The sequence below is a fragment of the Arsenicicoccus bolidensis DSM 15745 genome (genome assembly GCF_000426385.1).
Classification (GTDB): Bacteria; Actinomycetota; Actinomycetes; order Actinomycetales; family Dermatophilaceae; genus Arsenicicoccus; species Arsenicicoccus bolidensis.
Map to the genome: position 1 here is coordinate 1 of NZ_AUFG01000009.1, position 55027 is coordinate 55027.

Genomic DNA, 55027 nt, shown 5'->3' on the forward strand with positions numbered 1-55027 from the left:
AGGCCACCGTCACCATCAACGGCTCCGCCGTGGCGTCCTACTCCAACCTGACCAAGACCAACGGCTACGTCCAGAAGACCATCGACCTGTCCAGCTACGCCGGACGCAGCGTCACCCTCAAGATCACCGCCACCGAAGACTCCTCCGCCCAGTCCAGCTTCGTCTTCGACGACATCACCGTCCAGTAACCCCAGCACCAGACAGCACCACAAGAGTCACGCACGAGGCCGTATGCCGGGACCCCCCTTCCCGGCATACGGCCTCGTCGACCGGCACCGCGCCAAAGGGCCACCCCACCGGATCACCCGACCGACCCCGGTCCTAGGGTTGAACCGACCCCAAGGACCGACCCCCGAGGTGATCTCGATGAGCTCCCGCGTCGCCAACCCCGCCCTCCGCAGCAAGATCATGACGGCCGAGGACGCGGCCGCTCTCATCAACCACGGCGACAACGTCGGGATGAGCGGGTTCACGGGCGCGGGCTATCCCAAGGCCGTCCCCAAGGCGCTTGCCGACCGCATGACCGCCGCCCACCAGCGCGGCGACGACTTCCGGGTCGGGGTGTGGACGGGTGCCTCGACGGCGCCGGAGCTGGACGGCGCGCTGGCCGAGGCCGACGGCGTGGAGCTGCGGCTCCCCTACCAGTCCGACCCGATCAGCCGCGCCAAGATCAACGCCGGCACGATGGAGTACATCGACGTCCACCTCTCGCACGTCGCGCAGATGACCTGGGAGGGCTTCCTCGGCAGGCTCGACGTCGCGCTGGTCGAGGTGGCCGCGGTCAACGAGGACGGCACGCTGCTCCCGTCGGCGTCCGTGGGCAACAACAAGACCTGGATCGACCAGGCCGACAAGGTGATCCTCGAGGTCAACGCCTGGCAGCGCCTGGAGCTCGAGGGCATGCACGACATCTACTACGGCACCGCCCTGCCACCCCACCGCAAGCCGGTCATGATCACCGACGCCGCGGACCGCATCGGAGACCCCTTCTTCCGCTGTCCGCCGGACAAGATCATCGGGATCGTCGAGACCGACGCCCCCGACCGCAACACGGCGTTCAAGGCGCTCGACGACGACTCCAAGGCCATCGCCGGTCACCTGATGGACTTCCTGCAGTCCGAGGTCCGGGCCGGCCGCATGCCGGAGAAGCTGCTCCCGCTGCAGAGCGGCGTCGGCAACATCGCCAACGCCGTGCTCGCCGGGCTGTCGGAGTCCCCGTGGAAGGGGTTGCAGGCCTACACCGAGGTGCTGCAGGACGGCATGCTCGACCTGATCGAGAACGGCACGATCGAGGTGGCGTCCGCGACGGCGTTCTCGTTGTCCCCCGAGGGAGTTCAGCGGTTCAACGACGACATCGACTTCTTTAGCAAGCGGATCATCATGCGTCCGCAGGAGATCTCCAACCACCCCGAGGTGATCCGCCGGCTCGGGGTCATCGCCAGCAACGGACTGATCGAGGCCGACATCTACGGCAACGTGAACTCGACGCACATCATGGGTTCGCGGATCCAGAACGGCATCGGCGGGTCCGGCGACTTCGCCCGCAACGCCTTCCTGTCGACCTTCGTCACGCCGTCGACCGCCAAGGGTGGCGCCCTGTCCTGCATCGTCCCGATGGTCACGCACGTCGACCACACCGAGCACGACGTGCAGGTGCTGATCACCGAGCAGGGCCTCGCCGACCTGCGCGGCTGCTCCCCGCGGCGCCGGGCGCAGCGGATCATCGACCACTGCGCCCACCCCGACTTCCGGCCGATGCTGCAGGACTACTTCGACCGGGCCCAGCGCGGCGCGTGGGGGATGCAGACGCCTCACCTGCTGGGCGAGGCGTTCAGCTGGCACGAACGGTTCATGCAGACGGGCACGATGCGTCCCGCCTGACCGCCTGACCGGCCTAGGATGGCGAGGTCCTCGCGGGAGCCCGGTGCACCGGGCTGAGAGGAGACCTGGAGCCTGGTCTCGACCGCTGCACCGACCCGGTCATGCGGGTCAGGGAGATCGGAGCGCAGATGTCCTCACCCGGCCCCAGGGTCGTCGTCCTCGGTGGCGGCGTCATCGGTCTCGCCTGCGCGTGGTCGCTGGCGAGCCGCGGGGCGGACGTCGAGCTGTGGGATCCCGCGCCCGGGCAGGGCGCCTCGCACGCCGCCGGCGGCATGCTGGCTCCGGTCAGCGAGGCGACCTACGAGGAGGAGGACCTCCTCGCCCTGGCGCTCGCGTCGCACGCCCGGTGGCCGGACTTCGCCGCGCGGCTCGAGGCGGCGTCGGACATCTCGCCCGACCTGCACACCGAGGGCGCCCTGCACGTCGGGATGGATCTGGACGACGCCCGCGAGGTATGGCGGACCGCCGACCTGCTGGAGCGCTACTCCCTTCCCTACCAACGGCTCTCGTCGCGCGAGCTGCGCCGGGTGGCTCCCGCTCTCGCGCCCGGCGCGCGCACCGCGCTGCTGGTCGAGAGCGACCTGTGGGTCGACAACCGGTTCGTGGTGCAGGGGCTCCTCGCGGCGGCGGCCCGGGCGGGGGTGGAGCTGGTCGCGCGGCGCGGGGCACCGATCGTCGAGGGCGGACGCGTCGTCGGGGTGGCGTCCTGCGACCACGGCACGCCACGCGAGTCCCGTTGCGACACCGTGGTCCTCGCCGCGGGCGTCGACAGCGGGTCGGTCCCGGGCGTCGCCGAGCTGGTCACCCTGCCGCTGCGCCCGGTCAAGGGTCAGATCCTGCGCATGGGCGGAGCCCGAGGCCTGCTCGACCACACGGTCCGGGGGACGGTGCACGGCGACCACGTCTATCTCATCCCGCGCGTCACCGGCGAGCTCGTGATCGGCGCGACCTCCGAGGAGCTGGACGACACCCACGTGACCGGGCGCGGTCTGCTGGAGCTGCTGCGCGCCGCGACCACCCTGCTGCCCGAGGTCGGCGAGCTGACGCTGGTCGACGCTGTCGCCCGGCTGCGCCCCGGCACGCCCGACAACGGACCCCTGCTCGGCCTGGTGGGGACGCCCGGCCTGGTCGTCGCCACCGGGCACTTCCGCCACGGGATGCTGCTGACCCCCGTCACGGCGGACCTGGTGACCGACCTCGTGCTCGACGGCGTCAGCGGCATCGCCGAGGCGACCCCCTTCGCCGCCACCCGCTACCCACCTCCCTCCCGACACCACCCTGAGGACAGCCCATGACCATCACCGTCAACGGCGAGAGCCGTTCTGTCGCAGACGGGCTCGACATCACCGGCCTCGTCGCCGAGCTCGGCCTCACCCCCGACGGCATCGCCGTGGCCGTCGACCACGCCGTCGTCCCGCGCGCACGCTGGCAGGGCCGCACCCTCGACGACGGTGCCCAGGTCGAGATCGTCACCGCCATGCAGGGAGGCTGAGCCGCCGTGTCCCCCACCACTCATCACGCCCCGGCGGGCGCCATACCGCTGGACGACCCGCTCGTGGTCGGCGGGCACGAGCTCTCGTCCCGGCTGTTCCTCGGCACGGGCGGCTCGCGGCGCATCGCCGGCCTCGAGGCCGCGGTCCTCGCCGCCGAGCCGAGCCTGGTCACCGTGGCCATGCGCCGCATCTCGACCACCGGCAAGGACGACACGCTCGGCCTGCTCCGCCGCCTCGGGTGCCGGCTGTTGCCCAACACGGCCGGTTGCTACACCGCGCGGGAGGCCGTGCTCACCGCACAGCTCGCCCGGGAGGCGCTCGGCACCGACCTGATCAAGGTCGAGGTCATCGCCGACGACCGCACCCTGCTCCCCGACGTCGTCGAGCTCCTCGACGCGTGCGAGCAGCTCGTCGACGACGGGTTCACGGTGCTGCCCTACACGACCGACGACCCCGTGATCGCGCGTCGGCTCGCCGATCTGGGCTGCGCCGCCGTCATGCCGCTGGGCTCCCCCATCGGCTCCGGCCTTGGCATCCGCAACCCGCACAACATCGAGCTGATCCGTGAGGCCGTCGCCGTCCCCGTGGTGCTCGACGCGGGCATCGGCACCGCCTCCGACGCCACCCTCGCCATGGAGCTCGGCTGCGACGCCGTGCTCGTCGCCTCCGCGGTCACCCGGTCCGAGCACCCCGCCGCGATGGCCGCCGCCATCCGCCACGCGACCATCGCTGGGCGCCTCGCCCATGGCGCCGGCCGCATCCCGGTCCGACGCCACGCTCTCGCGTCCTCCCCCATGCAGGGCCGCATCGACTGATGCCCTCCCGGCTGCTGGTCCTCACCGACCGCTCGCAGCTGCCGGCCGGCCGGTCGCTGGTCGAGCAGGTCAAGCGCTGCATCGATGCCGGGGCGTGCTGGGTGTGCCTGCGGGAGCGCGACCTGCCCGACGACCAGCGACTCGCCCTCGCCACGTCGCTCGCCGGCCTCCTGCGGCCGGTGGGTGGTCGGCTCGTCGTGGCGGCACCCCTGCCTGCCGCGGCGGCGTGGGGTGCGGTGGCCGACGGCGTGCACCTGCGACGCAGCGATCCCGTCCCGCCGCACGCGTCGCTGGTGGGGCGCTCGACCCACGGCGAGGCCGAGCTGCGTGCTGCGGTGGAGCAGGGGTGCGACTACGTCACGCTCTCGCCGTATGCCGCAACCGCCTCCAAACCGGGGCACGGCCCCGCGCTCGGACCCGCAGGACTACGCCGGGTCATCGACGCGGTGCCGCTCGGCGAGACGAAGCTCCTTGCGCTGGGCGGCATCTCGTCCGGCAACGCCGCCGAGGCGATGGCCTCGGGCGCGCACGGGGTGGCCGTCATGGGCGAGGTGATGCGAGCGGGCGACCCCGGTCGCGTCATACGCGCGCTCCTGCCGGACTGAGCCGATCGCGCCCCTGGCGGGTCGGCCGTCGCCCTGCCACCCTGGGACGATGAAGCCGCTCCTGGCAGCGGGCCTCGTGGCCCTCACGATCGTCCTCGCGGGGTGCGGCGGAGGCGATCCGAGCACGACGGGCAGCACCGCTGCGGGGTCCTCACCGGCGAGCTCCGCCACGTCCACGTCCGCTCCCGCTCCGTCGTCGCCGTCCGAGACCGTCACCGTGACCGCCTCTCCCCAGACCGGTTCGCCATCGACGGCCCCCGGCGGTGCCCCGACCACCCCGACGCCGCCGGCGCCCGCGACGGCCACCCCCACCTCGAGCTCGGGTGGCCCGTTCACGCTGGCCCGCGCCCTGGCGGCCGTCCGCGACGGAGCCCAGGAGCACGGATACGTCCGCGAGGCGTCGTTCGTCAGCCACGACGGGTCGGTCTACTGCCAGATCGCGTCGAGCGAGGGCGGCGGCGTGTGCGAGCTCGCCGACGGTGCGGGGATCGAGGCGCCCGGGGTGTGCGCGGCCGGCGACGGGCGCTCCCAGGTCGGCCGGATCGAGGTCGACGAGCGCGGACGGGTCGTCCCCGTGTGCAACTCGGACACCATCGTCAGCGTCGACCCGGCCACCCTCCCACGCCTGCAGGAGGGGCGCGTCGTGCAGGTCAAGGGCGCGCCGTGGTCCTGCCTCGACACCGCTCGAGGCATCACCTGCGTCGACCCGCAGGGGCGCCGGGCGTTCCGGCTCGGACGTTCCGGCTACGCGGTGGCCCGCCGCTGACCGCGGTCCCCTAGGGTGGAGGCACCACATCGACCGGGGGGATCATCGTGGAGATCGCTGTCGCACTGTTCGCGCTGGGCTGCGTGGGCTCCGGCGCCTGGAGCCTCACCCAGATCCTGCTGCGCCGCTGGCGTTGGCCGACCGTCGCCGCGACCGTGGAGGACGTCCGGCAGCTGACGGTGCGGGCCGGCGAGGGCGATCCGATGGGGGTGCCGCACGTCCGCTACCGCTATGCCGGGCCGGACGGCCGCGAGCACGAGGGTGAGGCACGGCTGCCGTCGGCCCTCCCGGTCGAGCCCGGCCAGCCCATCTCGGTGCAGGTGCACCGCAGGACCCGGGCCGGTCGGTGATCCCTCCCCGTGCGTGGTCCGCCCCGGTCGTGACCGCCGTCCTCCAGGTCGTCGTGCCCGTCGTGGGGCTCGCGGTCTGGCAGGCCACGCGGGGCGGAGGCGGAGGCGGGGGTGACCAGGCGGGCGCCTCGCCCGGGGCCCCTCTGATGTCCACGGTGATCATGACCGTCGGCTCGGCCGCCATCTCACTGGCCGGCCTGGCGTTCGCGGGCGCAGCGCTCCACCCGCTCTGGTCCTCCCGGCACTGGACCACGGCGACGGCCACGGTGCTGCAGCTCGCCCACCGCGCGGCGCCGGGAGGTGGCCCCACGCTGGTCGCGGACCTGGAGCTCCAGGACCCGCACGGTCCCCTGCGGCGGGTCTCCGTCCCCTGCTCCGGGGTCCCCCACCTGCAGGTGGGTGACACCGTCGAGGTGGCTGTCGGTCCCGGTCCGCAGGACCTACGCCTGCCTGCTCCCCGGCCCCTCCCTGACCTGTTCGGCGGTGCGGTCGGTCTCATCGTCGCGATCATCGCGGGCCTGGGTGCGTTGTCGTCCATCGCCCAGTGGTAGGCCGTCGGGCCGGGTCGCAGCCTGCACGCCGGGGCTAGGGCGTGTCTCCTTAAGGTGTGGGTGATGACGCGCGATTGTGGTGGGCATGTCGCGTACCAGGATGCTCACCGATGCCCACTGGGAGTTGATCGAGCCGTTCATGCCGTCGTCGATTGGCAAGCAGGGCAGGCCTTTTCGTGATCACCGGTTGATGGTCGACGCGATCATCTACCGGTATCGGACCGGGATGGCCTGGCGTGACCTGCCGGAGGAGTTCGGGCCCTGGCAGACCGTGTGGAAGCGCCACCACCGGTGGGCCCTGGACGGGACCTGGGACCGGGTCGTGACCGCGCTGCTCGCGCGGGCGGACGCCGCCGGGCTCATCGACTGGGACGCCGCGGTGGACTCGACGATCAACCGGGCCCACCAGCACGCGACGAACACGACCCGCACCACAGGGGGACCTGTCGAATCACAAGAATCTGGGCGTCGAACCGCCTGACCACGCGATCGGGCGCTCCCGAGGAGGCTTGTCGACCAAGGTCCACCAGCTGTGCGACGGGACCGGGCGACCCATGGTCGTGCTCCTGGGCCCGGGCCAGGGCAGCGACTCCCGCATGTTCGCCAATGTCCTGGCCGCTGTGCGGGTTCCCCGCGCCAGCAGTGGGCGACCGCGCACCACGCCCGACACCGTGATGGCCGACAAGGCCTACTCCAGCCGGGCCCACCGCGCGCTGCTGCGCTCACGCGGCATCACGGCAGTGATCGCCGAACCCAAGGACCAACGCGCCAACCGCAAACGACGCGGAGCACGCGGGGGCCGGCCCCCGGCCTTCGACACCCACAAGTACAAGCAGCGCCACGTCGTGGAGAACGCCTTCGCCGACATCAAGCAATGGCGCGCCCTGGCCACCCGCTACGACAAACACGCCCTCACCTACCGCGCCGGACTCCTCCTACGCGTCACGCTCATCTGGCTCCACACATTAGGAGACACGCCCTAGGCCCGCGTCCGGCCCGCCGACCTGCCCGACGGGTCACTTCCGGTCGGGTCGCGTGCGAGTTGACCGCTCGGCGTGACCCGACAGGTCACTTCCGGTCGGGTGCAGGTGGCGGATGAGGAGCTCGCCGCCCCGACGGGTCACTTCCGGACGGGTGCAGGTGGCAGATGGGGAAGACCGCGCCCCGACGGGTCACTTCCGGTCGGATGGCGCGCGAGTTGACCGCTCGGCGACCCGACGGGTCACTTCCGGTCGCCTAGGGGGACAGGAGCCAGCGGGTCAGCAGCGTGCCGCTCTCTTCGAGGACCAGCACCGGTCGTATGTCGCGCCGCAGCTCCAGCCCCTCGACCAGGCGCGGGCCGCGGCCGCCCACCAGCAGGGGCGAGGTCGTGAGACACAGCTCGTCGAGCACGCCGCCGAGCAGCAGCGACCGCAGCGAGGTGGGTCCGCCTTCGCACAGGATCCGGGTGGCGCCCCTGCAGGCGAGCTCGCCGCGCAGCCAGACCGGGTCGACCGGGCCCGCACCGCCGACGAGCACGTGAGCCTCCCCCAGCTCCTGCGCCGCTTCGCCCAGGGCGTCGGCGGGGGCGTCCGAGGTCGTGGCGAGCATCACCGCCCCGGGTGACGCACCGAGCAGACCGGCGGGGATCTGGGCCGAGGCGCTGACCACGACCAGGGAGGCGGGCGCGGCCCGACCGGTGACCCGGCGTCGCACCGCCGCGAGCCCATCCGACAGCGGCTCGATCGGCCCGTACCCCTCGACCCGCGCCGTCCCCGCGCCCACCACCACGACGTCCGCCAGCGCGCGAAGCAGGTCGAAGACGACCTTGTCGGCGGCGTTGTTGATGGTGCCGCTGCGGCCGTCGGCGCCGGTGACCGCGCCGTCCACGGTCGTCACGAAGTTGGCGCGCCACCAGTCCTCGGGCGTGGCGTAGAGCTCGGCGAGCTGGTCGAGGTCGCGGACGGGGCCGAGGGCAGGACGGTGGTCCCGGACCTGCTCCGGTCCCCTGTCGTCGAGGATCACCCGCACGTCCACACCCCCACGAGATAGGCCACGCCCCAAGGGTCGTCGTCCAGCAGGACCGTGCTCCGCACGCGGCGCTCCCCCACCGCACCGGCGAGGACCTGCAGCGGGGCACGCCCGCGGGCCAGCAGGTCGGTGGCGAGCTCCGGCTCCAGGGAGCGCAATTCGTCGACGTCGCCGTCCCGCAGGGCCGCGCGCCACCGATCGTCGTAGGCGAAGGCCCGCTCGTCCAGGTGGCCCGGCGCCTTGGCGCCGCGGCGGGCCGACCCGTCGGCCATGACGAGAAGTGCTGTGTCACCGGGCAGCTCGCCGAGCTCTCGACCGAGACGCGTCGCGGCGTCGCGGGTCTCGTCTGCGGCGACGACCACCTCCTGCACCGAGGGAGCGGTGAGCCCGTCCAGCAGCTCACGAGCGACCCTGACGGACAACGGATCCCGGGTCGTATGCCGGGCCTCCGGCCCCGGTCCCGCCCCCACGACCACCAACCGGCGCGGATCCGTGGCGAGCACGAGGGACACCGCCTCACGGCAGGTCGCCCGCAACGACGCGGCCGGGTCGGCGGTGCTGCGATAGTCGCGCAACAGCCCGGCCGGCTGGGGGCAGATCGCGGCCGCCGTGATCACACGAGCCCTCGGAGCGTCCGCGCCGGAGGGCGGTGGCCCTGGATCGTCGAGACCATGTCGAGCACGTGGCGCGTCTCGGTGACCTCGTGCACGCGATAGATCATCGCGCCGTGCCACGACGAGATCGCCGTGGCCGCAAGGGTTCCCGTCAGGCGCTGGTCGACCGGCAGGTCGAGCGACTCCCCCACGAAGTCCTTGTTGGACAACGACACCAGCACCGGCCGTCCCACGGCGACGAGCTCGTCCAGGCGCCGGGTCACCTCCAGCGAGTGCCAGGTCTGCTTGCCGAAGTCGTGCGCGGGGTCGACGACGATCCGGTCCCTGGCGACACCGGCGCGTTCCGCGCGCTCGGCATAGGCAGTGGTGTCGTCGATGACGGAGGCCACGACGTCGTCGTACTCCATCCGGTGGGGCCGGGTCCGCACGGGCACGCCACCGGTGTGCGTGCAGACGATCCCCACGTCGAACTCGGCTGCCACGTCGACCAGCTCGGGGTCGGCGCCGCCCCAGGCGTCGTTGAGCAGGTCCGCCCCGACCGCGCACACCGCGGCACCCACCGACGCGCGCCAGGTGTCGACGCTGATGATGACGTCGGGATGCCTCTCGCGCACGGCCGCGACGAGGTCGACCACGCGAGAGCGCTCCTCGGCCTCCCCGACCTCCTCGCCCGGGGCTGCCTTGATCCCGCCGATGTCGACGATCTCGGCACCGGCCGCGACCACCTCGTCCACGCGGCGCAGGGCGGCGTCCTCCGCCCACGTCGCGCCCTGGTCGTAGAACGAGTCGGTCGTCCTGTTGAGGATCGCCATGACCAACCGGTCCTCCGCGGCGAAAGATCTCCGCCCCAGCCGCAGGATGGATTCGCCCACGGGTCAGGCGGAGTCGCCGGCGGGGGCATCCGTCGGTGGCTCGGGCAGCGCAGCGGGCTCGAGCTCGCGCAGCGCCGGCAGCACCTGCTCGGCCAGGGACCGCAGGTAGCGCTCCTGGTCGTGACCCGGCCCGTGCAGCACCAGGTGGTCGAAGCCGAGGTCGGTGTAGAAGCGGACATGCTCGACGACCTCCTCCGGCGTCGACGCCACGATCCACCGCTGGGCCACCTGCTCGATGGGCAGCGCGTCGGCCGCCGCCTCCATCTCGGCGGGGTCGTGCAGCGAGTGCTTCTGCTCCGCGGTGAGGGACAGCGGTGCCCAGAACCGGCAGTTCTCCAGCGCCGCAGCGGGATCCGGGTCGTAGGACAGCTTGATCTCGATCATCCGGTCGATGCTCGAGGGGTCGCGCCCCGCCTTGCCCGCACCCTCCACGACGGCGGGGACCAGCTTGTCGGCATACAGCTCGCGGCCCTTGCCGGAGGTGCAGATGAAGCCGTCGCCCTTGCGGCCGGCATACCTCGCGACCATGGGCCCGCCGGCCGCGACGTAGACGGGCACGGGAGACCCGGGCCGGTCGTAGACCGTCGCGTCCGTCGTCCGGTAGTAGTCGCCCTCGTAGGTCACGCGCTCCTCGGTCCACAGGCGGCGCATGAGCTCGACGGCCTCGCGCAGTCGCGCGAACCGCTCCTTGAACTCGGGCCAGTCCCCCTGCACCGAGCCGACGGCGATCTCGTTGAGCGCCTCGCCCGTGCCGACGCCGAGCACCAGGCGGCCCGGGTGCAGGCACGCCAGCGTCGCGAACGACTGGGCGACCATGGCCGGGTTGTAGCGGAAGGTCGGCGTCATCACGGAGGTCCCGAGGACGATCCGCACGGTCCGGGCGGCGACGTGCGCCAGCCACGGGATGCTCGACGGGGCGTGCCCGCCGGTGTGCCGCCACGGCTGGAAGTGGTCGGCGATGAACGCGCTGTCGAGCCCGAGCTCCTCGGCCAGGACGGCATAATCGGCGAGCTCCCGCGGCGCGAACTGCTCCGACGACGCCTTGTACCCGATGCGCAACGCCATGGTTCGTCTCCTTCGTCGGTGGGTACGGGCCGTCCGGCGGCACCGTCGACCCGGCCCGGTCCACCCTAGGCCCGCGGGCTAGGCTCGGGCCATGACCCTGCAGGCCACCGCACGTGACGTCGATCGCAGCGACCCCACCCGGCGAGCCTGGGTGGCCCAGGCGATCCGCGCGGTCCAGGCCGACGCCAACCGCTCCGCCGACACGCACCTGCTGCCCGTGCGGCTGCCCGAGGCCTGGGGCATCGAGCTCTACCTCAAGGACGAGTCCACCCACCCCTCGGGCTCGCTCAAGCACCGCCTCGCGCGGTCGCTGTTCCTCTACGCCCTGTGCAACGGGTGGGTCGGCCCCGACACCCCGATCATCGAGGCGTCCAGCGGCTCGACCGCGGTCAGCGAGGCGTGGTTCGCGCGGCTGCTGGGCCTGGAGTTCATCGCGGTCATGCCGCGGTCGACCAGCCAGACCAAGATCGACCTGATCGAGCGCAACGGCGGCCGCTGCGAGTTCATCGACGATCCCGCCACGCTCTATCCCCGCGCCATCGAGCTCGCCGAGCGCCTCGGTGGTCACTACATGGACCAGTTCACCTTCGCCGAGCGCGCCACCGACTGGCGGGGCAACAACAACATCGCCGAGTCGATCTTCGAGCAGATGCGGCTCGAACCGCACCCCGACCCCGCGTGGATCGTCACCGCCGCCGGGACCGGCGGCACCTCCGCGACCATCGGCCGGCACCTGCGGTATGGCGGACACCTGACCCGCCTGTGCGTCACGGACCCCGAGAACTCCGCCTTCTTCGACGGGTGGTGCGACGCGGACGCGGGCGTCACCACGTGCGTCGGCTCGCGGATCGAGGGCATCGGGCGTCCTCGGGTGGAGCCGAGCTTCATCGCCGGCGTCGTCGACCGGATGATCTCCGTCCCGGACGCCGCCTCGGTCGCCGGCATCCACGTGCTGCGCTCCCGCACAGGGTTGTTCGCCGGAGGGTCGACCGGCACCAACCTCTTCGGGGCGCTGAAGGTGGTGTGCGAGATGCGTTCTCGCGGCGAGCAGGGGTCCGTCGTGACGCTGCTGTGCGACGGCGGCGGACGCTACGCCGACAGCTACTACTCACGAGAGTGGTTGTCCCGCAAGGGGCTCGACGTCGACCGGTGGATCCCGACCTTCGAGCGCGCGCTGGACCAGGGCGTCTGGCTCGAGCCCTGATCGCAGCGCGCGCCGACGGTCCCGCACGCCTACATGAACAGGGCGCGGGACAACCGGGTGCCGTAGTCCGAGTCCGGGTTGGTCGTCCCGTCGCCGACCCGCTCCGCGATGGCCGCGACCGACAGGTCACGTCGCTTCGGCGCCCGGGCCGCGTCGGCCGTCGCCAGCGCGTCCGGCAGCTCGGCGCTGGTGAGCTCCGTGCCGTAGGCCGGCGTCCCAGGCTGCTGCCGCCAGGACTCCTCGAGCGAGCCCGCGTCGAAGCCGTCGAAGCCGGTGTCCTCGACCAGCGCCATCCCGACCCGGCGACCACGCTCGTCACCAGCCACCGCCACCGCGAGTCGCTCCGGGTCGCCGGCAGGCAGGCCCTTGTCCGACAGCGCGTGGCTCCCGATCATGTTCCACGCCTTGACGACCCGGCGTCCCAGCTGCTCCGAGACCCAGAGACTCTCGGCCTGACCTGCCTCGATGCCCTCGATCACACCGTCGCGCTGCGGGTAGTAGTTGGAGGTGTCGACGACGACCGTCTCCTGCGGCAGCTCCCGGATCAGGGGGGCCAGCTGCGGGATCCGGCTCAGCGGGACGGAGAGGATGACGACCTCGGCCCCGCCGACGGCAGCCGGTGCCGAGGCCGCGCGTGCACCGTCCGCGAGCAGGTCTGCCTCGACGGTCTCGGGGCCGCGCGAGTTCGCGACCGCGACGTCGTGGCCGGCGGCGCTGAGCTTGCGCACCAGGGTCTTGCCGATGTGTCCCGTGCCGATGATGGCGATCTTCATGTGCTGTCGTTCCTCTCGTCCGTGAGCGTGTGGCCCTGCCACCTCTACGGCGTCGGCGCTCACTGGTAGAGCACGCGGTTCAGCCGCGTGAGGAAGTCCCCGTCGACCGTGCGGGTGGGGTCCTGCGCGCGGTCGGTGATGACCGCTATCGCCAGGTCCCGCCGCCCCGCCGAGCGGTCGCGCTGCGCCGCCGCCAGAGCATCGGGCACCTCCGCGGCCGTGAGGCTGGTGCAGTAGACGGGCGATCCCGGCTGCTGGCGCCAGGACTCGGCGAGGGAGCCCGCGTCGACCGCGTCGAAGCCGCTGTCCTCCACCAGGCCAAGCGCGACGCTCTTGGCGTCCTCACCGTCACCCGCGACCGGGATCGCGGTCCGCTCGGGGTCCCCCGCCTCGCGGTCTCCGTCGACGAGGCGCTGGGCGAGGATGGCGTTCCACGCCTTGAGGACGGGGCGCCCCAGCTGCTCGGACACCCACTCGCTCTCGACCTGACCGCCGTCGAGGGCCTCGATCGCTCCGTCGCGGGCTGGGTAGTAGTTGCCGGTGTCGATCACCACGGTCTCGGCGGGCAGGGTGCCGACGACCGGGGCCAGGTCCGGGATGCGGCTCAGCGGGATGGAGAGGATGAGGACGTCGACGTCCGTCGCCGCCTCCTCCGCCGTCACGCCATGGGCGCCGGTCGACGTGACCTCCGCGTCCAGCGTCTCGGGGCCGCGCGAGTTCGCGATCTTGACCTGGTGACCCTTGGTCGGCAGGCGGCGGGCCAGGACGCCGCCGATGTTGCCCGCGCCGATGATGCCGATGTTCATGAGAGACCTCTCGTGGTTGTCGGGTGTCGTCCGAGCAAACGGAGAGATGGTCCGGATCATTCCGACGCGTGCCGCCCGCCTGCTGCCGGGCGGTCGCCGCCATACGGCTCGATCGGTTGTCCGCCTCGACACGTCGACGTCACGCATCGGCCACGGCCCGGCCACCTGGTGGGAGTGGGCTGGTCGCGTGCGCGCTGGAGCGCCGGCGCCCTTGTGCTGGAAGGACATCGACATGGACATCGACCGCCGCCACGTCCTGGCCGGAGCGGGGGCAAGCGCCATCGGGGGTGCCGCCGTCCTGGCCTCTCCCCTGCAGGCCCAGGCCTCGTCAGGGCCGGGTCGCCCCCGTCCCATGCCCAAGGCGCCCGACGTGCCCGCAGCCCGGCTGGCCCGGGACGAGCGGTTCTGGGCGAGGGTCCGCGCCGAGTACGACCTGCCCCGCGACTACGTCAACTACGAGAACGGCTACTTCGGCACCACCCCACGACGCGTCGTGGAGGAGTACAAGCACCACATCGACGTGCTGGCCCGCGACAGCTCCTACTTCATGCGCACGGCCTACCCCGCCAAGGAGCAGGCGGCCCGCGAGCGCGTCGCCCGGCTGCTGGGCGTCTCGGTCGAGGAGATCGCGCTCACCCGTGGCGCCACCGAGGCGCTGCAGAACCTGATCGGTGGCTACAACAAGCTCCGCCCGGGCGACCAGGTGCTGTACGTCGACCTGGACTACGACTCGATGCAGTACGCCATGGACTGGCTCAAGGACCGACGCGGCGTCACCGTCGTCAAGGGCGTCATCCCCGAGCCCGCCACGCACGCCTCGGTGCTCGCGTACTACGAGTCCTTCCTCAAGGTCAACCCCAGGGCCAGGCTGCTCCTCCTCACGCACCTCTCGCACCGCACCGGCCTCGTGATGCCGGTGCGGGAGATCGTCGCCATGGCGGCGGCGCGGGGCGTGGACGTGATCGTGGACGCCGCCCACTCGTGGGGCCAGATCCCCTTCACCGCCAAGGATCTCGGGGCCGCGTTCGTGGGCTACAACCTGCACAAGTGGATCAGCGCGCCGCTCGGCATCGGGTTCATGTACATCCGCAAGGACCGGCTGGCCGACATCGACCGTGACCACGGCGACCAGGACTACCCCGCCACGGACATCCGCTCGCGGGTGCACACGGGCACGTCCAACAGCGCCAACCTGCTCTCCCTCCAGGTCGCGCTGGACCTGCACGAGTCCATCGGGGTCGCCAACAAGCACGCGCGCCTGCAGTACCTGCGTGACCGGTGGGTGCGCCAGGTCCGCGACGTGCCGCGGCTGCAGATCCTGACCCCCGACGACCCCCGCATGTACTCCGCGCTCACGTCGTTCCGGGTCCAGGGGCGCGTCACCAAGGCCGACACCACGGCCATGACAGCGTGGCTCATGGAGCGGCACCACATCTTCACGGTGCGCCGCGGGGGCGTGGCGAGGGGTGAGGTCGTGCGGGTCACGCCCGGCCTCTACTCCAGCGCCCGCGACAGCGACCGGATGGCCCGCGCCCTGGCAGAGATCACCCGCGTCTTCTGAGCCCGGCCCGCCATCGCGCCGGCCGAGGGGTGGGCGGCGGTTGGCGGCACACGACTGGTCGTGATGGGCTGGGCCGTATGACGACTGCGCCCGACGCCACCTCCTCCTCCGACCTCCCGCGCCGCGCCCAGGACGTGCAGGCCGCACTGGACGAGGCCGGTGCCGAGGGCCGCGTGCGGGTGCTGGACGAGCCCGCCCGCACGGCCAAGGACGCAGCGGAGGCGATGGGCTGCGAGGTCGGCGCCATCGCCAACTCGCTGGTGATCATGGCCGACGGCGCGCCCATCCTGGCGATGACCAGCGGCGCGCACCGGGTCGACTTCGAGGTGCTCGAGCGCGCGCTCGGCGTCGTCGAGGTGCACATGGCGTCCGCCGACGAGGTGCGCTACGCCACCGGGCAGGCCATCGGTGGCGTCGCCCCGGTCGGGCACCCCGCTCCCCTGCGCACCGTCGTCGACGAGGCGCTGCGGCAGCACGAGCAGCTGTGGGCCGCGGGCGGGACGCCGGACACGTTGTTCCCCATCACCTTCGACGAGCTCGTCCGCGTCACGGGCGGCGAGGTCGTGCAGGTCGCCGGCGACTGAGCCAACTGTCAGGAGGCGGGTGCGGCGCCCTCACCGTTGAGGGCCCAGCCGGAGCGCAGCATCTCTCGCAACCCCTGCTCGACGGACCCGTCCGCAGACTCCGTGCCCGCCGCCCACACGACGGCCAGCGTCCCGAGATAGAGGTCCCGACCACGGATCCCCTTGCGCGCGTGGCCGTCTCGCTGCGCCGCCGCCAGGAAGCGGTCGGTGGTGGCGATCACGTCCTGGCAGGTCGGCGCGAGGGGGGATCCCTGCTCGCGCAGCGCCGATCGGAGCGGGTCGGGCAGTCCGTCATACGCCCGCATGAAGGCACTGACCGCGTCGAGCCACCGCTCCAGTGCCACCCGGGAGTCCGACTCGCCGTCCTCGATGGCGACCCGCTCGCGCTCGAGGTCCGGGCTGCGCGCCTCCATGACCGCGGCGACCAGCGCCTCGCGGCTCGGGAAGTGGCGATAGAGGGTGCCCGCGCCGACCCCGGCGCGCTTGGCGATGGCGTCCATCGACACCTCGACCCCCAGGTCCGCGAACCCCTCCTCGGCGACCGCGATGATGTGCGCCCGGTTCCGCTGCGCGTCGGTGCGCGTGGGCCTGCTGGCTGCGGGTGTCGTCATGGCTCTGGATCCCTCTGGGTTTGCGTAGCGGAGATGCTCTCCGTATCGTGGACGGTGAAACGGAGACCTTCTCCTCATTCTCGCCTAGGAAGCCCATGAATACCAATCCGCTCCGCGACGCCACCGCCTCCCCCACCCCGGACGCCATGCGGCACGCCCTGTCCGCGTTCCCCACCGGCATCGCCGTCGTGGCCGCGCAGGTCCAGGGGCGGACGGTCGGGCTGCTGGCCAGCTCGTTCAGCTCGGTGTCGCTCGACCCGCCGCTCGTGTCACTGGCCTTCGCGCGCACCTCGACCACCTGGCCGGTCCTGCGGCAGGCCGACCGCTGGGGCATCAGCGTCCTCGGCGACGGGGACGAGTCGCTCGTCCGGCCGCTGAGCCGCCCGGCCGACTCCCGGTTCGACGGCATCGCGACCCACACCGGCGCTGACGGCAGCGTCCTGATGGCCGGCGCCATGGCGACCTTCACCGTCGCGCGGCACGCCGAGATCGACGCCGGCGACCACGTCGTCACGCTCCTGCGGGTCCTCGACCTGCACCGCGACGCCCATCAGTCACCGCTCGTCTTCCACGGCAGCACCCTGCGCCGGCTCGCCGCCTGACCCCCCGAGAACGCCAGAAGGAACCCCATGAGTGACCGTCAGATGATCCTCGGCCTGCAGCTCGGCAACGCCTACGGCTCCCAGGCGATGGCCTGGCGCGCGCCGGGCGTCGACCCGAGCAACTACACGAGCTTCGACGCGCAGGTGCGCTACGCCCAGGCCGCCGAGCGCGGCAAGGTGCAGTTCTTCTTCCTCCCCGACTTCGCGGGCCTCACCAGCGACCTCACCCACGAGGCGCCGATGCTGACCCTCGACCCCCTGCTGACGATCGCCGCCGCCGCCCGCGCCACCGAGCGCATCGGGTTCGTGTCCACGGGATCCACGACCTTCAGCGAGCCGTACACCCTGGCGCGCCAGTTCAAGACCCTCGACGTCATGAGCCATGGCCGAATCGGCTGGAACGCCGTCACCACCAGCGACGCCACCGTGGCCGCCAACTACGGCGCCGAGATCGCGCCGCGGCCGGAGCGCTACCAGCGGGCCCACGAGACCATCCAGATCGTGCAGGCCCTGTGGGGCAGCTGGGGCAAGGACGCCTGGCTCAAGGACGTGGAGCAGGGGCTCTTCGCCGACCCGGACCAGATCACGCCGATCAACCTGCAGGGGCAGTATGTCGCCTCGCGGGGCCCGCTGCCGATCCCGCCGTCCGAGCAGGGCCAGCCCGTCATCTTCTCCGCAGGCGGTGGCGAGTACGGCCTCGGCATCGCGGGCCGCTATGCCAGCGGGGTCGTGGGGGCCGCCTACACGATCGAGGATGCCCGCGCCCAGCGCCAGGCCGCCCGCGACGCCGCCGAGCAGGCGGGTCGGGACCCCGACGAGGTGAAGTACTTCGCCGGCGTCATGCCCGCGATCGCCCCCACCGTGCGCGAGGCCGTGGACCGGCGCCTGCGCATCGGCGAGTTCCTCCTGCCGACGCGGGTGCCCTACCTCGGCTCCATGCTGGGCACCCCGCTGAGCGTCTCTCAGATCGACGAGCCGCTCACGGCCGAGCAGCTGTCCGCCGCTCGTCCCAGCCCGTTCGACCCCCGCTCCCCGCGCGCGCTGGAGGTGGCGCGCGAGGGGTGGACGATCCGCGAGATCCTCGCCCACGGTGTCATCGACTACCACCCCACGCCGGTTGGCCCGGCCTCCGTGACGGCCGATCACCTGCAGGAGTGGTTCGAGGCAGGCGCGGCCGACGGCTTCTGGATCTCGATCGACGCCTACGAGGATGGGATCGATACCTTCGTCGACGAGGTCGTCCCGATCCTGCAGGAGCGCGGCCTGTTCCACACCGAGTACGAAGGCACCACGCTGCGCGAGCACCTCGGCGTCCCCGAGCAGTACGGTCTCGACCCGCGCGTCAGCTAGTCCGCGCGCGGACCACCCCACTGCCTCCGCGCGTGCACAACTGCTGCACAACGAGACGCGCCGCCAACGAATTCCGTTGTGCCCCAACGCGCGGGCTCGGTGGGGTGCCGTCATCTGCAGCAGTTGTGCACGCCACTGCCCCCGGCCAGGCGCTACCCGTCCAGGCGCACGTCCTCGTGGCGCTGCTCGTCGAGGTGACGCCGGATGGAGCGACGGAGCGGGTCGTGGGCAGGGCCCAACGCTGTCGTCTCGCCATAGAACGAGTCCGGGTCGTAGCGCCATACCGGCAGCCCGACGTGAGCGGCGTCCTCCCACTCATAGCGCGCGAACACGTGTGCGTGCAGGAATCCGTCGGTGTTGCCGAGGATCTCGTAGTTGAGGCGGCGAAAGGAGGAGTCGTGCTCCCGGCACGCTGCCGAGACGGCCTCTCCCAGCCGGTCCATCGAGTCGAGGAACCGCAGCCGTCGTGGCCGTGGCAGGTCCGTGAGCTGACCGATGGTCGGGTCGTCGACGAGCAGGACGCAGTAGCCGGGGAGGAACTGGGCGTCCCCGATCGCGGCGAAGCTCTCTTGGAGGCGGGCGATGACGGTGGGGTTGGCCCCGGCGAGCGCAGCGCCGATGCGGTCCCGCCGCCAGTCCTCGGTCATGCGGCCACCCTAGGCCTCCGTCGTCGCCGGCCCGGATCTGGGTCGCGACGGGCGTGGCGAGGCTCCCCGTGGTTGGGTAGCGTGCACAACTGCTGCACATCGGGACGCGCCGCCCGCGAATTCCGTTGTGCCGCAACGATCGGTCTCGGCGGGTTGCCGCTATCTGCAGCAGTTGTGCACGCCGCCGCCCGTCACCGAGCGCATCGGGCTCGCCGCGCAGGCGTGGGGCGGGCCAGGCGGATGGACGGGCTAGGTCAGCGGGCCCTTCACGTCATACGTGGCGCAGACGAAGGACCGGTTGCGGGTCACCTCGGTGAGCTCCAGCGCGAATCGCCGTGGGAACAAAGGCCGCCCGGAGCCCAGGGTCACGCCGGCGATCGACACGACGAGCTGGTCGAGCAGCCCGGCGTCGGCGAACTGCGCCGCCAGGTCGCCGCCCCCGACCACCCACACGTCCTTGCCGCCGGCGGCCTCGACGAGTGCGGCGTGCACCTCCCTGACGTCGCCCCGTGCCCAGCGCAGGTCGGCGCCGTCGATGCCGGGCAGCTCGGCGTGGCTGAGCACCCAGGCGGGCACGGCATACGGCCACTGCTCCCCCGCCGTCTCGAGGTGGCGCCGCAGCCACTCGTAGGTCGTCCGCCCCATGACGAGCGCGCCGACGCCGGCCATGAACGCGTCATGGCTGTTGGGGCCGGCGTGATCGATGTCCTGGACGAACAGCCAGTCGAGAGAGTCGTTCTCGTCGGCGAGGTAGCCGTCGAGCGTCGTGGCGGTGTAGAAGATCGTGCGGGTCATCAGATACCTCCGGAGCGTCGGTGGAGCCAGGTGATCGGGTCGCCCTCGTCGATGGTGAGGCCGGCGTCGCGCAGCATCAGCCGGGCCAGCTGACGCCGGTGCGCGGAGTAGGTCAGGACGTGCGCGACGATCCCGCCGAGGACGAAGCTCTCCGGCGGCTCGCACAGCGCGTCGACGATGCGGTCGGCCCAGGCGCCACGGCGGTCGGTGTCGCGCACCATGGCCAGCCAGCGACCCGCCACGGCCTCGTGGCGCTGGGCGAGCGACTCGAGCGGCGCGTCCGCCGAGAGGTCCGGCAGCTCGTGGCCGTCGACGGCAGCCAGCCACACCTCCTTGGTCTGGACCAGGTGGGTCAGCACCTGACCGACCGACTCGTCGGGCCCGTCCCAGGTCAGCGGCGCACTGCCCCCGACCCGGACTGCGCGCAGCTCCCCCTCGGGCAGGGTGGCCGCCAGCGCCAGCAGGGTCCGTATGTCGTCCACGTCGTGGTGCACCATGAGCTCCGTCGGGCCCGCGCCGACCGGCCGCGCCGAGGATGCCTCACCGCTGTCGACCCACAGCGAGGTCGGCGGATGGAAGTGGATCCCGTTGGGGGACGGCAGCCAGTGGCTCCCGCCTCGGTCGACGGCGGCGCTCGGCGGGTGGCCGTAGGCGCGCGCGAACGCCCGGGCGAACCCCTCCACGGACTCGTACCCCGCGCCGAACGCGGCGTCGGTCACCGTGGCTCCGCGGGCGAGCGACCACGCCGCCCGTTCCAGCAGCACCCGACGCCGCATCGTCACGGGAGGTTCACCCGCCCCCCGGACCAGCTCACGGCTGAAGTGAAAGGGCGAGGAAAAGGCCCCAACTGACATGTCGTCGAGCGTGCGGTGGTCCTCGTCGAGCACGGCGCCGAGCAGCTCGCGCAGGCGATCTCGTCCGGGCTCCGACATGTCCTCAGTCTGCGCGCCACCGGGCCGCCCGCACCCGACCGTTCTTGCTGTCCGCCGGGTGCTAGGACGCCTCGAAGCCGGTCATGCGGATCACCCGGGCCGGGACGCCGGCGACGATCGCGTTGGCGGGCACGTCCTTGGTCACCACGGCGCCGGCGCCGACGATCGCGCCATCCCCGATGGTCACGCCCGGCACGACGGTGACCGAGGCGCCCAGCCAGACCTTGCGGCCGATCACGATCGGCGCGGGGATCATGTCGGCGCGCCGGTCCGGGTCGACGCCGTGGTCGAGCGTCGTCAGCGTGCTGCCGTGCCCGATCAGCGAGCCGTCCCCGATGGTGATGCCCCCGGCGTCCTGGAAGCGGCAGCCGATGTTGATGAACACGTCCTCGCCGAGGTGCAGGTTCTTGCCGAACTCGCTGTAGAACGGCGGGAACACCGCCAGCGACTCCGGCACCGGCCGCCCGGTCAGCTCGCTCATCAGGGCCCGCACCTCCTCGGGGGTGCGGTAGGAACCGTTCAGCCTCGCCAGCGTCCGCAACGCCTCCTGGGACGCCGCGTGCATGAACCGGTGCGCCTCCGAACCGCCCTCGATCACGGCGCCGCTGTTGCAGTGGTCCAGAAATTCGTGGAGCTCCATTCCCCGAGCCTCGCACTCGTCCGACGCCCGCGCGCGTCGTGATGCAGGATGGACAGATGCTGACGCTGGACCTGGCCCGCCGCCTCGCCGCCGCGGGCGTGCTGTGGGAGCCGCAGCCGGGCGACCGGTTCGCGATCGACGTGGACACCCTCACCGACCAGACCTACTGGATCAGCGACCTCACGATCGAGCTGCACCACTACGCCGACCAGTCCGTGCTCGGCTTCAACGGGACGACCGAGTGGGCGCTGGACTCGGTCGGGCTCGACCAGACGGTCTGGCTGCCGCGCGAGGACCAGCTGCGCGAGCTGCTGGGTGACCGGCTGCGGTCGGTGCATCACGAGACAGCGGCCGTATGGCGTGTCGTCACCAACGACGGGCAGCGGGAGCGGCATACGACGAACGACGACCTCGAGTGCGCCTATGCCGAGGCACTGCTCGACCTCTGCTGAGGGTCCCTGGGAAGAGTCTGACCACCCTCGGTGTTGACCTCATGTCCGCTTGATGTCGTCTCGTGGACGCATGAGCACCGCCACCGAGGAGTCCCCCTTGAGCACCAGCGCCACGGCCGCCACGCGCGCCACCCCCAGCAGCGGCGCGGCCCCCGAGGGGCCGTCAGAGCAGGGCATCTTCGCCACGCTGGGCCACATCATCCGCTTCACCTCCGAGCTGCGCCCCTACTACCTGGGCGTCGCGGCCTGCGCCATCGTCACGGCGAGCGCCGGCCTGGCGACGCCCTTCCTCGTCGGCCGGGCCACCGACACGATCGTCGACGCGGTCCAGGACGGACGGGGGACCTCCGTCTTCCCGACGCTGGCGATCCTCACGCTCGCGATCCTCGCGGCCGAGCTGGTCAGCACCGTCGTGTCCAACCTGGGCGGCTACACCGGCGACGTCCTCAGCAACCGGATCCGCGCGATCCTGTCGACGCGCTACCTCGACAAGCTGCTGCGCCTGCCGCAGAGCTGGTTCGACGACGAGATGACCGGGACGATCGTGTCGCGGCTCAACCGCTCGATCACCGAGGTCTCCACCTTCGCGAAGTCCCTGGCCAACACCTTCTTCACCATGCTGATCCAGACGGCGGCGGTGCTGGTGATCAGCGCCGTCTACTACTGGCCGCTGGCGGTGCTGCTGGCCGTCGTCTTCCCGACCTATGTCTGGCTCACGGGGCTCACGTCGCGCAAGTGGCAGCGGCTCGAGGCCGACAAGAACCACCACGTCGACACGGCCGGTGGCCGCTTCGCCGAGGTCGTGGGGCAGATCCGCGTGGTGCGGTCGTTCACCCGCGAGCGGCACGAGCTCGACACGTTCACGGACCACTTCATGCGGACCGACAGCACGACCAAGGAGCAGTCGCGGCACTGGCACACGATGGACATCATCCGTCGCGGCGTGCTCAACCTGGCTTTCGCGGCCATGTACCTCCTGATCTTCTGGCGGACCCTCGGCGGCGGCTTCTCCGTCGGCCAGATGGTGCTGCTGATCCAGCTGATCGCCATGGCCCGCATGCCGGTCGAGATGATGAGCTGGGTGCTGGACGCCTCGCAGCGTGCGGTGGCCGGGTCGCGCGACTACTTCAAGGTCATGGCGGCGACCGAGGTCGAGCACGTGCGCGAGATGCCGGCGCTGCCCGCCCGCGCCGAGGGCGACGCCGTCCTCGAGTTCGAGGACGTGCGGTTCGGCTACGGCGACGGTCCGGACGTGCTGCGGGACGTCACGTTCGACATACGGCCCGGCGAGCGTGTGGCCCTGGTCAGCGAGTCCGGCGGCGGCAAGACCACCCTGGTCAACCTGCTCCTCGGCCTCTATCCGCTGCGGGGCGGCCACATCCGCCTCGACGGCGTGGACATCACCACGCTCCCCCACGACGAGCTGCGTCGCCGCATCTCCCTCGTCTTTCAGGACCCTTCGCTGTTCTCCGACACCGTCGGCGAGAACATCCGCTACGGCCACCCCACCGCCAACGCGGACGAGGTCGCCCTGGCCGCCGAGCGCGCCAACGCCAGCGGCTTCATCGGCGGGCTGGAGGGCGAGTTCGACGCCATGATCGGCGAGCGCGGCCTCAAGCTCTCCGGCGGTCAGAAGCAGCGCATCTCGGTGGCCCGCGCCATGCTCAAGGACGCCTCCGTGCTGGTCCTCGACGAGGCCACCAGCGCCCTCGACACCCGCTCGGAGCGCGCCGTGCAGGAGGGCCTCGTGCAGCTCATGGCGGGCCGCACCTCGCTGATCATCGCTCACCGCCTGTCCACCATCGCCGGCGTCGACCGGATCGTGACGATCAAGGACGGTCGGGTCGACGAGATCGGCTCGCCTGCCCAGCTGTCCACCTCCGGTGGCGTGTATGCCGAGCTGCTCGCCATGCAGCGCCGCGGCGAGGACTCGTACCTCAACGCGTACCAGACCGCCCAGTGACCGCCGTGCATGTGAGGCAGGCGTAAGCGAACCTCCCATCGGCCGTTAGCATCACTTAATCCTTAAGTGATGCTGACGTCGGCTCGTGGCATCCCCGGAAAGGGCTCGAGGCAGCTGGCCCGCGGTGGAGCATGACAGCGTTCTGTGGGACACAAGCCCCCGGTCCGGGATGCCTCGGCTCGAATCCCGATTCGTCGGTCAGCCCTACCGCGCCGCGGTCGCCCCCCAGATCGCTCGCCTACCCCTCGCGGTCTCGTCAGCGGTCGCCGCGGAGGCCGAGAGGCAGCCGCAGCCCTCGCCGCCTTCGACGCCCTGCTCGGCTCCGAGATCGCCCCCTTTGCCGCCGTCCTGCTCCGGTCGGAATCGGCCGCCAGCTCGCCGATCGAGCAGCTGACGGCCTCCGCACGAAGGATCGCCGAGGCCGAGGTCAATGGGTCGGGGACAGAGCATGCCGAGATGATCGTCGACAACGTGCACGCCATGCAGGCCGCCCTGGACCTGGCCGATCACCTGGACGCGGACGCCATCCTGCAGATGCATCACGCCCTGATGCGGCGCAGCGATCCTGACATCGCCGGGTCCTTCCGCACCGACCAGGTGTGGGTCGGCGGCCCGCCGTCCCTCGGCCCCGGCGCTCCCCACCAGTCCGACTTCGTGCCGCCGGTGGCGCCCCGGGTCCCGCCTCCCGTCTCGGACCTGCTCGAGTTCTCCCGACGTCTCGACCTGCACGTCATCCCCCAGGTCGCCGTCGCGCACGCGCAGTTCGAGACCATCCACCCCTTCAGCGACGGCAACGGCCGCGTGGGTCGCGCGCTGATGCACGCGATGCTGCGCGCGAAGGGACTGACGCACCAGATATCGGTGCCTATCAGTGCCGGCCTGCTCACCGACACCGCCGCTACTTCACGGCCCTGACGGCCTACCGTGCCGGCGACATCGACCCGATCGTGTCCGGCGTGGCCCGGGCCACTCTCCTCGGCGTCGCGCACGGCAGGGATCTGGTCGCCGAGCTGACCGAGATCCGCGCGACCTGGGAGGCACGTCTCGCCGGCCTGCGCTCCGATGCACTGGCACGTCGGCTTTGCCGACGGCCTGTTGCAGCACCCGGTGATCTCCGCCCCCATGGCGGGTGGCCTCCTCGGCGTGCGCAACAACGAGCACCGCCACATCGATGCCCTCGTCGAGCGCGGCATCCTCCAGAGCCACACCGATCACAAGACCCGCAACCGCACGTGGCGCGCGCAGGACGTCCTGACCGCCTTGGACCGCGATGCCTCACGCGCAGGACGCCGGGGCTGGTGAGGCAGACCCCTGACCGAGGCATCAGTTACGTGGTGAGCGCGCAGCGATGGCCACGTAGGCCTCGTCGTTCGCCCGTCTCCGACCAGAACGAGTCCCGTCATGATCAGCGGCTCCATAGGTGACATGCCGAGTGTCGGTGCGCAGCTGGCGAACTTCCTTGGAAGCCTGGCGACGACTGAGCAGCTAAGTAGGGCTCTCCGGAAGTCTTTGCGTCCTGCACGTCGCGGCGTCACGGCCGTTCAGGATGCGCTCTCGCTCATCCAAGGATGGCAAGACCTCGCCGAGAAGTCGGATCCCTGGACGCCCCCGGAACCCAGGCCTAGCCCTCACGGTCGAAACCGCGGGAGCCGGATTCCCCCTCAGCGACCGGCCCACAGGCACCTGACCTGCGCCTACGGAGCTGGAGAAGGGACTCGAACCCTCAACCACCTGTCTCTGTTCAGCATCCTTCGGTGGAGTTCGGTCGGGTCGTTTTCGCCCCCCTCGACCTGCACAGATGCGCCGGCGGACCCGCGGGCCGCTCTGACGAGTCACGGTGGCTTCGGTACGAAAAGAGTGACGAAAGAGGTGACGCGACGCCTGGGCCGGGGGGCGTCTCGGTCCGGCGTGATCCGCCTTCGTCACGAGGGGGCGCGATGCAGTGAGAACTTTGGCGGATCGCGTCGGCTCGCGGGTCCGGGCTGCGAAGCCCGGGGACACGGCATGCAGGATCTGTCGGTGGTGACTCCTAGCCTGTGCGCAGACGACAGAGGGGAGGTGACAGACATGGCAGACCGTCGCGCGGGCGGAGGCCCGTACGTGCCCGACGAGGGCGGCGGAAAGCAGCCGCGGTCTCGCAACAAGGACGGCAGTTGGCGCGCTAAGCGGAGCGACGCTGGCAAGTCGCGCAAGAGCAAGTGACGCCGAGTGAAGGGCGCCCCTGGACTGTATCCGGGGGCGCCCCTTCTTCATGCCTGGGGCCGGGGAGTCGAGGGGCCGGCGCGTGAACGGCCGCCAGGCCGCACGCGCAGCGCCGGCCCCTCGACGGACTGGCCCCCGCGCGCCGAAGGCGCGCCTTGAACCAGTACAGAAACTCCTCACCGAGGGCAAAGAGCTTCCGCGTCCTCCCACTGGCGATGCACGGCGGTCAATCTCGCGTCCGGGATACGTCGAGGCGGCATCATGGTGGAGTAATGGGCGCGTAGCGCCTGCCGTGCTTGTCGAACAGTGCCTCTACGCTCGTCTTGTCGCCCTGCGAGCCATAGACGGCTGCCCGCACCTTCGGGTCGAGCAGGTCGATGCCGACCAGGTACGAGTCCTTCTCGGCGCCGACGGCCACGATGCGCTCGAAGGAGTCGCCGTGCTCGTCGGCATACGCGGCCAGTGCCTTGAGTTTGGGCAGCGCGTCGCCGAGGTGGGCACCGTGGGGGTCGACGATCGAGGGCCGGAGCGTCCCGTCGGTGGCCTCGGCGACGAAGAGCAGGTCAGGCTGCACGGACTTCCAGGCCTCGCCCGCCTGGTAGGGCACGCGCAAGCTGTGCCGGCCGGCAACGGACGGGTTGCGGTACCAGCCGACAGTGGCGTCCTTGTTGAGCTCGTGCTCGATGACCGCCCGCTCCCAGCGGTTGAGCTTGGCGTCGAGCGGGAAGTCGCCGTTCGCGTCGGAGACGACGTGGCGCCTGGCCGTGGGCAGCTTAACGAGGTCCTCGTTGACGGTGTCGACCTGCTCGTCGGTCTGGATCTCGATGGGAGCGAGCTCGGGCTCGCGAGCCATGCCGCGGACTTCCTCGTAGACCGAGCGGCGGGCGTCGGACAGCCCTGCCATCCTGCCGGCGTTCGTCGCGAGCCACATGCGCGTGAGCGACTCTGCCGCCTCCTCGACGGCAGACTGCACTCCGCCCTCGGTCTCGATCATGCCGATGGCAGCCACACGGGCGCGGACGGCGTTGACGTCAACGTCGAGAATGCTGCCGCCCTGCGCCTCCGCCTCCTCGACGGCCGACTGGACGTCGCGGCGCAGGTAGCCGGTGACCAGCGACGTGGTCAGGACGCGGCGCATGTGGCGCAGGGCGTCGTCGACGGTGTCGGTGTCGGCCGCGCGCTGCGTCTTCTCCTCGCTGATGTCGCCGTCGGCGAAGGTGGCGCGGATACGGCGGATGTCAGCGGTGAGGATGTCGTTGGCCTTCTCGTCAAGCTGGTCGGCGTAGTCGGCCGCGATGCCGTCGAGGACGCCGTAGAGCGTTTCGTGCGCCTGCTTGTCGGGCTCGGACACGAGCTCATCCTGGCCGAAGGCCTGGGCGGCCTTGAGTAGACGCTTGATGGGCCGGGCGACGGCCGACGGCCGCGCGTAGGACGGCAGGGACTGGATGAGGTCGAGCACGTCGGCCGGAATCGTCGGGTTCGGCACTAGCGTCACCGGCTTGAGCAGGACCTTGGTCACGAGCTCGGTGGACGAGCCCTTGCCGGCGCTCTTCTTGGACTTGCCGAGAAGCTCGTCGACGACGGCGCGTGTGGTGTTGAGGTCGAACTTCGGCAGGTAGCAGGCCGCGCTGTTGAGGCGGTCCACGCTCGTGGTCTGCGCGAGCGGCGTGCGCACCATGCGCCCGATGAGCTGGGTGACGTAGGTGGGGTCCTGGCCGGGGCGCAGCGAGAGCAGGACCTCGGCCCGCGGGCAGTCCCATCCGGTCGAGATGGCGTCCTTGGCGATGAGCACGCGGATGTGGGTGCGTGCCTGCACGTCCTGGGGCTGGACGCGCGGGATGACATAGGGCCCGACCTGGAACGCGCCGTGGTCCTCGCCGAGCACGTGCGCGACGCCGTCGTCGGGCAGGTCTGGCCAGTCCTGGCGGATCGTGTTGAGTACGTGGAGGATCAGCGCCTCCTCCTCGCGCCGGCCCTTCTCGGTGCCGCTCTCGCCCTTGTCCTTGTTGGGGATCTGCACGACCATGAGCGGCACGACGGGTTCGTCGATCCCCTGGGAGGCCGTGTAGTCGTCCCAGCGGCGGCAGACGTCGACGAAGTCCTGCGTGGCGTCGCGGATGAGGGTGGTGCTGAACTCGCCGACCTCGTCGGGGATATCGAGGTGAATGCCGGTCTTGATGAGGCCGGAGGCCTGCACGTCGACGGGGTCTACCTCGACGTCAGCGCGCTTGGTGCGTGACTTCGCGGTCTCCATGGCCTTCGTGAAGCGGTCCAGCGTGGCCGAGATGCCCCACACGACCGGCATGGCGGGTGCGCCGTTGCCGTTGCCGTTGATGATGCGCATGACGATGGTCTGATCCGTTGACGAGGTGGGGCGCATGCCCTCGTGCGCCTCGTCGAGGACCATGTAGAGCGTCTTGCCGGGGTCCTTGATCGTGTTGGCGAGGATGTCCCAGAAGGTGACGTTGCGGCTGTCGGTATACTTCACGAAGCCAGCGGAGACCGCAAGCTTCTGCGGGTTGATGAAGTACACGTGGCCGGTCTGGAGCGAGTCCTCGGCGTAGTCCTTGTCGAGCGTGACGAGGGTGCTGAGCGGAATCCGGTCGGCGTGCTGTCGGAAGCGCGCCTTCGTCTGCTCGTTGAGCGCGGGGTCCTTGCTGACCCACAAAAAAACTGCGGTCGGGTCGGCCTCGACGCCGAACTCGTCGGAGCCGTGCAGGGTGGCTTCGATGGCGGCGGCGGCCATGACTGTCTTACCGCTGGAGGTGGGCGCGGACAACGCGAAGGCCGAATGCTCCTGGTGCTGGCGCCAGTCGCTCTTGGAGCGGGACAGCAGCTTGAGGATGTCTTTGACGGCCTCACGCTGGTAGCCCTTCAGGGGAGTCTGCATGTCAGGCCCTCTCACTGTTGATCTCGAACGTGCGCAGGTAGGACTCGTAGAGGCGTACCGCCTCGAGACCCTCGGGAAGTTGGGAGGCGATGGCCTGGAACTGAGGCTCGTCGTTGGTCACGACGAAGACGGTGCGGAGGCCGGCGGCCTGGTCGACGGCCTTGAGGAACGGGCCGCTTGCGTCGACGTTGAACAGGACTGCGTAGGTGTCGGCGACGTCGAACGTGTCCGACCTCTCGTCGATGCGTCGGCCCTGGCTGCCTGCGCGCATCCAGAGGTGGGGCGCGATCGACTTGAAGGCGAGGTCTAGTTCCACCAGCTTGGGGTTGAGGTAGGTCAGCGTGAAGAACTCGACGTTGGTGGGGAGGCCGTCGGTGTCGAAGACCGACCCGTCGGGCCGGACGCCCGTCGCCACTGTCTCGATCCTGGGTCGTGTCACGTGTTCGTAGACGCCGAGCGACTCCCACTCACTGTCTCCGGGACGGTGGCCGCCTCGACGCAGCTTCGCCTCTTCGGCGGCACTGAGCTCGTTGTTGGTCACAAGGATGCACTGACGCGTGCCGGCGTCCTCTGCGTTGAGGCGCATGACGGCTTCCATCGTCGACCCCGATCCACCGAAGAAGTCCAGGACCACGGCGTTGTCGCTAGCGACCAACCTCAGCCATCGCATAAGGACGGTGTGGTCCTTCGGGAACGGGAACCGCTTGTCACCGAGGATCTTCTTGAGGTAGTTGGATGCGGGCATCCGGCTCTGCGTAAAGGTCTCGTAGGGGACACGAGACTCCATGTCGTCGAGCATCCGCTTGAACCTCGGCCGCGTGGTCTCGTCAGGCCCGAAGAGGACTCGGCCCTCAGCAATGAGTCGGTCCATCGTCTCTCGCGAGTATCGCCAACCCTTATCGGGGAAGGGAATGGGCTTGCCCGTGACGGGGTGCGTCAGAGGGTAGCTCAGGTTCTCCCTGGGGTTGGGAGACGTCAGGTTATCGGCTTGGAACACGCGACCCTGCTCGTCGATCTGGTCGTAGCGGTAGACGGCGGGTTCGAGTTCGGAACGATGGGGGCGGACAAGCTTCCGGAACAACTTCGTCGCTTGGGCGGCGTCGTGTCCCGACTCGACCCAGGCCTGGGCAGCGAGTCCGCGGAGCAGTTCCACGCCGCCCTTGGTCTCCGACCACCGGATGTCCTTGTCCGCCATCAGGGCGACGTTGAGGCCGTAGATGAGCATGTAGTCCACGCCGCCGGCCGTGAAGCGGGCGTCATTCTTGCCGCTGCCCTGCCAGACCACGTCGGAGATGAAGTTCTGCTCGCCGAAGGTCTGGTCGAGAAGCATCCGTAGGCGGTGGTGCTGGTCATCACCTATGGCCACGATGATCACGCCGGTATCGCGCAGCAACTTCTTGGCCAGCTTCAGCCGGCGCTCCATGAAGCTCAACCACTTGCTGTGCCGGTAGGCGTCGGTGCCGTCGACCCATGCGTCGTTGTACTTCCAGTCCTTGGCTCCGGTCCCGTAGGGCGGGTCGATGTAGACGACGTCGACCTTGCCCTGGTGGGTGACCAGCAACGCTTCGAGAGCGTGGTAGTTCTCGGAGTTGATGACCGTGTGGAAAGGGGCGCCGTCAGCGCGCGCGACCTTGCCGGCGCTGATGAGTCCGGGGTAGATCGGGTCACGGAAGTCGGCAACGAAGACCAAGTCGTCGAGTGGACGTTCCGCGGTGGCGCCGCCCGCCGGGTTCAGAAGCTCCGCGACCTTGCAGCCCTTAGTGCCGGTGATCTTGGTGACGATCCACGTGACGTCGGATTCGGCCTTGCTCTCGCCACGAGGCGGGATGAACCTCACCTTGTCGCCGACGCTGATCGGTCGGCCGACGAGGCTGACCTGCTCGGGGCGGTGGCGCTCGAAGTTGAGGCCGTTGGCGCGCCTGTTCCTGAGGGACTCGATCTGTCGGCGGAGCTCCTCGCCCGTGGCCGAGTCGAGCGCGCTGACGCGCGCGAGGATGTCGTTGAGCTCGTTCGCCATGCTGCCCTGCCCCCGTTGCCGTCGGTCAAAGGGCAAGGCTATAGGGGTGAACGCAGGACGGCAGTCACGCACGTGTGAGGCGTCCCGGGCGTGGCGCCGCTTCGTTGCCAGTTCGAGAGCAAGCCGTGAGGACCTCTCCCCTAGGCGCTGGTCATGACCGTCCCGGCCGAGTGGGAGGCCGCCCGCTGTGCCACCCTCGACCGTGAGCTGGCACCGGTTAAGAACGGCACGAAATTCGGGACGCTACTACCAGCGGTTGCGGCGCTGCCGCGAGCCCGGCCGTTGGCCCCTGAGACACTGTGGTCGTGGACCTTTCAGTGGACATCGCGCGCGACCTGGCGCGGCAGTTCGTAGGTGACCTGCACCCCCGGTGGGAGCACCTGCAAGCCGTGGGCCGCCGTGCGGAGGACCTGTGCGAGACCGCCGGGCTGTCCGAGACGGTCGCGATCGCAGCATGGCTTCACGACATCGGCTACGGGCCGGCCATCGCGCACACCGGATTCCACCCGCTCGACGGAGCACGATTCCTCATCGAGCACGGCGCGCCGCGGGACGTTGTCCGACTCGTGGCTTGGCACACAGGCGCTGGCTTCGAGGCTCAGGAACGTGGATTGCTCGACGACCTCGGCGGCTTCGCTCAACCGTCAGTGGACGAACTCGACGCTCTGACGATGATCGACCTAGCCACCTCACCGACAGGCGAGCCGCTCCTCGACGTGAAGCGCATCGCTGAGATCCTGTCGCGCTACGAGGACGGGCACCCAGTGCACGAGGCGGTGGAGAACTCGCGCGCCTCGCTGCTGGCTTCCTCGCGACGAGCCAAGGCAGCGCTCGGTCTACCTCAGGACTGGCCGGGCGGAGGTTAGCGCATCCTCGATCCGCTGGCGCATTGACGGGTGCATGTCCATCTCCGCAAGCTCGTCGCGGGTCAGCCACACGACTTGGTCGCTCTCGCTGCTGGTCTGTTTCTCTCCCCCGATGAGACGGGCCCTGAACGCCAGGGAGAACTGCTGGCGCACCTCGCCGTCGTCGTAGGCCATGACGTGCCTCGGGTTCGTGTAGGTACCCGTCAGGGTCTCGACCTCGACGTCGTAGCCCGTCTCCTCCTTGACCTCGCGTACGACGGTGTCCGTGATGGATTCGCCGATGTCGTGCCCGCCGCCGGGGAGGGCCCACTTGCCGTTGTCGGTCTTGTGGATGAGGAGCAGCCGCCCCGCGTCGTCCTGGACGATCGCCACCACGGAGGGGACGACGCTGTTCGCCTTCGGAGCGTTCGGGTCGTCGATGTAGTCGATACGAGCCATGCAGCTTAGGCTAGGTCACGCCCAGCGACAGCACGCCTTGGCCCTGCCCCAGATCTTGAGAGATTCGGCGCTGCGCGGTGCTCACGACCTCGCCCCTGAGCTAGCATCGCATGGTGACTACGGGAGGGGACGCGCCCCAGCGACACGAGGGCGACGCCGTTCGTCTGCGCCTGCAAGGAGATCGCTTCGACGGTGGCCGCCTCCCGGCCTCTGCACTTGTGGAGATTCAGCGGTATGCCGAATTGGTCCGCGATGCCACAATCTTCGAGTGGCGTGAGCAGCATCCCGGGCAAGAAGTACCGGAGGAGTTGAACGCAGCCCTCGACCTTGCCCTAGTCGACATCCAGAACGGCAGCGCACTAGCGGTGCTCGACTATGGAACTGAATCCTATCACCCGCAGATCGAGTCGGGTGAGAGTGAGGTGCTAAAGGCGATATCTGCGCGCGCAAATAATATAACCGCAGCGGCGTCAGACCTCATCGAACTTCCCCCATGGACCCAACATGAAAATTTTTACCATTTCGGGGCCAGCCTAGACGTCCACGACTCACTCACAATTGAGGCAAATCATCATCAGTCCGTCGTAGTCGACGCCAATTTTGCCGATAGGTCGTGGACATCCCGCTCCAATTCGGACGCCGGGGAGCAAGAAGAGGATATACCCAAATCTAGTCAAGAGGCCGGTTCCATAACCGGCCGCCTTACTCTTCTGTCACCCGAAAAGAAGACCTATGAACTTGTGACGATCGATGGCCTCGAACTTCGAGGCCGATACAAGGATGACGAATTGAGCGCCGCACTGAAGGGGGCGCTCGGCACCAGCACCTCGGCGCCCCTCATGCGCGTTCACGGTACCCTTTCAGTTCGAGAAGGCCACCCCTGGCGGGTATGGGCCACAGAAACAGTTGAGGTGTTGATGGCGGCCAATGAGCCATGGCAGCCAAGACTGCAGGAGTTGGCTCAAATGCCACCCGGCTGGGGTGACGGCCCGGAAAACAAGGAGATTGCATTCTCCGCACTCGATGCTGCACACAATCTCCTCCTAGCCGCAAAGGGGGAAGAGATAGGTCGACCGGGAGTTTTTCCCGTTGAAGATGGTGGCGTCACTCTTGAGTGGGCGAACGCAAGCAATTTCACAAGCATTGAAGTGACGCCAGATGCGATATTCAACTTTACGGACATATCTGCAGGCGACTCCACCGTCTTCACGCACCAGACAGCGGCACTCGATGAGGCGCTTAAGATAATGATCAACCTGCAGTCGCGTCAAATCATCACGGAGGGTCCCACCGAATGAGTTTCACCTTCCCTGACTTGCCTGCCGACTGGGAACTGGTGCCGAACGACGCGGCGCGCAACGAGGAAAAGGCCGCGTCAGAACTGCTTTGGCGCCAGATCCCGCCGCACAATTTCGATCACACCGTGGGCCAGCCGGGCGCAGCCGCCTTCGGGCCACAGAGTTCCGACGCGCGGAAGCCGTCGTTCTCCCTCAGTTCAAAGGTATCGGCACAAGCCGCACGGGACTGGCATAACGCCAATGCGCGATCCACCTCTGTCGGCGTCTGGTCATGCAGCGTGACTGAAGTTTATGATGCTGGATCCCAGGTCGTCGACGACTCAAAAATCCCTTCGGAGCCAGATGTCGAACAATCTCCTGGCCATGTCTTCGTAGATTATCGGGATTTAAAAAAGGCTGACAAGAATCTACTGCAGGCCACTCTGTTGATGAAGGCCTTGGCGCGAGGGGAGATTATCACCTCCCCCCGCCGGGTAAGTGAGTCAAGGGCCGATTAGGGCCTCAATCGCGCAGAATGGAATCAGAGCCCTCCCTGCCTGTCAGGGAACTTCCTCACCCGAATTCCAAATGCGGTCGAAACTGGTTGCGTAGTGCGTGAATAGTCGGCCCCCTGGAATACGCTGGATGTGGAGCACCGGGGAGTGGGAGGCCGGGGCGCCGTAGGCGTGTGCGTTGACGAGCACCGTGTCGTCAAAGCGGAAGAGCGAGTTGTAGAGCGTCGCACCGTGCTGACGCGCCTCGACACCAGGGACATCGAGGTACGGCCTGAGGTAGGCCCATGACAGGGCACACCGGCTGCCGAGCAGACTGCCGATGCCCTCCTCGTCACCGCGCTGGGCCACCGCGGGTGAGTCTGGATCACCGAACAGCAGCCGCACTCGCACGCCCGCCTCTGCCCGCTCGGCGAGCAGGTCCACGAACCCAGGCATGCCGTCGTGCAGGAAACTCGCGGCGAAGGCGAGGAGGTCGATGGACTCCTTGGCGTTGCGAGCAAGGTCGAACCACTCCCCTGGCGGCACGGCACCGCGGTTCGGATACATCTTGACCAACTCCGCCTGCGCCGCACTGACAGCCTGGCGGCTGTTGGCAGTGCTGGGCCAGAGGTAGACGTCGTCCTTCCCGAGCACCGCCGCCACCTTGAGCCGGTGGGTGCGGTGCGGGGCTCGGCCCTTCGTGATCCACCGCTCGACGGTGCGGGGGTCGACCTCCACTCTCTCGGCGAGCTGGGTAGGGGTGAGGCCGGCGCTGACGAGTGCGCCGCGGAGTCGTTCGTTCGTGTCCATCGGACCACCTGACGTTTAGGGACGTTTTGAGTGTCTCAGAGACGTCCCGAACCGTCCAACGGTGTGGTGACAACGTCCGTTTCGTCCGGAGTCTCCTGGTGTCAGCCCACCAACGGGCGCCTACAAAGGAGACGAAACATGGCTATCCAGAAGCGCTTTCCCGTCCAGCACTCCGACGTGTTCCCCGCGGGGGCGTGGCTCGGCGGTCCGATCGAGGCGGTGACGGACTTCAACGCTCCCGCCCGCCCGGACGGATCGCGTCCGCAGCAGCTCGACAAGGACACCGGCCTGCCGCTCTGGTCGGTCCCGATCTTCGACGCGGACGCCGAGGCAGGCAAGAAGGACAAGGCGATCACGGTCAAGATCGCAGCGACGCACCAGCCGGTCCCGCCGACGAACGACACCCCCTTCCCGTTCACCGCGGTCGAGTTCGTCGGCCTGACGGCCCTGCCGTGGGTGGACGACTCGGGCAACCGGCCCCGCATCGCCTGGTCGTTCAAGGCCGACGGCATCACCGCCCCCGGCGCCTCCCGTAAGACCAACGGGACGGGCAGCCCGGCTGCGGACAAGGCGGCCTGACGATGACCACCACCACTGCCCCTGTTCTTGGGGTGGGGTCGGGGTTCGCGGTGCTGTGCGGGCTGCTGGACGCCATGCCGCCCGTGCCCGTTCGTCGGGTCGAGGTCACCGGCGCTCTCCTCGACCCGGGCGACCGCCCCCAGCCGGTCGGTACCGAGGTGCACGTGCACGTCGCCGACCCGGACGACGCGCCCACCCTGGCGGCGCACTTCCGTCAGACCGCGTACCGGTCGCACCGCGCGGCGGCGGTCGTCCTCGATGGCGAGTACGCGCACCAGGCGTGGACCGGCACCGTCCCCACCGCGGCCGGACCGGTCAGGGTGCGGGTCAGCTCGTGCGAGTACCTGCCCCCGCCGCTGGCCGCGATCACCACCACCCCCCACGACCCCGCTGCCCCTCGCGACGCTGGCGCGATGGGTGCGGCTGCCTGAAAGGCCCCCTGATGATCAACGCACCGCTGTTCGTCGTCGTCCTGCTCGTCACGCTCATCGCCCTCAAGACCCGCGCCGCGAAAGCCGGCTCAACCGTCCTCGGCCTCGTCCTCGGGTTGTGCCTGGCGTCCACGACCCTCGGTGAGCCGATCCTGTCCGCGGTCACGCAGATCAGCCAAGGCCTCGTCACCGCCGTCTCCTCGATGGCCAAGCCGTGATGTTCTCCGACACCCAGCCCACGACCCCCGTCACCGTCCGCCTCGACAACAGCACCGCCCGCGCTCCGTCCCGTGACGGTGGCCAGGGGTTCCTGAACCGTGCCGCCCGCGGCCTCGCCGACACGCTCTCACTTGCCGTCCACGCACCCCTGCTCGTCGGCCTCGGCCTGTCGATCGGCGCCTGGGTGGGCCTGCTCGTGGCGGGCCGGTTCCTGGTCGCCGCCATCGTCCTCGTGATGGTGGCGGCGGCCGGGGTCGCCCTCGCCCACCGGCACCCCGCCGGGGCCCGCCGGCTCGTCGCCGTCCTGGTCGGGCAGGGGTACCGGGCGCTGGTGTACCGGCCCCGCTGGGAGGTCGCCTGCCACGCCGCGAACCTCGCCCCCCGCATCGGAACCACCACACACGTCCCCGGCCTGGTGCGTCACACCCGCACCACCCACGGCGTCGACATCCTCCTGGTCCGCATGGCCCCCGGCCAGACCCTCACCACCTGGCAGGCGGCTGCAGGGTCGTTGGCAGCGACGTTCACCGCTCACACCATCACCGCCCGCCCCACCGACCGCCCCGGCTGGGTCCTGCTCGACGTCCTGCGCCGCGACCCCCTCGCCGGCGAGACCACCGCCCCCGACCCCGCCCGCCACACCCCCACCAGCACCAGCACCACCGCTGCTCGTCCTGCCGCGGTCGAGCCGTCGCGGGTCACCCGGGCCCTCACCGGCCTGACCAAGCTCCCGCAGCGCGCCGGCCTGCCCGCCCTGACCACGGTCGCGCACGAGGACGACCCCCTCGGCGTGGTCCTCGGTGTGGACGAGCACGGACGCCCCCTGACCCTGAACCCCTACACCACCGCGCACGCGGGGATGCAGGGCGCGACCCGGTCGGGCAAGTCCTCCGCCTGCTACACCCTGTTGGCTGCGTTAGCGCACCGCGCAGACGTCATCGTGTGCGGGGTCGACCCCTCCGGACTCCTCCTCGACCCCTTCACCACCGACAACGGGGGACGCGGTGGTGCGTTCATCGCGACCGGCACCAGCCGGGACGACATCACCCGCGCCGTGACCGTCCTAACGGACATCGTCGCGATGATGGACGCCTGCATCCGGGACCTGCGCGCGAGGGGCGTGGACAAGCTCACCACCTTCACCCCCACGACCCCCGCGTGTTGGGTCGTCATGGAGGAATACCCCGGCCTGCTCGCCGCCGCGAAAGCCCTCGACAACGAGGCCGGCACCAAGGCCGGCGACCGCCTCGCACCCCGCCTCGCCGCCGCCCTCGGACGCATCGTGAAGGAAGGCGCCAAGGTCGGGATCTTCGTCCTCGTCCTCGCCCAGCGCATGAGCGCCGACGCCCTCAACACCGACGACCGCATGAACCTCGCCCTGCGCCTCACGCTGCGGGTCGACAACGGTGACGCCGTCGCGATGCTCCACGACGGCATCACCCGCGACCACGTCCACGCCGTCCGCACCTTCGCCCCCGGCGTCGCCCTCGTCGAGTCCCCCGGCACCGGCGTCCGCCGGGTGCGCCTGCACTACACCGACTACGCCACCTACCGGACCCGCGTCGCCGCCGGCATCACCGCCACCGCACCCGCCCCCGCCATCAGTTCTGACGGCACCCCCACCGTCGACCTCGTCGGCGAAGTCATCACCCTCCCCACCACCGACAACACCGCCGCCACCGTCACCTGTGAGGAGGACGCCGCATGAGCAGCCCGTGGCAGGCCTCGGCCGCCTGCGCGCCCCGCCTCGACCTGCCCTGGACCGCCGACCGCGCGGACCTCACCGAATGGCAGGCGATCAGCATGACCGCGATCTGTGACGCCTGCCCCGTCCTAACCGCCTGCACGAGCGCCGTCGCAGCCCTCGACATCACCGGCGGCTGGTGGGCCGGAACCGACCGCGACCCCCTCGCCACCGAACCCACCAGCCTGGTCCCGATCACGTGGCGGCCCCTGCTGACCCGCACCGGTCGCAGCCTGGGCGCCCAGGCCGCCCTCGACCTCGACGGACTGGCCGCGGCATGACCGTTCTGGACAGCCACAGTGGCGCACCCTCCACGACCCGGGGTGCGTTCCCGGGGTTCGGTGAGGGTGCACCACTGGACCTGCCCAGCCTCACCACCGACCAGCAGACCGGCATCCTGTCCCGCCTCCTCGACGGCACCGCCGACGCCTTCGCCGACGCTCTCGCGTCCGTGGGCAACTGCGCCCACCCGATCCGCCTCCACGGCTCATCGACCACCATCGACACGGCCACGGGGGAAGTCCTGTCGTCGTTCTCCTCGACCGACGCACCCCTCGGCGTGCTGCTCACCCCGTGCGGCAACCGCCGCGCCCACGCCTGCCCCGCCTGCTCTCGCGTCTATGCCCGCGACACGTTCGAAGTCATTCGCTCCGGCGTCGTCGGCGGTAAGACCGTGCCCCCGACCGTCGCCCAGGCACCGCTGCTGTTCGTCACGCTCACCGCGCCCTCGTTCGGATTCGTCCACGGCGTCCGCCCCGATGGTGGCCGGTGCCGTCCGCGCTCCTGTGATCGGGCACCCCGCTGCTCGCACGGAACCCGCCTCTCCTGCCATGCCACGCACCAGGACGGAGACGACATCGTCGGGTCCCCCCTGTGCTGGGACTGCTACGACTGGACATCCGCCGTCGTATGGCAGTGGTTCGCCCCCGAGCTGTGGCGACGCACCACCATCGCGATACGACGAGCCCTCGCACGACACCTCGGCACCAAGCCCTCACGGCTCAAGCTCGTTGCGTCCGTCCAGTTCGCCAAAGTCGCGGAATACCAGGAACGAGGACTCATCCACTTCCACGCCCTCATCCGCGTCGACGGGCCCAACGGACCCGGCAGCCGCTCACCCCTGGACGGGGACGCCTTCGCCGACGTGCTGCGCAGTGTCCTGCCGGCCATCTCGTTCGTGGCACCGCCGACCGACGAGGACGACCGCGGCCGCATCATCACCTGGGGCCGACAACTCGACATCCGCACCATCAACCACGGGCCCACACACCTTCGCACAGCGGACACGCTCGCCCCCGAGCAGGTCGCCGGTTACCTCGCGAAGTACGCGACAAAGGACTCCACCGACCTTCGCCACGGCACCTCGCAGCGTCCCCACCTTGCGCGGCTGGACGCAGAGTGCCGCCGGCTGCACACCCTTGCGGTCCAACGCACCCACGATCGGCGGTCGGGCCTGCCGACCAAGGTCCCGCTGGACGCCAAGACCCAGCCGGACCCCTATCTCCTCCTCGGCAAGTGGGCGCACTGTCTCGGCTTCCGTGGCCACTTCGCCACGAAGTCGCGCCGCTACTCCGTCACCCTCGGCCGCCTTCGCCGAGCCCGGGAACGCTACCGCCGGGCCGTCATGACCGCACAACGCGAAGGCCAGCCCCTGGACCTCCGCGACCTCGAAGCGCGACTGCTCGCCGACGACGACGAAGAGACCACTCTCGTCGTCGGCTCGTGGACGTACGCAGGGACCGGCTGGCCTCGCCCGGGGGACGCCGCCCTCGCGGCCTCCGCTGCCGCCCGTGCGCGGGAGTACGACAAGTGGAAGGCCGAACAGCGCAAAACGACCCACTGACTCCCCACCCCATGACGAAAGGACCCGACCATGTGCAATCGCCTCGACCCGCTGTGGACACCCGCTCAGCTTGCCGAGTACCTGGGCATCCCTGTCCAGACGCTCTACGACTGGAACTGGAAGGGGCACGGCCCGACTCCGATCAAGATCGGCCGGCACCTGCGGTACCGGGAGAGCGACATAATGGCGTGGCTCGACGTGTGCACCGCGGCGGCCTGACGATGCCTCGACGCTCTCTCGAGCCAGGAACATGGGGTGAGATCACGACGACCAAGGAGGTCACCGACGCGGGGACCCTCTGGCGGTGCCGGGCCAAGTTCCGTGCCTTCGACGGTCGCGCGCGTGTCATCCAGCGCTCCGCCCCGACCCGCAAGGCCGCCCGGCAGGCCCTCGACGACGCACTGTCAGAGGCGTCCGCCCAAGGACAGGGCGTCCTCACTTCACAGGACACCTTCGAGACCGCCGTCACCGCATGGCTCGACGACCTGGCCCAGCTTGTCGCCATGGGTGAGCGTTCCCCCTCGACGCTTGACCACTATCGGCACACCTGGACCAAGCACGTTTCACCCGCCCTCGGCGGGCTGCGACTGGCTCAGGTCACCGTCCCCGTGGTGGACCGCTTCATCGTCAGCCTGCACGGCAAAATCGGCCCGGCGACCGCCCGCACCTCTCGCGCCATCGTGTCCGGCGCTATGGGGCGGGCTGTCCGAGAGGGCGCGGTCGCCTCCAACCCCGCCCGTGACGTTCGGCGCTTGAGCATTCGCCCCAAGAAGGCCCCGCGCGCCCTGACTGACGAGGAGCGCACCCGCTGGTTCCTGGCCCTGGCCCAGAGTGAGGTCGCCGTGCGTCACGAACTCCCACAACTTTCGGCCTTCATGCTCGCCACGGGCGTCCGCATCGGCGAGGCACTCGCGCTGGTCTGGCGGGAGGTGGACCTCGTCGCGGGTACCGCACACATCACGTCGACCCTGATCCGGGTCAAGGGTGAAGGGCTGATCCGCAAGGACACCAAGACCCAGGCCGGTGATCGACCTCTGGTGCTGCCACTGTGGTGCGTCGCGATGCTTCGAGAGCGGGCCTCGGTCGGGGTGGGGCCCGACGAGCCGGTCTTCGGGAGCATCAACGGCACTTTCCGGGACCCGCGCAACGTGTCACGGTGGATGGCTCAGGCGCGCCAGGACGCCGGGCTCGAATGGATGACGTCCCACTCGTGGCGCAAGACCACGGCATCTGTGCTCGACGGGTCGGGGCTGCCGGCTCGCGTGATCGCGGACCAACTCGGCCACTCTCGTGTGTCGATGACTCAGGACGTCTACCTCGGGCGTCGGATGGCTGACCCGCGCGTCGTCGAAGCTCTCGAACTCATCAACCCAAGGTTGGCACTCGGTCGGGAAAAGAGTGACGAAACGAGTGACGAGCCCATCGACGGTGAGGTGCTGTGATGGAAAACCGCTGGTCAGAGAGCTGGAGAAGGGACTCGAACCCTCAACCCCCTGTTTACAAGACAGGTGCGCTACCGATTGCGCCACTCCAGCGGGATGACGGCGGCTCCGTCGCGCGGCGGGCCTCCGTCATACCTGCCGTCCGATCCTAGTCGTCGAGCACCCCGCCGACGAACTTCCGGCACTGCACCTGCAGGCAGCGTGCCCGGTCGCCACGGCAGAGCATCCTCTCATATAACTATGCTGTGATATAACTATCAAGTGATAGCCATCGACGCCCTCGCCGACCCGGTGCGGCGGTACGTGATCGAGGTGCTCGCCACCGGTGAGCGCTCAGCCGGGGAGCTCACGCAGGCCGTGGCGGACAGGTTCGGCATCAGCCAGCCTGCGACGTCGCGACACCTGCGCGTGCTCAGGGAGGCCGGCCTCGTCCGCGTACGGACCGACGGGGCGCGCCGACTCTTCACGATCAACCAACAAGGGATCGAGGACGTCGAGGGCTGGCTGCGGGACATCCGCCAGGCCTGGACGGCCGCCTTCTCGTCGCTCGAAGCCGAGGTGGCCCGCAACCAGCAGGCTCCAGGTGCAGCGCCAGGAGGGAAGCCATGAACCTCGCTCAGCAGATCAACGCCGTCACCCGCCGCGTCGCGCAGGACGGTACGGACCACGTCGTCACCCTCGAGCAGACGCTTCGCACGACGCCGTATGACGCCTGGGACGCCTGCACCAACCCTGAACGCCTGGGGCGCTGGTTCGAGCCGGTCGAGGGCGACCTCGGCCTGGGCGGTCGATACCGCCTCACCGAGAGCGGCACGCACGGCACCATCGAGGTCTGCGACAGCCCCCGGGCGTTCCGCATCACCTGGACGCATGGCGACGACACGAGCACGGTCGACGTCACGTTCGTTGCCGACGGCACGGACACCACCATCCAGCTCCGGCACACCATCCCCCACAACGACCACTGGGAGACCTATGGCCCTGCGGCGACCGGCGTGGGCTGGGACGGCTCGCTGCTCGCGCTGTCCCTGATGCTGTCCGGTGACCCCGGGTCAGGGCGCGCAGAGATGACCTCGTTCGACGACACGGAGGCCGGGCGCGCGTTCGTCGCCGACACTGCGGCCGCCTGGCAGCAGGCGCACATCGCGTCGGGGGTCGCGCCGGATCAGGCGCGAGCGTCGTCCGAGCGGACCGTCGCGTTCTACACGAGCGAGTCCTAGTCGTCCGACCGCGAGAGCCGGGCCCAGCGGAGGCGCACCCCGCGGCGAGGATGTCTCGCCCTGCAGCAGGAGACAGGCGAGACGCCGGCGCAGCAGGAGTGCCCGGGCATGACGGAGGGCCGGCATCCCCCTCGGAGATATGCCGGCCCTCGATGTCACGAGCTGGGGCAGGGCGTGCGCGACGCCCCGCGCTCAGCGGCGGACGTAGACGCGCACGTAGTAGCGCTTGCCCGAGCGGGTGTAGCGCTTCTTGAGCACGTAACGCTTCTTGGTGACGTAGCGCTTCTTCTTGACGACGCGCTTCTTGACGACCTTCTTGGCGACGGCCTTGCGGACCGTGGAGCGCGAGGCCGGAGCAGCGGCGCCGCCACGGGTCAGGCCGGCGCGGCGCGAGCAGACGGGCCAGGCGCCCGGGCCCTGGCCAGCGAGGACGCGCTCGGCGATGGCGATCTGCTGGGCCTTGGAGGCGCGGTTGGCGGTCGGGGCGTAGGCGCCGCCGCCGTAGCCGAGCCAGGTGGAGCGGGAGAACTGCAGGCCGCCGTAGTAGCCGTTGCCGGTGGCGATGTTCCAGCGACCGCCGGACTCGCAGGCGGCGACCTTGTCCCAGGTGCCGACGGAGGCGGCGTTGGCGGAGCCGGCGGCGGCGATGCCGCCACCCATCGCGAGGGCGGCCGTGGTGAGGCCGACGGTGGCGATGCGCTTGACGCGCTTGGACGCGCCGGAATGACGGGGGGTGTAACGCATGGGGGGAGTTCCTCTCCTGACGACGCCTGTGAAGTGAGCTGTCGGGTTCGGGCGGTCAGGTGCCCGGCCGCTGCTGCGGCTTCACCCCAAGACCCGCGAGGCGGGTCGAATTGGGTCCTCCACTGTCATCCTGCGCTCGGAGCTGGTGTGTCCGACGGGGTTGCCCTCTGGATGACGCTCGGCGTAGGGGGCATGCGCTGCTGAATTTCGGGGGTATGTAGTTGTGCCCGAGACGGAGAGGTTCTCTCCGCGACAAGCCGCCGGGCCCGGAGGGGCGGCGGCGACGTCAAGGAGGACTCTAGGGCCCGTTATACGTTCGAGACAAACCACAGGTTCGACTCAGGCTTCGGTGGTGGTCGCTCACAGTGACCAATCGCCCCCGTGATGGTCCGCTCTGGTCCCGGATGTCCCCTTGTTTCCGTTACGTACGGTGCGTCTTTGTGGGATGCCTCACATCTACGTCGTGAGCGTGTCAGTTCGCGTCGGAAACCACATGTTCGGACGCGCACAAGCGTGTGGGGGTCGACCCGATCGGGTCGACCCCCACACGTGAGGTGATGCGTGCCTGAGGCTCGCGTCAGCTGGCCGGGGCCATGAGCTTGGCCCAGGTGACCGGACCGGGGTAGCCGCTCACGTCGGAGCCGCTCCAGCCCAGGGACTTCTGGAAGGCCGCGACCGCCGCCTTGTCCACCTGGGTGAACGTCGGGCCGGCGCCGACCTTGTAGAAGCTGCCGAAGCCGTGAGCCTGCAGGCGCTTGCCCAGCAGGGTCACCGCGGGGTCCTTGTGACCCAGCACGAACGCGCTGGCGCCGGGGTAGGACGAGGCCGAGCCCTGCGAGGTGGCCTTGGTGGTCGAGCGCTTGGTGGTCGCGCGCTTCGGCGCGGCCTGCTCGACGACCTTCTTGGAGGTGGAGCGCTTGGTGCTGCGCGGCTCCGAGGAGGACACGACCTTGCGCTCGGTGGAGCGCGAGGCGCGCGAGGTCGTGGCCGGGCTGCTGCTGTCGGCGCCGCCGCCGCTGCGGGTCAGACCCGCCTTGCGGGAGCAGACGGGCCAGGCGCCGGGGCCCTGAGCGGCCAGGACGCGCTTGGCGACCCGGATCTGCTCGGCCTTGGAGGCCGAGGCGGCCGAGCCGGAGCCGCCGTAGGCGCGCCAGGTGCTGCCCTTGAACTGCAGCCCACCCTGGTAGCCGTTGCCGGTGTTGATGGACCAGTTGCCGCCGGACTCGCAGGCAGCGACGCGGTCCCAGACGCCGTCTGCGGCCTGAGCGTTGCCGGCGGTGGCGATGCCGCCGCCGACGGTGAGGGCAGCGGTGGCGAGGCCCGTCGTGGCCCAGCGGGCGGTGCGACGGGTCGAGGAGATGGCGTGACGAGGTGCGTAGCGCACAGAGATCCTTTCCTGACGACGCCTGTGAAGTGAGCTGTCGGGTTCGGACGGTCAGGTGTCCGGCCGCAGTAGCGGCTTCACCCCAAGACCTGCTCGCGCAGGTCGGCACACGCTGCTCTCGCAGCTCGTGAGTGGGTCCTCCACCAGCACCCCAGGACCCGGACGATGGATGGTGTCCGGCGACGATGCCCGTCGGGTGCTGCTCGGCGCAGCGGGCATGTCCTACATGTGAATTCGGGTCTATACAGTTGTGCCCCGAGACGGGGGATGGCCCCCGCGACACACCTCGACCGGGTCCTGCGGACGTCGGCCTACGGCGCTCGTCGACCATAGGCACGTCGCGCCGGCGATCCCAAACCCAGGCCCCAGTCTCGGCGTGTTTACCCCCCACCTGGTGGATCGGGACGACGACGTCTCCACCCCACCTGGACGCCGACCAGGGGTGTTATCACCCGCGCGGCGCCGGCTCGGACCTCAGAACTGCCAGTCCACCGTGCGGCCGGTCAGCGGGTCGCCCTGCAGCGGCCACCACACCGGCACGCCGTGCCGCAGGAGCGCCCACAGCCCCAGCCCGAGCACGGCGGCCACGAGCAGCGCCGTCACGATCTCCCGGGTGAGCTGCCCCGGGGTGAGGCCTCGCATGAGCATGCGCGAGCCGCGTCGCAGCGACACCCCGCCCGCGCCCCACCAGCAGGACCAGCACCCCACGAGGGCTCCGACCGCCAGCGGCACGGCCCCGGTCGGCGCCTGCGGGACACCGACGAGCGAGCTGCCCAACGACACCGCGAACATCACGGCCACGGTCACGAGGATCCCGAGCAGCCCGGTGGCGAGCGTACTCACGGCGGCGGCCAGCAGCTGGAAGGGGCTGCGGGCGACCGCCACCGCGACGTCGGTCCCGCGCGCCCCGCCCGCCTCGTGGCGCCGCAGCACGGTCGCGGTGACCGAACGGTCGACCGTGCGCGCCAGCACCGACCACACCAGCGCCAGCCCCACGGCGATCATCGGCCAGGTCGTAGCCAGCGCCGCGACGGCTCCGGTGAGGCCGATCAGCTGGGCCGTGCGGGCCGGCTTGCCGACGCGCGGGTCTCCCACCGGCACCGGCGGCCGCTGGTCCTGACGGGGCTCCAGGCCGTATGCCGATCCCCCGGCGCCAGGCGGGGTCGTCGCAGCAGCGGGAGGGAAGGTCTGGGCGACGGGCTGGCCCGCGGGGTGGACCGAGGCAGCAGGACGTGACGGCGCCAGGCTCGGCGGTGCCGAGGCCGGCGGCGCCATCCGCGGCGTGCGACGGATCGGTGCGTAGGGCGACGCTCCGGCGAGAGGCCGACCCGCCTGCCCCTCGCCTGCCAGACCCGCGGCGAGCCCTGCCGCACCGCCGGCGGCACCACCCAGCGGGACGGCCGGCATCACGCGCGTCGACCCCTGGCGCGGTGGCTGCTGTCCCGCGAGCTCCGTTCGGGCAGCGAGGGACTCGGTGGGCGGCGCGATGGTCTGGGTCACGGCGGGGAGCACCTCGGTGCGGCCGCTCGGGCCGGTCGCCAGGTGCGGGGCCTCCCCGTGCGCGAGCTGCTCCAGGGCAGCCAGCACCGTGCCTGCCGACGGCCGGTGGGCGGGGTCGGGCGCGAGCGCCGCGGCCAGCAGCGGTCGCATCCGCTCGTCGACCCCCGTGAGGTCGTGCTGCCCGGACCGCACGCGGTCGAGGATGACGTCGACCCGGCCTCGCCCGAACGGCGGGGCGCCGGTGGCGGCATACGCGAGGGTGGACGCCCAGCCCCACCAGTCCGTGGCCTCGGTGACCGGCGCGCCCTCGAGCACCTCCGGGGAGAGATAGCCGGGGGTCCCCATGACGAGCCCGGTGCTGGTGAGCCGCACGTCGTCCGCGACGTGCGCGATGCCGAAGTCGATGACCACCGGGTCGTCGTCGACGACCAGCACGTTGCCGGGCTTGAGGTCGCGGTGGACCACACCGGCGGCGTGGATGGCGCCGAGCGCCTCGTGCAGCCCGCGCGCCAGGCGCAGCAGGGCCTCGCCACGGAACGGTCCGTGAGCGGTGACGTAGTCGTCGAGCGGCGGCCCGGGCGCGTAGCGCGTCACGATGTAGGGCCGCGCCCCCTCGGGATCGGCGTCGAGCACCGCAGCCACGCGGGGGTGCTGCACCCGCTCCAGCGTCGTGACCTCGCGCGCCAACCGGGCCCGCGCGTCGGGGTCACCGGCGATGTGCGGGCGCAGGGCCTTGATGGCGACGGCCCGGCCCGCGCGGTCCAGGCCGAGATAGACGACACCCATGCCGCCCTCCCCCAGCAGGCCGGCCAGGCGATAGGGACCGAGGGTGTCGTAGGCCGCGGGCAGCCCGGCGGGCGGCGTGGTCGACGACGTGCTCATGCCCTCCACGGTACGTGCTCGTGGTGAACCGTCGCTGAGACCACCCGCCGCCCGGGGTGACGATCCGGCTACTACTGGCTGCTACTGGTTGATGTAGCCGACCAGGTGGTCGCGCTCGTCCTGCAGCTGGCTGATCCGGTGCTTGACCACGTCGCCGATGGTGACGATCGCCGCGAGCCGGCCGTCCTCGATGACGGGGACGTGGCGGATGCGGCGCTCGGTCATCGACCCGGCGAGGTCCTCGATCTCGTCGCCGAAGGAGCAGGTGTGCACCTCGACGGTCATGATCGTGGAGACCGGCTCCTGCAGGACCCCGGCCCCGGACCGGCCCAGGTGCCGCACCACGTCGCGCTCGCTGACGATGCCGGAGACGCTCGTGCCGTCGTCGCTGACGACGACCGCGCCGATGTTGTGGTCGGCGAGGAGCGTGAGCAGCTCGCCGACGGTGGCGTCCGGTCGCATGGTGACGACGTCGGAGCCCTTGGACTTGACCACGTCGGAGATCTTCATGTCGAGACCCTAGGCCCCTGCCCCCGCGCGCGCCAGAGGGACCCCCGCCTAGAGTGGCACTGCGCCGGGTAGGTGCAGGACCGGCGTGCCCGTCGGCCCGTCATACGACACCCGGCCCGCACCCGGACCGCACCCCCGGGAGGCCCCCGGGCGACACCAGAGGAGCTGATCGCACCATGGCGGACACCGCCGCACGGTACGACTTCGTGATCGCAGCCAACCGCCTCCCCGTGGACCGCGTCGTCGGCGAGGACGGGCAGGTCGAGTGGCACCGCAGCCCCGGCGGCCTCGTGACGGCCATGGAGTCCGTCATGAGCGGGCGCGACGGTGTCTGGGTGGGGTGGGCCGGCGAGCCCGGCGAGGCGCCGGAGCCCTTTGACGAGGCGGGCATGCGGCTGCATCCCGTGCCCCTGTCCGAGGACGAGATCCAGGGCTACTACGAAGGATTCAGCAACGACACGCTGTGGCCGATCTATCACGACGTGATCGTCCCCGCCCAGTTCCACCGCAAGTGGTGGCATCAGTACCGCGAGGTCAACGAGCGGTTCGCCAAGACCCTCGCCGAGGTCGCCGAGGAGGGCGCGACGGTCTGGGTGCACGACTACCAGCTGCAGCTCGTGCCGGCCTTCCTGCGTCAGCTGCGACCGGACCTGCGGATCGGCTGGTTCGACCACATCCCCTTCCCGCCGGTCGAGCTGTTCGGCCAGCTCCCCTGGCGCCAGGGGATCCTCGAGGGTCTGCTCGGCGCGGACTTCCTCGGCTTCCAGCGCCCCGGGGACGCCGAGAACTTCCTGCGCGCCTGCCGTCGCTACCTCGGTATGACGGTCAAGGGTGACGTCATCCACGTCGGCAAGGCGACCGGCGGGCACGACGTGCGCGCCGCCGCGGTGCCGATCTCGGTGGACTTCTCGAGCATGGACGAGCTGTCCCGCCGCCCCGAGATCAAGAAGCGTGCCAAGGAGATTCGCGAGTCGCTCGGCAACCCGAGCGCGCTCCTGCTCGGCATCGACCGGCTCGACTACACCAAGGGCATCCGGCACCGGCTCAAGGCCTACGAGGAGCTCCTCAAGGACGGCTCGCTCGACGGCGCCGACACGACCTTCATCCAGATCGCGACGCCGAGCCGCGAGCGCATCGACGCCTACATCGACCTGCGGGAGCACGTCGAGGGCGCGGTGGGGCGCATCAACGGCAACTACTCCGCGATCGGCTCCCCCGCCATGGAGTACCTCCACCAGGGCTATGGCCGCGAGGAGCTCGCCGCGCTGTTCCTCGCCGCGGACGTGATGGTCGTGACGCCGCTGCGCGACGGCATGAACCTCGTTGCCAAGGAGTACATCTCGTGCCGCCACGACAACGGCGGGGCGCTGCTGCTCTCGGAGTTCACGGGTGCCGCGGAGGAGCTGCGCGAGGCCTTCATGGTCAACCCGCACGACGTCATCGGCCTCAAGCGCACGATCATGGACGCCATCAACTCCTCCCCCCAGGAGCGCTCGCGCCGCATGAAGGCCCTGCGTCGCCGGGTCCGCCGCAACGACGTGCAGCACTGGGCCTCTGCCTTCCTCGACGCCCTCGAGGCCGCCCCGCACAAGCCGTCGCGGCACGGGCCGCAGACCGAGCAGGCGCAGCGACGCGAGCAGGAGGAGCGGGCCCAGCGTGAGGAGGACGCCCGTGGCGCGCAGGCCGCGCGCGAGGCGGAGCGTCGGTCCGAGCGGGACGACCGCGACGACCGCGACGGCAGCGGCCGTGACCGCGAGGAGGGGCGCTGACCATGGACGCAGACCTGCAGTCAGCGATCGACGAGCTCGCTTCTCGCGCAACGATCATCGTGGCGACGGACTTCGACGGCGTCCTGTCGCCGCTCGTCGAGGACCCCATGGCGGCCCGCCCCCTGCCGGGCACGGTCGAGGCGCTGCGCGCCCTGGCTCGTATGCCGAGAACCACGGTGGCCGCCGTCTCCGGACGGGACCTCGAGACCCTCGGCGCCCTGACCGGCCTGGTTGACCTCCCGGACGACGAGCGCGTGGTGCTGGTCGGGAGCCACGGCGCCCAGACCTCGCGCCCCGAGGCCGGCGTCCATGCGCTCAGCGACGCCCAGACCATGGCCCTGCGGGCGCTCGACGCGGCGCTGACGGCGATCGTCGAGGCCCACCCGGGCACCCGCATCGAGCGCAAGCCCGCCGCGGTGGTCCTGCACACGCGCGGCGTCGAGCAGTCGGTGGCCGACTCGGCCACCGCCGACACCGTGGCCATGGCGTCCCAGCACTCCAAGGCCCACGTCATGCCCGGCAAGTGCGTGGTCGAGCTCTCGGTCGTGGACAGCGACAAGGGCTCTGCCCTGGTCGATCTCGCGGCGTGGTGCGGAGCGGACGCGGTCTACTACGCCGGCGACGACGTGACCGACGAGCGGGCCTTCGCCCGGCTCGGCGACGCCGACCTGACCCTCAAGGTCGGCGAGGGCGACACCGTGGCCCGGCACCGCGTGGCGTCACCGCAGGAGGCCGCCGAGGTCCTGGAGGCGTTGGTCGAGGCGCGGGCCCGTCATACGGCCTGAGCCCCTCCCCCAAGCTCCCCAAGGCCCCAGATCGTGAGGGTTTCCTCCAAGAATCGTGGAGGAGACACTCACGATCCTGCAGGAGCGGGACCTGCAGGGGGGCGGCGCGCGGCCGGGGCCGTCGAGGCGCGGACGACCAGCTCCGGCTGGAAGAGGTACTCGGTGCGCGGCACGGGGTTGCCGGCGATCTCGTCGAGCAGCGAGCGCACCGCGGCCTCCCCCATCGCCACGACCGCCTGGTGCACGGTGGTGAGCGGAGGGTTGGTGAAGGCCATCAGCGCCGAGTCGTCGTAGCCGATCACGGAGACGTCCTCGGGGACCCGCAGCCCGCGGGCCCGCGCCGCGCGGATCGCCCCGAGCGCCATCAGGTCCGACCCGCACACGATCGCCGTGCACCCCTTGCCGATCAGTCGGGTCGCGGCAGACGCACCGCCCTCGACGCTGAACAACGTGGCCTCGATGAGGGAGTCGACGTCGGTGCGGCCCAGCTGCCGCGCCATCACCGCGCGGTAGCCCTCGATCTTGCGGATCACCGGGACGTAGCGCTCGGGACCGACGGCGAGACCGATCTCGGTGTGCCCCAACTGGATCAGGTGGGTGAGCGAGAGCTCCATGGACGCCACGTCGTCGTTGGACAGGAACGGCGCGTCGATCCCCGGGTAGTAGCCGTTGACGAGCACCAGCGGCAGCCCGGCGTCGCGCAGCCGCTGGTAGCGGTCCGGGCTGGTCGTCGTGTCGGCGTGCTGCCCACTGGCCACGATCATCCCGGCGACGCCGCGGTCGAGCAGCATCTCGGTGTAGTCGTCCTCGTGCATGCCGCCGGGCGTCTGGGTGCACAGCACCGGGGTGTAGCCGTGCACCGCGAGCGCCGTCTCGATGATCTGCGCGAGGACGGGAAAGATCGGGTTGTCGAGCTCGGGGACGATGAGGCCCACGAGGCCGGCCGTCTTGCGCCGCAGCTGCAGCGGCCGCTCGTAGCCCAGCACGTCCAGCGCCGTCAGCACCGACTGACGAGTCGACTCCGCGACGTTGGGCTTGTTGTTGAGGACACGGCTGACCGTCGCCTCGCTCACCTTGGCGTGAGCGGCGATGTCCACCAGGCGTGGTGGTCGCATGTGGTCTCCCTCGAGGACGGTCAGTCGGGTGGGTGCCGGGGTCGTGACGGCCCGCGTCACCAGGGCGTCTCCGGAGCTCCGGGCCAGACCCACACCGACACCCCCGGCCCGTCCGCCGCGAGGGTGATCGTGCCACCCTCGCGACCCAGGCGGGTGCCGTATGCCGCGACCGCCGCCTCGACGCCGGGGAGGTGACGCGTCGAGAGCCGGATGGGGGCGTGGGCGCCCCTGGACACGTGCACCAGGGCCGTCTGGTCGGGGTGCTCCCGCAGGAAGGTCAGCGAGTCGCCGTCGGCGTGGACCCACCGCAGACCACCTCGGCGCAGCGCCACGTGGTCCACCCGCAGGCGCACCAGTGCCTGATAGGCCTCGAAGATGTCTGTGTCCCAGCAGGACTCGTCCCACGGCATGGGTCGGCGTCCGTCCTCGCCCGAGTCACCCTCCATGCCCACCTCGTCCCCGTAGGTGATCATCGGGATGCCCGGCATCGTCAGCAGCAGCCCGGCCGCGGCGACCACCTGCCGGGCGTCCTCGCCGACGAGGGTGCGGACACGAGTGGTGTCGTGGCTCCCGAGCAGGGTGAAGGAGTGGGCGCGCACGGTCCACGGGGACTGCGCCATGAAGTCCTCCACCGTCTCGCGGACGGCCTCGCCCCCGAGCCGGGGCACCCTGAGCGGAGATCCGAGGAACTTGGGGGCGAATCCCTTGTCCCGCAACCAGGTCCACACGGGCCGCGTGAATCCCGCGTAGTTCATCGCACCGTGCCACCCGTCCCCACGGATGTCGGTGCTGAAGTCGTGGACGTGCTCACCGACCAGGAGCGACCCCGGCGCGGCCTCGTCCACGGCCCTGCGCATCTCGCGGGCCACGGCGTGGTTGTGGTCCTGGGCGCCGTGACGTCCGGTCATGTTGGCGACGTCGACGCGCCACCCGTCCAGGGCGTAGGGCTGCGCCAGCCAGCGCCGCACGACGCCGTCGGGGTCGACGAGCACGCGACGCCACAGCTCGTCGCTGTCGTAGTTCAGCTTGGGCAGCGACGGGACGCCCAGCCAGGAGACGTAGCCGCCGTCGTCGTCCCACAGGTAGAACCAGCGCTCCGGCGAGTCGGGCTGCGCCACAGCGGTCTCGAACCACTCGTGCCGAGCGCCGGTGTGATTGGTCGTGAAGTCCCCGAGGACCCGCAGGCCGCGCCGGTGGGCCTCGAGGGTGAGCCGGGCCAGCGCGTCGTCGCCGCCCAGCAGCGGGTCCACGTGCTGGAAGGTGTCGGCGTCGTACCGGTGGTTGGACCGTCCGGGGAAGAAGGGGGTCAGGTAGAGCACGTCCACGCCGAGGCGCTCGAGGTGGTCGAGATGCTCGCGTATGCCGTCCAGGTCGCCACCGTAGAGCTGGTCGCCGATGATGCGACGGTCCCGCGTGACCGGCTCCTCCCAGCGGGCGGGGACGGCCCACTCGGGCGTGGGGCGCGCGTCCGCCCCGGCGGACCGAGCGAAGCGGTCGGGAAAGACCTGGTAGACGACGGCGTCGAGCGCCCACTCGGGCGGCGGGGCGTCGGTCGCGACCAGGCGGAAGTCCGCGGCGTCCGGGACGTCGCGGTCGTGCAGACCCGTGCCGTTGAGCCACTGGTAGCCGGCGGGTCCGCCGGAGAGCAGGAAGCGGTAGCCCGTCACGGGGTTGTGGACGACCACCTCGGCCTGCCACCACGTCTCGTGCTCGTCCTCGTGGACCACGACAGCGTCGACGTAGCGGCTCTCACCGTCGGGGGTGGTGCGGACGTGCACCGTCGTGACGCGGTCCGAGGCGTCCTCGGGCGCTGGCACCCGCAGCCGGATCTGGACCGTCTGGCCGAGCGCCGGGGCCTGGGTGGACACGTACAGCGGTGAGCCGTCGTGGTGGGGCTGGTCGAGCAGCCCCACCACGACGGTGTCCTCGGTGAGGGCCCGGGTCACTTCACCGAGCCCTGGGTGAGGCCGCCGACGAGCTGCTTCTGGAACAGCGCGTACAGAGCCATCACGGGAAGGGAGCACAGCAGCGAGCCGGCGGCGAAGAAGCCGAACTTCTCGTTGGCGTCACGTCCCTTGGACAGGGCGCGGAGCCCGACGGCCAGGGTCTGGTTGTCGACGTCCGTCAGGAAGACGCTGGCGAGCATGAACTCGCCGAACAGTCCGACGAAGGTGATCATGAACACCGTCACGAGGATCGGCATGGCCAGGCGCAGGATCATCGTGAAGAAGACCCGCGCGTGGCTGGCGCCGTCCACGATCGCCGCCTCGTCCATCTCCTTGGGCACCGTGTCGAAGTAGCCCTTGAGCAGCCACACGTTGCCCATGGCCCCACCGAGGTAGGCCAGGATGAGGCCCCACGAGGTGTTGAGCCCGAACTCCGGCATGACGTCGGAGATCTTGGCGAAGGTGATGTACATCGCCACGAGCCCGAGCGTCGCGGGAAAGAGCTGCAGCAGGAGCAGGCCGAGCATGCCCTCACGACGCCCGCGGAAGCGCATGCGCGAGAAGGCGTACGACGCGCACGCCGAGATGAAGGTGCACAGGAGCGCGCCGACACCGCAGATCAGCACCGAGTTCTTGAACCAGTTCCAGTAAGGACGGCTCGGGTCCGCGCCGAGGGACTTGAAGTTCTCCAACGAGAAGTGTCGCGGGATCAGGTCCGACGAGGCCAGCTGGCCCGACGGGTTGAGGGCCGCGGAGACGAGGAACAGGATCGGGAACAGCGCCCAGACGAGGGCGATGATGCCGAGCACGTGTCGCCACCACTGGGACCCGCCCTCGGCCCCGCCTGCCCGCGGCTTGGTGAGCTGCTGCTTCTCCTCCGGGGGGAGGGTGGCCGCCACCGGGCCGCGGACGTCTCCCACGCCGGCCGTGCTGTTCGTTCCGGGGTTCAGCTGGCTCATCACTGCACCTCTTCCAGGGACTTGGTGGCGCGGAACCCGGGCAGGGCCTGGATCGCCACGAGCGCGAAGATTACGACGGCCACGGCGGATGCGAGACCGTAGTTGGGGGCCGCGCCCGAGAAGGCCAGGCGGTAGGCGTACGTCACGAGCAAGTCGGTGCTGCCCATGCCCGCGCTGCCCCCCTCGAAGGGACCGCCCTCGGTGAGCAGGTAGATGAGGGTGAAGTTGTTGAAGTTGAAGCCGTAGGACGCGATCAGCAGCGGTCCCACGGCCACCATCAGCAGCGGCATGGTGATCCGCGTGAGGGTCTGGAAGGAGCCTGCCCCGTCGATCTTGGCGGCCTCCTTGACGTCGCTCGGGATCGACTGCAGCGCACCGGTGCACAGCAGGAACATGTACGGGAAGCCCAACCACAGGTTGGTGATCAGGATGGCGACCTTGGCCCAGAACCCGTCCCCGATCCAGTCGATGTTGAGGCCGGTCAGGGTGTTGATGAGCCCGTAGTCCTGGTTGAACATGCCTCGCCACAGGAGCGCGGTCACGAACACGGGGATGGCGTACGGGAGGATCAGCAGGGTGCGGTAGACCGCCTTGCCCTTGAGGTTGGGCGAGTTGAACAGCAGGGCGATCAGCATCCCGAGGACGAAGGTGGAGATGACCGTGCCGCCCGCGAAGATGATGTTCCAGACGAACATCTTGAGGAACCCGGAGCGCATCGTGGAGTCGCTGAAGATCGTCGCGTAGTTCTTGGTACCGACGTTCTCCTGCCAGCCCTGGGAGAAGGACTGGCCGGAGCCGTCGGTCGCGACGTACTTGCTGTCCTGGGGCTTGTAGGTCAGCTTGCTCTTGGTGTCCGTCAGCGTGTCCGAGGCGGCGTCGTAGGTGATGGTCGCCCGGCCCTCGTACGCCGCCGAGAGACCCTGCATCTTGATGCCGCTGCCGTCCTTGCTGGGGACGGCGAACTGGCCGAGGTCCTTGGACCGCGCGTTGGCCTGCCGGCCCGTGAGGACCGTGTAGCC

General features: G+C 70.3%; 56 protein-coding genes, 1 tRNA gene, 1 pseudogene and 2 riboswitches (1 of these 60 cut by a window edge). Of the genes and pseudogenes, 34 read left to right on the forward strand and 24 right to left on the reverse strand.

All coding sequences use genetic code 11. The features are described from left to right. The 10 genes and pseudogenes from K313_RS23870 to K313_RS23405 form a co-directional block, all read left to right on the forward strand. Window positions 1-188 (forward strand): annotated as a pseudogene (locus K313_RS23870) (hypothetical protein); the annotation flags it as partial. A gap of 178 nt (window positions 189-366) precedes the next feature. Then, window positions 367-1881, forward strand: a complete 1515-nt coding sequence (locus K313_RS0106755) for an acetyl-CoA hydrolase/transferase family protein (RefSeq protein WP_034252204.1) — start codon at window positions 367-369, stop codon at window positions 1879-1881. A 128-nt stretch (window positions 1882-2009) separates the two neighbouring features. Further along, window positions 2010-3176, forward strand: a complete 1167-nt coding sequence (gene thiO / locus K313_RS0106760) for a glycine oxidase ThiO (protein WP_029210971.1) — start codon at window positions 2010-2012, stop codon at window positions 3174-3176. Next, on the forward strand, window positions 3173-3373 hold the full coding sequence (gene thiS, locus K313_RS0106765; protein ID WP_029210972.1) for a sulfur carrier protein ThiS: 201 nt from the start codon (window positions 3173-3175) through the stop codon (window positions 3371-3373). Before thiO ends, thiS begins: the two co-directional genes overlap by 4 nt. 6 nt (window positions 3374-3379) lie before the next feature. Next, a complete protein-coding gene (locus tag K313_RS0106770) occupies window positions 3380-4189 on the forward strand; it encodes a thiazole synthase (RefSeq protein ID WP_276203032.1) in 810 nt (269 codons plus the stop codon). After that, complete coding sequence (locus tag K313_RS0106775; RefSeq protein ID WP_034252187.1) at window positions 4189-4794, forward strand: thiamine phosphate synthase; 606 nt, start codon at window positions 4189-4191, stop codon at window positions 4792-4794. Before K313_RS0106770 ends, K313_RS0106775 begins: the two co-directional genes overlap by 1 nt. A gap of 49 nt (window positions 4795-4843) precedes the next feature. Beyond that, the gene (locus K313_RS0106780; protein WP_029210975.1) at window positions 4844-5560 is read left to right on the forward strand and encodes a hypothetical protein; all 717 of its coding nucleotides are present in this window, start codon (window positions 4844-4846) and stop codon (window positions 5558-5560) included. Window positions 5561-5607: 47 nt separating this feature from the next. After that, complete coding sequence (locus K313_RS0106785) at window positions 5608-5910, forward strand: DUF3592 domain-containing protein (RefSeq protein WP_029210976.1); 303 nt, start codon at window positions 5608-5610, stop codon at window positions 5908-5910. Between the two features lie 29 nt (window positions 5911-5939). Next, window positions 5940-6461 (forward strand): DUF3592 domain-containing protein, encoded by a 522-nt coding sequence (locus K313_RS0106790; RefSeq protein WP_156911195.1) that lies wholly within the window; start codon window positions 5940-5942, stop codon window positions 6459-6461. 85 nt (window positions 6462-6546) lie between these two features. Further along, window positions 6547-7444 (forward strand): IS5 family transposase gene (locus K313_RS23405; protein WP_156911197.1). Its coding sequence is split into 2 segments (ribosomal slippage): window positions 6547-6906 and window positions 6908-7444, totalling 897 coding nucleotides; the frame shifts between segments, so codons are not numbered across the junction. Window positions 7445-7697: 253 nt separating this feature from the next. Here K313_RS23405 and K313_RS0106805 read toward each other — a convergent pair. The 4 genes from K313_RS0106805 to fgd all read right to left on the reverse strand — a co-directional run bounded on the left by K313_RS0106805 (window position 7698) and on the right by fgd (window position 11022). After that, complete coding sequence (locus K313_RS0106805; protein ID WP_205621831.1) at window positions 7698-8465, reverse strand: dihydrofolate reductase family protein; 768 nt, start codon at window positions 8463-8465, stop codon at window positions 7698-7700. After that, on the reverse strand, window positions 8462-9088 hold the full coding sequence (locus tag K313_RS0106810; protein ID WP_029210981.1) for a class III extradiol ring-cleavage dioxygenase family protein: 627 nt from the start codon (window positions 9086-9088) through the stop codon (window positions 8462-8464). Before K313_RS0106810 ends, K313_RS0106805 begins: the two co-directional genes overlap by 4 nt. Next, window positions 9085-9897: a dihydropteroate synthase gene (gene folP / locus K313_RS0106815; protein WP_205621832.1), complete on the reverse strand. Its 813-nt coding sequence runs from the start codon at window positions 9895-9897 to the stop codon at window positions 9085-9087. Before folP ends, K313_RS0106810 begins: the two co-directional genes overlap by 4 nt. A 63-nt stretch (window positions 9898-9960) precedes the next feature. After that, window positions 9961-11022 carry a glucose-6-phosphate dehydrogenase (coenzyme-F420) gene (gene fgd, locus K313_RS0106820; protein ID WP_029210983.1) on the reverse strand — a complete coding sequence of 354 codons (1062 nt, stop codon included), beginning with the start codon at window positions 11020-11022 and terminating at the stop codon, window positions 9961-9963. A gap of 91 nt (window positions 11023-11113) precedes the next feature. On the opposite strand from fgd, the gene K313_RS0106825 reads away from it, so the two are divergent. After that, window positions 11114-12226: a PLP-dependent cysteine synthase family protein gene (locus K313_RS0106825; RefSeq protein WP_029210984.1), complete on the forward strand. Its 1113-nt coding sequence runs from the start codon at window positions 11114-11116 to the stop codon at window positions 12224-12226. A 29-nt stretch (window positions 12227-12255) separates the two neighbouring features. Here K313_RS0106825 and K313_RS0106830 read toward each other — a convergent pair whose 3' ends face one another. Together K313_RS0106830 and K313_RS0106835 are read right to left on the reverse strand one after the other, a co-directional pair. Continuing rightward, window positions 12256-13062 carry an NADPH-dependent F420 reductase gene (locus K313_RS0106830; RefSeq protein ID WP_338021326.1) on the reverse strand — a complete coding sequence of 269 codons (807 nt, stop codon included), beginning with the start codon at window positions 13060-13062 and terminating at the stop codon, window positions 12256-12258. Next, entirely contained in the window at window positions 13059-14087 is a 1029-nt protein-coding gene (locus K313_RS0106835; RefSeq protein WP_338021327.1) for an NADPH-dependent F420 reductase, read from the reverse strand. Before K313_RS0106835 ends, K313_RS0106830 begins: the two co-directional genes overlap by 4 nt. Between K313_RS0106835 and K313_RS0106840 the strand changes: the two genes are divergently transcribed. Further along, window positions 14038-15366: an aminotransferase class V-fold PLP-dependent enzyme gene (locus K313_RS0106840; RefSeq protein WP_029210987.1), complete on the forward strand. Its 1329-nt coding sequence runs from the start codon at window positions 14038-14040 to the stop codon at window positions 15364-15366. The genes K313_RS0106835 and K313_RS0106840 overlap by 50 nt on opposite strands. Window positions 15367-15443: 77 nt before the next feature. Then, window positions 15444-15950: a YbaK/EbsC family protein gene (locus tag K313_RS0106845; protein WP_029210988.1), complete on the forward strand. Its 507-nt coding sequence runs from the start codon at window positions 15444-15446 to the stop codon at window positions 15948-15950. 8 nt (window positions 15951-15958) lie between these two features. Here K313_RS0106845 and K313_RS0106850 read toward each other — a convergent pair whose 3' ends face one another. Continuing rightward, window positions 15959-16561 carry a TetR/AcrR family transcriptional regulator gene (locus tag K313_RS0106850; protein WP_019284387.1) on the reverse strand — a complete coding sequence of 201 codons (603 nt, stop codon included), beginning with the start codon at window positions 16559-16561 and terminating at the stop codon, window positions 15959-15961. A gap of 95 nt (window positions 16562-16656) precedes the next feature. On the opposite strand from K313_RS0106850, the gene K313_RS0106855 reads away from it, so the two are divergent. After that, complete coding sequence (locus tag K313_RS0106855) at window positions 16657-17163, forward strand: flavin reductase family protein (protein ID WP_029210989.1); 507 nt, start codon at window positions 16657-16659, stop codon at window positions 17161-17163. A 27-nt stretch (window positions 17164-17190) separates the two neighbouring features. Then, window positions 17191-18513, forward strand: coding sequence for an NtaA/DmoA family FMN-dependent monooxygenase (locus K313_RS0106860; RefSeq protein ID WP_029210990.1), 1323 nt, complete (start codon window positions 17191-17193; stop codon window positions 18511-18513). Between the two features lie 152 nt (window positions 18514-18665). Here the strand turns inward: K313_RS0106860 and K313_RS0106865 are convergent, their stop codons facing one another. The 4 genes from K313_RS0106865 to K313_RS0106880 form a co-directional block, all read right to left on the reverse strand. After that, the gene (locus K313_RS0106865; RefSeq protein ID WP_029210991.1) at window positions 18666-19160 is read right to left on the reverse strand and encodes a diadenosine tetraphosphate hydrolase; all 495 of its coding nucleotides are present in this window, start codon (window positions 19158-19160) and stop codon (window positions 18666-18668) included. A gap of 249 nt (window positions 19161-19409) precedes the next feature. Next, entirely contained in the window at window positions 19410-19955 is a 546-nt protein-coding gene (locus K313_RS0106870; protein WP_029210992.1) for a dihydrofolate reductase family protein, read from the reverse strand. Next, window positions 19955-20887, reverse strand: coding sequence for a helix-turn-helix domain-containing protein (locus tag K313_RS0106875; RefSeq protein ID WP_029210993.1), 933 nt, complete (start codon window positions 20885-20887; stop codon window positions 19955-19957). The genes K313_RS0106870 and K313_RS0106875 overlap by 1 nt, the downstream gene beginning before the upstream one ends. A gap of 61 nt (window positions 20888-20948) precedes the next feature. Next, window positions 20949-21527 (reverse strand): sugar O-acetyltransferase, encoded by a 579-nt coding sequence (locus K313_RS0106880; RefSeq protein WP_029210994.1) that lies wholly within the window; start codon window positions 21525-21527, stop codon window positions 20949-20951. Between the two features lie 56 nt (window positions 21528-21583). Between K313_RS0106880 and K313_RS0106885 the strand changes: the two genes are divergently transcribed. The 4 genes from K313_RS0106885 (at window position 21584) to K313_RS24440 (ending at window position 25244) form a co-directional block, all read left to right on the forward strand. Then, complete coding sequence (locus tag K313_RS0106885) at window positions 21584-21979, forward strand: hypothetical protein (protein WP_029210995.1); 396 nt, start codon at window positions 21584-21586, stop codon at window positions 21977-21979. 70 nt (window positions 21980-22049) lie between these two features. Beyond that, complete coding sequence (locus K313_RS0106890) at window positions 22050-23942, forward strand: ABC transporter ATP-binding protein (RefSeq protein ID WP_029210996.1); 1893 nt, start codon at window positions 22050-22052, stop codon at window positions 23940-23942. A 456-nt stretch (window positions 23943-24398) separates the two neighbouring features. After that, window positions 24399-24857 (forward strand): Fic family protein, encoded by a 459-nt coding sequence (locus K313_RS24435; protein ID WP_240483949.1) that lies wholly within the window; start codon window positions 24399-24401, stop codon window positions 24855-24857. Between the two features lie 147 nt (window positions 24858-25004). Further along, window positions 25005-25244, forward strand: coding sequence for a hypothetical protein (locus K313_RS24440; protein ID WP_240483950.1), 240 nt, complete (start codon window positions 25005-25007; stop codon window positions 25242-25244). Between the two features lie 1159 nt (window positions 25245-26403). Here K313_RS24440 and K313_RS0106900 read toward each other — a convergent pair. Together K313_RS0106900 and K313_RS0106905 are read right to left on the reverse strand one after the other, a co-directional pair. Beyond that, window positions 26404-29034: a DEAD/DEAH box helicase gene (locus K313_RS0106900; RefSeq protein ID WP_029210997.1), complete on the reverse strand. Its 2631-nt coding sequence runs from the start codon at window positions 29032-29034 to the stop codon at window positions 26404-26406. A gap of 1 nt (window position 29035) precedes the next feature. Beyond that, complete coding sequence (locus tag K313_RS0106905) at window positions 29036-31051, reverse strand: site-specific DNA-methyltransferase (protein WP_029210998.1); 2016 nt, start codon at window positions 31049-31051, stop codon at window positions 29036-29038. A 305-nt stretch (window positions 31052-31356) separates the two neighbouring features. Here K313_RS0106905 and K313_RS0106910 point away from each other — a divergent pair, with 305 nt between their 5' ends. After that, entirely contained in the window at window positions 31357-31917 is a 561-nt protein-coding gene (locus K313_RS0106910; RefSeq protein ID WP_029210999.1) for an HD domain-containing protein, read from the forward strand. Here K313_RS0106910 and K313_RS0106915 read toward each other — a convergent pair. Further along, window positions 31888-32355 carry an NUDIX hydrolase gene (locus K313_RS0106915; protein WP_029211000.1) on the reverse strand — a complete coding sequence of 156 codons (468 nt, stop codon included), beginning with the start codon at window positions 32353-32355 and terminating at the stop codon, window positions 31888-31890. The genes K313_RS0106910 and K313_RS0106915 overlap by 30 nt on opposite strands. Window positions 32356-32465: 110 nt before the next feature. On the opposite strand from K313_RS0106915, the gene K313_RS23410 reads away from it, so the two are divergent. Both K313_RS23410 and K313_RS23415 read left to right on the forward strand, forming a co-directional pair. Further along, on the forward strand, window positions 32466-33653 hold the full coding sequence (locus tag K313_RS23410; RefSeq protein ID WP_169516827.1) for a hypothetical protein: 1188 nt from the start codon (window positions 32466-32468) through the stop codon (window positions 33651-33653). Then, window positions 33650-34150 (forward strand): hypothetical protein, encoded by a 501-nt coding sequence (locus tag K313_RS23415; RefSeq protein WP_156911203.1) that lies wholly within the window; start codon window positions 33650-33652, stop codon window positions 34148-34150. The genes K313_RS23410 and K313_RS23415 overlap by 4 nt, the downstream gene beginning before the upstream one ends. A gap of 42 nt (window positions 34151-34192) precedes the next feature. On the opposite strand, the gene K313_RS0106920 is transcribed toward K313_RS23415, so the two are convergent. Beyond that, window positions 34193-34936 (reverse strand): XRE family transcriptional regulator, encoded by a 744-nt coding sequence (locus tag K313_RS0106920; protein WP_029211001.1) that lies wholly within the window; start codon window positions 34934-34936, stop codon window positions 34193-34195. Between the two features lie 138 nt (window positions 34937-35074). Here K313_RS0106920 and K313_RS0106925 point away from each other — a divergent pair, with 138 nt between their 5' ends. The 8 genes from K313_RS0106925 to K313_RS0106960 are packed head-to-tail and all read left to right on the forward strand — an operon-like array spanning window position 35075 to window position 41194. Then, window positions 35075-35515, forward strand: a complete 441-nt coding sequence (locus tag K313_RS0106925; protein ID WP_029211002.1) for a hypothetical protein — start codon at window positions 35075-35077, stop codon at window positions 35513-35515. 2 nt (window positions 35516-35517) lie between these two features. Beyond that, a complete protein-coding gene (locus K313_RS0106930; RefSeq protein ID WP_156911205.1) occupies window positions 35518-35946 on the forward strand; it encodes a hypothetical protein in 429 nt (142 codons plus the stop codon). Window positions 35947-35957: 11 nt separating this feature from the next. Further along, window positions 35958-36164 (forward strand): hypothetical protein, encoded by a 207-nt coding sequence (locus K313_RS0106935; protein WP_029211004.1) that lies wholly within the window; start codon window positions 35958-35960, stop codon window positions 36162-36164. Then, complete coding sequence (locus K313_RS24695) at window positions 36164-37873, forward strand: FtsK/SpoIIIE domain-containing protein (RefSeq protein WP_029211005.1); 1710 nt, start codon at window positions 36164-36166, stop codon at window positions 37871-37873. Before K313_RS0106935 ends, K313_RS24695 begins: the two co-directional genes overlap by 1 nt. Next, the gene (locus K313_RS22225) at window positions 37870-38190 is read left to right on the forward strand and encodes a hypothetical protein (RefSeq protein ID WP_029211006.1); all 321 of its coding nucleotides are present in this window, start codon (window positions 37870-37872) and stop codon (window positions 38188-38190) included. The genes K313_RS24695 and K313_RS22225 overlap by 4 nt, the downstream gene beginning before the upstream one ends. After that, window positions 38187-39752, forward strand: a complete 1566-nt coding sequence (locus K313_RS0106950) for a replication initiator (RefSeq protein WP_029211007.1) — start codon at window positions 38187-38189, stop codon at window positions 39750-39752. The genes K313_RS22225 and K313_RS0106950 overlap by 4 nt, the downstream gene beginning before the upstream one ends. A 30-nt stretch (window positions 39753-39782) precedes the next feature. Then, the gene (locus K313_RS0106955) at window positions 39783-39971 is read left to right on the forward strand and encodes a helix-turn-helix transcriptional regulator (protein WP_029211008.1); all 189 of its coding nucleotides are present in this window, start codon (window positions 39783-39785) and stop codon (window positions 39969-39971) included. Further along, window positions 39953-41194 (forward strand): site-specific integrase, encoded by a 1242-nt coding sequence (locus K313_RS0106960; RefSeq protein ID WP_051274037.1) that lies wholly within the window; start codon window positions 39953-39955, stop codon window positions 41192-41194. Before K313_RS0106955 ends, K313_RS0106960 begins: the two co-directional genes overlap by 19 nt. 20 nt (window positions 41195-41214) lie before the next feature. On the opposite strand, the gene K313_RS0106965 is transcribed toward K313_RS0106960, so the two are convergent. After that, window positions 41215-41287 (reverse strand) — tRNA-Thr (locus K313_RS0106965). 168 nt (window positions 41288-41455) lie between these two features. On the opposite strand from K313_RS0106965, the gene K313_RS0106970 reads away from it, so the two are divergent. Further along, window positions 41456-41803, forward strand: a complete 348-nt coding sequence (locus tag K313_RS0106970) for an ArsR/SmtB family transcription factor (RefSeq protein WP_029211010.1) — start codon at window positions 41456-41458, stop codon at window positions 41801-41803. Continuing rightward, entirely contained in the window at window positions 41800-42414 is a 615-nt protein-coding gene (locus K313_RS0106975; protein WP_029211011.1) for an SRPBCC domain-containing protein, read from the forward strand. The genes K313_RS0106970 and K313_RS0106975 overlap by 4 nt, the downstream gene beginning before the upstream one ends. A gap of 192 nt (window positions 42415-42606) precedes the next feature. Here K313_RS0106975 and K313_RS24700 read toward each other — a convergent pair whose 3' ends face one another. The 4 genes from K313_RS24700 to K313_RS0106995 all read right to left on the reverse strand — a co-directional run bounded on the left by K313_RS24700 (window position 42607) and on the right by K313_RS0106995 (window position 47434). Continuing rightward, on the reverse strand, window positions 42607-43158 hold the full coding sequence (locus K313_RS24700; protein ID WP_029211012.1) for a transglycosylase family protein: 552 nt from the start codon (window positions 43156-43158) through the stop codon (window positions 42607-42609). Window positions 43159-43166: 8 nt separating this feature from the next. Then, window positions 43167-43310: riboswitch (cyclic di-AMP (ydaO/yuaA leader) on the reverse strand. A 425-nt stretch (window positions 43311-43735) separates the two neighbouring features. Beyond that, entirely contained in the window at window positions 43736-44542 is an 807-nt protein-coding gene (locus K313_RS24450) for a transglycosylase family protein (RefSeq protein WP_029211013.1), read from the reverse strand. A gap of 4 nt (window positions 44543-44546) precedes the next feature. Then, window positions 44547-44734: riboswitch (cyclic di-AMP (ydaO/yuaA leader) on the reverse strand. A 282-nt stretch (window positions 44735-45016) separates the two neighbouring features. Continuing rightward, window positions 45017-46924 (reverse strand): serine/threonine-protein kinase, encoded by a 1908-nt coding sequence (locus tag K313_RS0106990; protein ID WP_156911209.1) that lies wholly within the window; start codon window positions 46922-46924, stop codon window positions 45017-45019. Between the two features lie 81 nt (window positions 46925-47005). After that, on the reverse strand, window positions 47006-47434 hold the full coding sequence (locus K313_RS0106995) for a CBS domain-containing protein (protein ID WP_029211015.1): 429 nt from the start codon (window positions 47432-47434) through the stop codon (window positions 47006-47008). 176 nt (window positions 47435-47610) lie between these two features. On the opposite strand from K313_RS0106995, the gene K313_RS0107000 reads away from it, so the two are divergent. Further along, entirely contained in the window at window positions 47611-49203 is a 1593-nt protein-coding gene (locus K313_RS0107000; RefSeq protein ID WP_029211016.1) for an alpha,alpha-trehalose-phosphate synthase (UDP-forming), read from the forward strand. Between the two features lie 2 nt (window positions 49204-49205). After that, window positions 49206-49988, forward strand: coding sequence for a trehalose-phosphatase (gene otsB, locus K313_RS0107005; protein ID WP_034252198.1), 783 nt, complete (start codon window positions 49206-49208; stop codon window positions 49986-49988). Window positions 49989-50056: 68 nt separating this feature from the next. On the opposite strand, the gene K313_RS0107010 is transcribed toward otsB, so the two are convergent. The 4 genes in view from K313_RS0107010 to K313_RS0107025 are tightly spaced (at most 56 nt apart) and all read right to left on the reverse strand, a layout consistent with a single transcriptional unit that may run on beyond the window. Then, complete coding sequence (locus K313_RS0107010; RefSeq protein ID WP_029211018.1) at window positions 50057-51103, reverse strand: LacI family DNA-binding transcriptional regulator; 1047 nt, start codon at window positions 51101-51103, stop codon at window positions 50057-50059. Between the two features lie 56 nt (window positions 51104-51159). Beyond that, window positions 51160-53049 carry a glycoside hydrolase family 13 protein gene (locus K313_RS0107015; RefSeq protein WP_240483951.1) on the reverse strand — a complete coding sequence of 630 codons (1890 nt, stop codon included), beginning with the start codon at window positions 53047-53049 and terminating at the stop codon, window positions 51160-51162. Then, complete coding sequence (locus K313_RS0107020; RefSeq protein WP_029211020.1) at window positions 53046-54008, reverse strand: sugar ABC transporter permease; 963 nt, start codon at window positions 54006-54008, stop codon at window positions 53046-53048. The genes K313_RS0107015 and K313_RS0107020 overlap by 4 nt, the downstream gene beginning before the upstream one ends. Then, a protein-coding gene (locus K313_RS0107025) for an ABC transporter permease subunit (RefSeq protein WP_029211021.1) crosses the window boundary here: on the reverse strand, window positions 54008-55027 show its 3' portion. 525 nt of this gene lie beyond the right edge of the window; only the last 1020 of its 1545 coding nucleotides appear in the window; its start codon lies off the right edge, out of view; it ends in the stop codon at window positions 54008-54010. Before K313_RS0107025 ends, K313_RS0107020 begins: the two co-directional genes overlap by 1 nt.

What these genes read in the sequence shown, in the direction of transcription:
- K313_RS0106755 (WP_034252204.1), top strand. Translation starts at nt 367, where the DNA reads ATGAGCTCCCGCGTCGCCAACCCCGCCCTCCGCAGCAAGATCATGACG.
- thiO (WP_029210971.1), top strand. Translation starts at nt 2,010, where the DNA reads ATGTCCTCACCCGGCCCCAGGGTCGTCGTCCTCGGTGGCGGCGTCATC.
- thiS (WP_029210972.1), top strand. Translation starts at nt 3,173, where the DNA reads ATGACCATCACCGTCAACGGCGAGAGCCGTTCTGTCGCAGACGGGCTC.
- K313_RS0106775 (WP_034252187.1), top strand. Translation starts at nt 4,189, where the DNA reads ATGCCCTCCCGGCTGCTGGTCCTCACCGACCGCTCGCAGCTGCCGGCC.
- K313_RS0106780 (WP_029210975.1), top strand. Translation starts at nt 4,844, where the DNA reads ATGAAGCCGCTCCTGGCAGCGGGCCTCGTGGCCCTCACGATCGTCCTC.
- folP (WP_205621832.1), bottom strand. Translation starts at nt 9,897, where the DNA reads ATGGCGATCCTCAACAGGACGACCGACTCGTTCTACGACCAGGGCGCG.
- fgd (WP_029210983.1), bottom strand. Translation starts at nt 11,022, where the DNA reads ATGGCGTTGCGCATCGGGTACAAGGCGTCGTCGGAGCAGTTCGCGCCG.
- K313_RS0106825 (WP_029210984.1), top strand. Translation starts at nt 11,114, where the DNA reads ATGACCCTGCAGGCCACCGCACGTGACGTCGATCGCAGCGACCCCACC.
- K313_RS0106840 (WP_029210987.1), top strand. Translation starts at nt 14,038, where the DNA reads ATGGACATCGACCGCCGCCACGTCCTGGCCGGAGCGGGGGCAAGCGCC.
- K313_RS0106835 (WP_338021327.1), bottom strand. Translation starts at nt 14,087, where the DNA reads ATGGCGCTTGCCCCCGCTCCGGCCAGGACGTGGCGGCGGTCGATGTCC.
- K313_RS0106845 (WP_029210988.1), top strand. Translation starts at nt 15,444, where the DNA reads ATGACGACTGCGCCCGACGCCACCTCCTCCTCCGACCTCCCGCGCCGC.
- K313_RS0106850 (WP_019284387.1), bottom strand. Translation starts at nt 16,561, where the DNA reads ATGACGACACCCGCAGCCAGCAGGCCCACGCGCACCGACGCGCAGCGG.
- K313_RS0106855 (WP_029210989.1), top strand. Translation starts at nt 16,657, where the DNA reads ATGAATACCAATCCGCTCCGCGACGCCACCGCCTCCCCCACCCCGGAC.
- K313_RS0106860 (WP_029210990.1), top strand. Translation starts at nt 17,191, where the DNA reads ATGAGTGACCGTCAGATGATCCTCGGCCTGCAGCTCGGCAACGCCTAC.
- K313_RS0106865 (WP_029210991.1), bottom strand. Translation starts at nt 19,160, where the DNA reads ATGACCGAGGACTGGCGGCGGGACCGCATCGGCGCTGCGCTCGCCGGG.
- K313_RS0106870 (WP_029210992.1), bottom strand. Translation starts at nt 19,955, where the DNA reads ATGACCCGCACGATCTTCTACACCGCCACGACGCTCGACGGCTACCTC.
- K313_RS0106875 (WP_029210993.1), bottom strand. Translation starts at nt 20,887, where the DNA reads ATGTCGGAGCCCGGACGAGATCGCCTGCGCGAGCTGCTCGGCGCCGTG.
- K313_RS0106880 (WP_029210994.1), bottom strand. Translation starts at nt 21,527, where the DNA reads ATGGAGCTCCACGAATTTCTGGACCACTGCAACAGCGGCGCCGTGATC.
- K313_RS0106885 (WP_029210995.1), top strand. Translation starts at nt 21,584, where the DNA reads ATGCTGACGCTGGACCTGGCCCGCCGCCTCGCCGCCGCGGGCGTGCTG.
- K313_RS0106890 (WP_029210996.1), top strand. Translation starts at nt 22,050, where the DNA reads ATGAGCACCGCCACCGAGGAGTCCCCCTTGAGCACCAGCGCCACGGCC.
- K313_RS24435 (WP_240483949.1), top strand. Translation starts at nt 24,399, where the DNA reads ATGATCGTCGACAACGTGCACGCCATGCAGGCCGCCCTGGACCTGGCC.
- K313_RS24440 (WP_240483950.1), top strand. Translation starts at nt 25,005, where the DNA reads ATGCACTGGCACGTCGGCTTTGCCGACGGCCTGTTGCAGCACCCGGTG.
- K313_RS0106900 (WP_029210997.1), bottom strand. Translation starts at nt 29,034, where the DNA reads ATGCAGACTCCCCTGAAGGGCTACCAGCGTGAGGCCGTCAAAGACATC.
- K313_RS0106905 (WP_029210998.1), bottom strand. Translation starts at nt 31,051, where the DNA reads ATGGCGAACGAGCTCAACGACATCCTCGCGCGCGTCAGCGCGCTCGAC.
- K313_RS0106915 (WP_029211000.1), bottom strand. Translation starts at nt 32,355, where the DNA reads ATGGCTCGTATCGACTACATCGACGACCCGAACGCTCCGAAGGCGAAC.
- K313_RS23410 (WP_169516827.1), top strand. Translation starts at nt 32,466, where the DNA reads ATGGTGACTACGGGAGGGGACGCGCCCCAGCGACACGAGGGCGACGCC.
- K313_RS23415 (WP_156911203.1), top strand. Translation starts at nt 33,650, where the DNA reads ATGAGTTTCACCTTCCCTGACTTGCCTGCCGACTGGGAACTGGTGCCG.
- K313_RS0106920 (WP_029211001.1), bottom strand. Translation starts at nt 34,936, where the DNA reads ATGGACACGAACGAACGACTCCGCGGCGCACTCGTCAGCGCCGGCCTC.
- K313_RS0106925 (WP_029211002.1), top strand. Translation starts at nt 35,075, where the DNA reads ATGGCTATCCAGAAGCGCTTTCCCGTCCAGCACTCCGACGTGTTCCCC.
- K313_RS0106930 (WP_156911205.1), top strand. Translation starts at nt 35,518, where the DNA reads ATGACCACCACCACTGCCCCTGTTCTTGGGGTGGGGTCGGGGTTCGCG.
- K313_RS0106935 (WP_029211004.1), top strand. Translation starts at nt 35,958, where the DNA reads ATGATCAACGCACCGCTGTTCGTCGTCGTCCTGCTCGTCACGCTCATC.
- K313_RS24695 (WP_029211005.1), top strand. Translation starts at nt 36,164, where the DNA reads ATGTTCTCCGACACCCAGCCCACGACCCCCGTCACCGTCCGCCTCGAC.
- K313_RS22225 (WP_029211006.1), top strand. Translation starts at nt 37,870, where the DNA reads ATGAGCAGCCCGTGGCAGGCCTCGGCCGCCTGCGCGCCCCGCCTCGAC.
- K313_RS0106950 (WP_029211007.1), top strand. Translation starts at nt 38,187, where the DNA reads ATGACCGTTCTGGACAGCCACAGTGGCGCACCCTCCACGACCCGGGGT.
- K313_RS0106955 (WP_029211008.1), top strand. Translation starts at nt 39,783, where the DNA reads ATGTGCAATCGCCTCGACCCGCTGTGGACACCCGCTCAGCTTGCCGAG.
- K313_RS0106975 (WP_029211011.1), top strand. Translation starts at nt 41,800, where the DNA reads ATGAACCTCGCTCAGCAGATCAACGCCGTCACCCGCCGCGTCGCGCAG.
- K313_RS24700 (WP_029211012.1), bottom strand. Translation starts at nt 43,158, where the DNA reads ATGCGTTACACCCCCCGTCATTCCGGCGCGTCCAAGCGCGTCAAGCGC.
- K313_RS0106990 (WP_156911209.1), bottom strand. Translation starts at nt 46,924, where the DNA reads ATGAGCACGTCGTCGACCACGCCGCCCGCCGGGCTGCCCGCGGCCTAC.
- K313_RS0106995 (WP_029211015.1), bottom strand. Translation starts at nt 47,434, where the DNA reads ATGAAGATCTCCGACGTGGTCAAGTCCAAGGGCTCCGACGTCGTCACC.
- K313_RS0107000 (WP_029211016.1), top strand. Translation starts at nt 47,611, where the DNA reads ATGGCGGACACCGCCGCACGGTACGACTTCGTGATCGCAGCCAACCGC.
- otsB (WP_034252198.1), top strand. Translation starts at nt 49,206, where the DNA reads ATGGACGCAGACCTGCAGTCAGCGATCGACGAGCTCGCTTCTCGCGCA.
- K313_RS0107010 (WP_029211018.1), bottom strand. Translation starts at nt 51,103, where the DNA reads ATGCGACCACCACGCCTGGTGGACATCGCCGCTCACGCCAAGGTGAGC.
- K313_RS0107020 (WP_029211020.1), bottom strand. Translation starts at nt 54,008, where the DNA reads ATGAGCCAGCTGAACCCCGGAACGAACAGCACGGCCGGCGTGGGAGAC.